Consider the following 57027-nt stretch of genomic DNA (forward strand, 5'->3'; position numbering starts at 1 on the left):
CTCAAGATGAGATTTCCCATTCCGCAAGGAAGTAAGATCCCTGAAAGATGATCAGGTTGATAGGTCTGAGGTGGAAGTGTGGCGACACATGGAGCTGACAGATACTAATCGATCGAGGACTTAACCAAATTTCTAATCATGATGTCACACCTGTTATCTAGTTTTGAGAGAACACCTCTCTAAAAGGCGGAAAAGCAAAGAAACTCCGCTAAGGGCTCTCACATCCTGTGAGAAACGCCCAGTACCTTCATCCTGAAGGCATTTGTTTGGTGGCGATAGCGAAGAGGTCACACCCGTTCCCATACCGAACACGGAAGTTAAGCTCTTCAGCGCCGATGGTAGTCGGGGGTTTCCCCCTGTGAGAGTAGGACGCCGCCAAGCAATTGCACGCTAGTGCAATTATGGAGGATTAGCTCAGCTGGGAGAGCATCTGCCTTACAAGCAGAGGGTCGGCGGTTCGAGCCCGTCATCCTCCACCATTTTAATTAATTATACATACTCGATTTTACATATACGCCGGTGTAGCTCAATTGGTAGAGCAACTGACTTGTAATCAGTAGGTTGGGGGTTCAAGTCCTCTTGCCGGCACCACTTTTATATGATATAATATTCAAGTCTCTTGTAAGAAGAGCCATTAGCTCAGTTGGTAGAGCATCTGACTTTTAATCAGAGGGTCGAAGGTTCGAGTCCTTCATGGCTCACCATTTACATGTTGCGGATGTGGCGGAATTGGCAGACGCGCTAGAATCAGGCTCTAGTGTCTTTACAGACGTGGGGGTTCAAGTCCCTTCATCCGCACCATTTCTGCGGAAGTAGTTCAGTGGTAGAACACCACCTTGCCAAGGTGGGGGTCGCGGGTTCGAATCCCGTCTTCCGCTCCAACTATACCATCCACGCCGGGGTGGTGGAATTGGCAGACACACAGGACTTAAAATCCTGCGGTAGGTGACTACCGTGCCGGTTCAAGTCCGGCCCTCGGCATTAAGTTTTGCGCCCGTAGCTCAATTGGATAGAGCGTTTGACTACGGATCAAAAGGTTAGGGGTTCGACTCCTCTCGGGCGCGCCATGATCTACATGAAATCGGGAAGTAGCTCAGCTTGGTAGAGCACATGGTTTGGGACCATGGGGTCGCAGGTTCGAATCCTGTCTTCCCGACCATTCTTGGGGCCTTAGCTCAGCTGGGAGAGCGCCTGCTTTGCACGCAGGAGGTCAGCGGTTCGATCCCGCTAGGCTCCACTTGATTTCAATAAATATTTGGCGGTGTAGCTCAGCTGGCTAGAGCGTACGGTTCATACCCGTGAGGTCGGGGGTTCGATCCCCTCCGCCGCTACCAATGGACCTTTAGCTCAGTTGGTTAGAGCAGACGGCTCATAACCGTCCGGTCGTAGGTTCGAGTCCTACAAGGTCCACCATTATACGGAGGAATACCCAAGTCTGGCTGAAGGGATCGGTCTTGAAAACCGACAGGGGTGTCAAAGCCCGCGGGGGTTCGAATCCCTCTTCCTCCGCCATATATATTCTTAATCATCGCGGGGTGGAGCAGTTCGGTAGCTCGTCGGGCTCATAACCCGAAGGTCGCAGGTTCAAATCCTGCCCCCGCAACCAAAATACATGAATGAAATAAGAAGTGCCCGAAGGGTGCAACCAAGAAAATTCACGTGTAAATTTTAAAATGGTCCGGTAGTTCAGTTGGTTAGAATGCCTGCCTGTCACGCAGGAGGTCGCGGGTTCGAGTCCCGTCCGGACCGCCATTTAAATACTTAGGCTCGGTAGCTCAGTTGGTAGAGCAACGGACTGAAAATCCGTGTGTCGGCGGTTCGATTCCGTCCCGAGCCACCATATATCAATATATATATTTTGGCGGTTGTGGCGAAGTGGTTAACGCACCAGATTGTGGCTCTGGCATTCGTGGGTTCGATTCCCATCAATCGCCCCAAATAAAAATTGCGGGTGTAGTTTAGTGGTAAAACCTCAGCCTTCCAAGCTGATGTCGTGGGTTCGATTCCCATCACCCGCTCCATTTCTATATTGTCATGGGCCTGTAGCTCAGCTGGTTAGAGCGCACGCCTGATAAGCGTGAGGTCGATGGTTCGAGTCCATTCAGGCCCACCATGATTTTTATATTCCACAGTAGCTCAGTGGTAGAGCTATCGGCTGTTAACCGATCGGTCGCAGGTTCGAATCCTGCCTGTGGAGCCAAATGGAGAAGTACTCAAGTGGCTGAAGAGGCGCCCCTGCTAAGGGTGTAGGTCGTGTAAGCGGCGCGAGGGTTCAAATCCCTCCTTCTCCGCCATATGATTACAAATATAAGTTCTCAAGCAACGGCCCGTTGGTCAAGCGGTTAAGACACCGCCCTTTCACGGCGGTAACACGGGTTCGAATCCCGTACGGGTCATCCCAAAACCTTGCATATCCTGCAAGGTTTTTTTATTTTTATAAATCATGATATGCCTTAGATTTCATACTTTATTCTACAAACAGACAACAAAAATCTTCATATATTTCGTTTTTCTTCGGAAAATGAAGTTAAATGTCAATAAGTATAAGCGCTTTCATGAAAGGGCTTTTTTTTATTTCTTCGAATAAATACTATAAGTGAAAACTATGATGTCAGAAAGGATGATTACATGGCCGCTGCCAGCCCGACAGCACATGATGTTTATCTTTTTCACGAAGGCAGTCTGTTTAAAAGCTATCAGCTGTTTGGCTCGCATTATCGCGAGCTGAATGGCCAAAGCGGATATGAATTTTGTGTGTGGGCGCCTCATGCGTCAGAAGTACGAGTGGCAGGGGATTTTAACAGCTGGTCAGGAGAGCAGCATGTGATGCACAGAGTGAACGATAACGGCATTTGGACGTTATTTATTCCAGGTTTGGGAGAAAAGGAACGATATAAGTATGAAATCGTGACTCATAGCGGTGAGATCAGGCTGAAGGCAGATCCATATGCTATTTATTCGGAAGTCAGGCCACATACAGCGTCACTTACTTACGATTTAGGTGAGTACAGCTGGAAAGATCAATTATGGCAAAAGAAACAAAAGGCTAAGACGGTGTATGAGAAACCTGTTTTTATTTATGAGCTTCATCTCGGTTCGTGGAAGAAACATTCTGATGGCAGGCATTACTCCTATCAAGAATTAAGCCAGTCGCTTATTCCTTATATCAAAGAACATGGATTTACTCATATCGAACTGCTTCCGGTATATGAGCATCCTTATGACCGTTCCTGGGGGTACCAAGGAACGGGTTATTACAGCCCGACAAGCAGGTTTGGCACACCACATGATTTGATGAAGTTTGTGGATGAATGCCATCAAGAAAACATCGGAGTCATACTGGATTGGGTGCCCGGACATTTTTGTAAAGATGCACATGGTCTTTATATGTTTGATGGAGAGCCTCTTTATGAATATCAAGAAGAACGTGATCGGGAGAACTGGCTATGGGGCACGGCAAACTTTGACCTAGGAAAACCGGAAGTTCATAGTTTTTTAATTTCTAATGCGTTGTACTGGGCAGAATTCTATCATATAGATGGATTTAGGGTTGATGCAGTGGCTAACATCTTGTATTGGCCAAATCAGGATGAACGCCATACGAATCCATATGCTGTTGAATTTTTAAAAAAACTCAATCAAACCATGAGAGAGGCATATCCGCATGTCATGATGATTGCGGAAGATTCTACGGAATGGCCTCAAGTGACAGGTGCCGTTGAGGAAGGGGGGCTCGGTTTTCATTTTAAATGGAATATGGGCTGGATGAATGACGTACTGACATACATGGAGACGCCGCCAGAAGAAAGGCGGAATTGTCATCAGCTTATCTCTTTTTCATTACTGTATACGTTTAGTGAACATTTTGTATTGCCGTTTTCTCATGATGAAGTCGTATACGGAAAAAAATCACTTCTTAATAAAATGCCTGGCGACTATTGGCAGAAATTTGCCCAGTATCGGCTTTTGCTCGGATATATGACGGCTCATCCCGGAAAAAAATTGATCTTTATGGGTTCAGAATTTGCCCAATTTGATGAATGGAAAGACACAGAGCAGCTAGATTGGTTTTTGGACTCCTTCCCCATGCATCAGAAAGCCAGCGTTTTTACGCAAGATCTTCTCCGCTTTTATCAAAAAAGCAAAATCCTTTATGAAAATGACCATCGTGCCCAGTCGTTTGAATGGATTGATGTCCATAATAACGAACAATCAATCTTTTCTTTTATTCGTTATGGGAAAAGGCACGGTGAGGCGCTTGTCATCATTTGTAATTTTACACCCGTGGTCTATCATCAATATGATGTTGGTGTTCCTTTTCTAACCCAATACATCGAGGTGCTGAACAGCGACAGTGAAACATATGGAGGCTCAGGACAAATCAACAAAAAGCCGTTAGCCGCCAAAAAGGGAGCTCTTCATCATAAACCTTGTTATATCACGATGACCATCCCCCCTTACGGCATTTCAATTTTACGGGCGGTTAAAAAAAGAGGAGAGATAAAAAGATGAAAAAACAATGTGTAGCCATGCTCCTTGCCGGCGGGAAGGGCAGCCGTCTTAGCGGATTAACAAAACATATGGCAAAACCGGCTGTATCTTTCGGGGGAAAATACAGGATTATAGATTTTACGCTCAGCAACTGTTCCAATTCAGGCATAGACACGGTCGGGATTTTAACACAATATCAGCCGCTTGAGCTGAATTCCTATATTGGAATCGGCAGTGCATGGGACCTTGACAGATATAATGGCGGCGTGACGGTTTTACCCCCTTATGCCGAGTCATCAGAAGTCAAATGGTATAAAGGGACGGCAAGCGCCATTTATGAAAATCTCAATTATTTGAATCAGTATGATCCTGAGTATGTGCTGATTTTATCAGGAGATCACATCTACAAAATGGACTACGGCAAAATGCTCGATTTTCACATTGAAAAGAAAGCGGATGTCACCATCTCTGTCATCGAAGTGGGTTGGGAGGAAGCAAGCCGCTTTGGCATCATGAAGACCAATGCAGATGGGATGATCACGCATTTTGATGAAAAGCCCAAATTTCCTAAGAGCAATCTTGCCTCAATGGGAATTTATATATTCAATTGGCCGCTTTTGAAACAGTACCTTGAGATGGACGACCGGAACCCTTATTCAAGCCACGACTTCGGCAAAGACATTATTCCTCTGCTTTTAGAGGAAAAAAAGAAGCTTTCCGCATATCCGTTTAAAGGATATTGGAAGGATGTCGGAACAGTGCAGAGCTTGTGGGAAGCCAATATGGATTTATTAAAAGAGGAATCGGAGCTAAAGCTGTTTGAACGCAAGTGGAAAATTTACTCCGTCAATCCCAATCAGCCTCCGCAATTTATTTCATCTGACGCACAGGTTCATGATTCGCTTGTGAACGAAGGGTGTGTCGTGTATGGAAATGTGTCTCATTCCGTTCTTTTTCAAGGTGTTACTGTCGGCAAACATTCGACTGTCAAATCGTCGGTCATTATGCCGGATGTGACGATTGGCGAGCATGTAGTGATTGAAAATGCCATCGTTCCTAAGGGTCTGGTGCTTCCGGATGGCGCAGTAATTCGATCCGAAAAAGACATTCAGGAGGTGCTGCTCGTTTCAGAGGAATTTGTAGAAAAAGAATTAATTTAATACTGAAGAGGGGGCAAAGCCAGTGTTCAATAATCAAATGTTAGGTGTTATAGATGAAACCACATATAAGCATTCTCTTCAGGATTTAACGGCACAGCGGTCGCTTGGGGCGATCCCTTTTGCCGGCAGGTACCGTCTGATCGATTTTATGCTTTCCAACATGGTGAATGCGGATATTAGGAGCGTCGCGATTTTTCCGAAGTATCGCTATCGTTCGCTTATGGATCATCTTGGAGCGGGTAAGGAATGGGATTTGCATCGAAAAAAGGATGGCCTCTTTTTTTTCCCGTCACCCCATCTTCACCAAGAATACGATGAATTCGGTTCCTTTCGCCAGTTTTCCGACCATCTTGATTACTTCCACAGAAGCACACAGCAATATGCCGTGATCTCCAACAGCCATACCGTATGCAACATTCAATTTCAATATGTGCTGAAACGCCATCAGGAGGTTGGCTGCGATGTCACCGAGGTATTTCAGGACGGCCAGTCGCTGCAAATCTATATCATGTCTACAGCGCTCTTAAAGGATCTGATCTACGGACATAGTGAAAAAGGCTATAAAACCATTCAGGAGGCTGTTGAAAAAGAATCATCCTCCTTGACCATTTGCCCTTATGAATATTCAGGTTATGCCGCTGTCATTGATTCGGTGGAAAAGTATTATACCCACAGTATGGAGCTCATTCAGCCTCGTTTTTGGCAGCAGGTGTTTTTGCCCCAGCAGCCGATCTATACAAAAGTGAAGGATGAGCCGCCGACGAAATACGGCAAGCACAGCACTGTCAAAAATTCCTTGGTGGCAAACGGTTGTGTGCTTGAAGGAGAGGTTGAAAACTGCATTTTGTTCAGGGCGGTTCATGTCGGAAAGGGTACGAAGCTGAAAAACTGCATTGTTATGCAAAAAACGCAGATTGGCGAGGAGTGCCTGCTTGAGCAGGTCATTTCTGATAAGGACGTTAAAATCGGAAATGCGACTGAGGCTGCGGGAACAGCTGAGCAGCCGCTTGTATTAAGAAAAGGTTTGGTGCAAGGAGAGCTGATGAATTCTTGAAGGTATTATTTGCTGTATCAGAATGTACCCCGTTTGTTAAATCAGGAGGTCTTGCCGATGTAGCCGGTGCTCTGCCAAAGGCACTTGCACGATTAGGCAATGAAGTAGCTGTGATGCTGCCGAAGTACAGTCAAATACCTGAGCGTTGGAAAAAGCGCATGAGAAAAATGGCTGAGTGTACGGTAGCTGTTGGCTGGCGTCAGCAATATTGCGGAATTGAACATATGGCCGAAGATGATGTGAATTATTATTTCATCGACAATGAATATTATTTTAACAGGGATTCGTTGTACGGGCATTATGATGACGGTGAACGATTTGCTTTTTTTTCAAGAGCTGTACTGGAGGCTGCCAAAGCTGTGAATGTTCAAGCGGATATTGTTCATACTCACGACTGGCATACAGCGATGGTCAATTATTTGCTGAAAGAGGAATACAGAAAACATCCTTTTTATGAGCAGATGAAAAGTGTGCTCACGATCCACAACCTGCAGTTTCAAGGCATATTTCCGCCTGATGTCACACATGACTTGCTGGGGCTTGAGATGGATCATTTTCATTATGAAAGGTTAGAATGCAACGGATTTGTTAATTTTATGAAGGCGGGCATCATTGCGGCTGATCATGTGACAACTGTAAGCCCTACTTACAGAAATGAAATATTGACGCCTTATTACGGTGAACAGCTGGAACAGGTTTTGCGATATAGGGAAAATGATGTAACCGGCATTTTAAATGGCATTGATGATTCCTTCTACCAGCCAAAAAGCGATCCTTATATAGAGGCGCATTACGATTCGGAGCATCTTGCAAACAAGGAAGAAAATAAAAAGAAGCTTCAGCGGCGGATGGGGCTTCCGGAACGACACGATATTCCGCTGATCAGTATGGTGACAAGGCTGACTAAACAAAAGGGACTTGATCTTGTCCGCAGGATTATGCATGAACTTCTTGAGGAGCAGGACATACAACTGATTGTGCTGGGTACAGGGGAACGCGAATTTGAAGATTATTTCCGGTATGCAGAATTTGCTTTTCATGAGAAGTGCCGAGCGTATATTGGGTTTGACGAGCCGCTTGCCCATCAAATTTATGCGGGCTCTGATTTGTTTTTGATGCCGTCGAAATTTGAGCCGTGCGGCTTGGGGCAGCTGATTGCTCTCCAATATGGCGCCATTCCGATTGTCAGAGAGACGGGCGGGCTTTATGATACTGTCCGTTCCTATCAGGAGGAAGAGGGAACGGGTAATGGCTTTACGTTCTCTGCCTTCAATGCGCATGATCTGAAATTTACGATTGAGAGGGCGCTGTCGTTTTATCGTCAAAAGGACGTATGGAAGAGCATCATGAAGACCGCAATGAATGCAGATTACAGCTGGGAGCAGTCAGCCAAAGAGTATCAGCGCATTTTCGAGCATGTGACAAGGAGTGGACGGGATGTTCTCGAGTAAAGAACGCTTTGCAGCCTTATTTTTAAAGCGTCTGGAAATGACGTGCGGAAAAAGCTTTAAAGACTCTGCCAAGCTGGATCAATATAAAACGTTGGGCAATATGGTCAGAGAGTATATCAGCGCTGATTGGATCCAGACGAATGAAAAGAGCCGGTCCAATTCCGGGAAGCAGACATATTATTTGTCAATCGAATTTCTTCTCGGTCAGCTCCTTGAACAAAATTTAATGAATCTGGGCGTTCGTGATGTTGTAGAAGCAGGCTTGAAGGATATCGGCATCAATTTAGAGGAGATCGTTCAGATGGAGAGCGATGCAGGTCTCGGCAATGGCGGGCTTGGGCGTTTGGCCGCTTGCTTTTTAGATTCTCTGGCTTCGTTGAACTTGCCGGGGCACGGGATGGGCATTCGTTATAAACATGGCTTGTTTGAACAAAAAATTGTAGACGGGCATCAAGTGGAACTGCCTGAGCAATGGCTGAAAAACGGGAATGTATGGGAAGTAAGAAATGCGGATCAGGCAGTTGATGTGCCGTTTTGGGGCGAGGTGCATATGACAGAAAAAAACGGGCGTCTGCATTTTCGCCACGAACAAGCTACAATTGTTTCCGCTGTCCCTTATGATATCCCGATCATCGGCTATGAGACTGGCACCGTTAATACGTTACGGCTTTGGAACGCCGAGCCTTCTGCGCACTATCATGGCGGCAATATTTTGTCTTATAAGCGGGAAACAGAAGCTGTTTCTGAATTTTTATATCCTGATGACACCCATGACGAGGGGAAAATTTTGCGGCTGAAGCAGCAGTATTTTTTAGTATGCGCAAGCTTAAAAAGCATTGTGAACAATTACCGAAAAACAAATAAATCTTTATCCGGCCTGCATAAAAAAGTAAGCATCCATATTAATGACACCCATCCTGCGCTTGCGGTGCCTGAGCTGATGCGGATTTTACTCGATGAAGAGAACATGAGCTGGGAAGAGGCCTGGCATATTACCGTACATACGATTTCTTATACAAATCATACAACATTGTCAGAAGCGCTTGAGAAATGGCCGATTCATTTGTTTAAGCCGCTGCTCCCGCGAATGTATATGATTATTGAAGAGATCAATGAAAGGTTTTGCCGAGCGGTTTGGGAAAAGTATCCCGGAGACTGGAAAAGAATAGAGGCCATGGCGATTACGGCGCATGGTGTTGTCAAAATGGCTCATCTGGCTATAGTGGGCAGCTACAGTGTAAACGGCGTTGCCAAAATTCATTCTGATATTTTAAAGGAAAGGGAGATGCACGATTTTCATTTGCTGTTCCCGAGTCGTTTTAACAATAAGACGAATGGAATTGCCCACAGGCGCTGGCTGCTAAAAGCGAATCCCGGCTTGTCTGCCATCATTACAGAGGCGATCGGCAATGAATGGGTGAAACAGCCGGAATCCCTTATCGGATTAGAATCGTACGCCTCTGATCCCGCTTTTATCGAGCAGTTTCAAAACAACAAAAGCAGGAAAAAACAAGAGCTTGCCGATTTGATTTTTTGCACGGCCGGGGTGGTTGTGAATCCTGACAGCATATTCGACGTACAGGTAAAACGGCTTCATGCATACAAACGGCAGCTGCTGAATGTTCTTCATATTATGTATTTGTATAACCGGCTTAAGGAGGACTCGGGATTTTCAATCTATCCGCAAACCTTTATTTTCGGGGCAAAGGCTTCACCAAGCTATCATTATGCCAAGAAAATCATTAAGCTGATCCATTCTGTCTCAGAAAAGGTCAACTATGATCCGGCAGTCAAACAGCTGATTAAGATTGTTTTTTTGGAAAATTACAGAGTTTCTATGGCTGAGCGTATTTTTCCGGCTTCAGATGTGAGTGAACAAATTTCAACTGCAAGCAAAGAAGCGTCTGGTACAGGAAATATGAAGTTTATGATGAACGGCGCTTTGACGATCGGCACGCATGACGGCGCAAATATTGAGATTCTTGAGCGGGTGGGGCCTGATTGCATTTATACATTCGGTTTAAAGGCGGATGACGTTCTATCGTATCAGGAAAACGGCGGCTATAGATCGAGGGAATATTATCAGCATGACCGCAGAATCAGACAGGTGGTCGATCAGCTGATCAACGGTTTTTTTGAAGGGGAAGCAGATGAATTTGAATCGATCTATGACTCGCTGCTTCCGCATAATGATGAGTATTTTGTGCTGAAGGATTTCAGCTCATATGCAGATGCGCAGGAGCGTATTCAAGCTGATTATCGCGATCAGCGGAAATGGTCTGAGCGTTCGGTTTTAAACATTGCCCATTCTGGTTATTTCTCCAGCGACCGCACGATCCGGGAATATGCGAAAGACATTTGGGGCATCCGGCCGATGATGTGAAAAAGCCGCTGTATAAGCGGCTTTTTTTGTTCACAGATTCATTGAATAGATTGTAAAGGATAATAATGTCGCAAATGCACTCCATAAAAAATAAGGTAAAAGAAGATAGCTTGCGGCTCTGCTGTATTTTTTCGCTACGATCATTAATATGAGTGCAGTGATTGCGACAAGCAGGCAGTCAATTGATGCAGCCAGCAAATTCTTTTGCGTAAATTGAAAATAGCTGAATGCCTGATTAAGCACATAATTAAGCAAAAGCATAAGCCAAAAGCTTTTCGCATCTTTAAATGAAAACGCGGCATACACAATGGCAGCTGAAAGGGAGATCAGGGCAAACAGGATGGCCCAAATGATGCCGATCGCAGATCCGGGTGGCGTCCAGTCCGGTTTTTCCAGTGAATTGTACCATTCGTGGTCAATTGGAAACAGGTAGTCTGCGGCTGAAAACAGCGCATATGTAATCACAAAAACCGCTATGGCGCCGACAATCTTCTTCATGTTTGTAACCTCCGTATGTATTTATTTTACATTTGCACTACCCTTTATCTTATAAAGACCAAACCCCGATATGCAGAAAACGTAAAAGAACCCCCAATAATCGGGGGGTCAATCAGCGTGGAGATCGCCGAATGTTGTCATGATTCCCTCTTCATCGAGTTCTTCCTCATAACGCTCATGGGCTCTGCTTTGATAAACTGTAATTTCTTTTCCTGTGATATCAGTAGCGATGAAATTTTCGTATGACTCCGTATTGCCGATATTTTCTTCGGCATTCATCGTCATATCATCATAGCTGAGCGGCGGGTTTTCCATATCCTGCGGTGTTGATGAGTTTCCGTATTTTTCAACGTCCTGGTAGGAATCTTCACTGTCATAAGGCGCTCTGATTTCTTCATCATCGTCAAATTCAAATTGCCCGAAAGGTGTTTCTTCTTCGATCGGACGGTCTTTGGAAACGACATCCTGTGACGAATACTCTGCGAGCGTCGTGGCCGTCGGAAGCGCTTCAAGACGTTCGTAAGGGATTTCCTTTCCGCTGACTTCACAAATACCGTACGTACCGTTTTCTATCGCCTTCAATGAATGCTCAATGTCCCGGAGATGCTCTCGCTCATGCAAGTCGAGAGCGATGTCTTTTTCACGCTCGTAAAGCTCTGTCGCCTGATCGCCGGGATGGTTGTCGTAAGCGGAAAGCTCACCCCACGAATCATAAGGAAAGGCTGAGTTAAGCTGAAAATGGTCATTGTCTTTGAAACGGTTTAAGATATCTTTTTTCGTTTGTTCCAGTTCATTTTTTAAATGCTGCAGCTGGTCTTTTGTAAGCAATGTGATCGCCTCGTTTCTCTGTGATGCATACCCTTAGTATGAACAGATCGCCTGAGAACTTTCATAAATGGCGCGTGGAGGAATATAGGAGATTTTCCTTATATGGTAAGCGGATACAACCTTTGCTATCAGTGGAGAAAGAAAATTAAGGTTTGTTTCTTTTTCATTTCTGAAATTAGGTTTATAATAGGTAAGGCAGGCCATTTGGACTGCATGATCTGTGTGTTTGACACAAAGGAGACACAGGTGTATGGTATTAAAAGCATTTTAAGGATTATGGAGGAATGTCTCATGGTGACAACGGTGCAGCGTACGTTCCGAAAGGAAGTTCTACATGCATTACATAAAGCCAAAGAAGTCAACCATGCTGTCTTAATAAGCTATTCGAGACAAATCGAGTCTCTTGACCCTCTATCATTTTTCAATTACGGAGCAAAAAAATATACTGGCAATCGATTTTTTTGGTCAGATCCTGAAAGTGAATTGACAATAGTCGGTCTTGGCAAAGAAGCGGTTTTCCAGACAAATCAAAAAAACAGCGAGCGGTATCGCGAGGTTTTTGAACAATGGGAGCGCTTTAAAAAGACGGCTTTTCATATTTATGAAGAAGAAAAGCTGCAGCATTCTGCAGTGGGACCTGTGTTATTCGGAGGATTTTCTTTTGACCCTTGCGAAGAAAGAGGTACACAATGGGACCATTTCTCGGAAGGGGATTTCTTTGTGCCTGCGCTTATGCTGACGATGACTGCTGAAGGCCCATTCTTAACAGTCAACAGATGGGTAAGCGGAGAAGAAGATGCAGAAGCTGTTTTAGAAGGCTTAAAAGCTTTTGCAGCGGAATTTATGGTTCCAGTTTTAGAGCAAGGAGATCAGGCTGCGATTGCAGCATCTCAAGAGCTGGATAAGGATGATTGGCTGAAAGCAATCGAAACGGCAACAAGCCAAATTAAAGAGAAACAATATGATAAAGTGGTTCTTGCCCGAGAGCTGCTGCTCACGTTTGACGGCCCGGTCCAAATTGAACCGGTGCTTAAAACGCTTCTGAACGATCAGCAGACAAGCTATGTTTTTGCAATCGAACAGGAAGGCCAAACCTTTGTCGGCGCGTCTCCAGAACGACTGATCAAAAGAGACGGCAGCACTGTTATGTCTTCTTGTCTGGCAGGCTCCATTAAACGCGGCGCGGATGAAGAAGAAGACCGCCGGATAGGCCTTGAATTATTAAACGATGAGAAAAATCTGCTGGAGCATGATATTGTTGTAGGCATGATCCATAACGCTTTCATATCAAGCTGTTCTGAGGTTGAAAAGCCTGACGGACCTGCATTGTACAAAACGAAAAGCGTCCAGCACTTATTTACGCCGATTGTCGGACAGCTTCGTGAGTCTGCTTCGCTTTTTGACTTAATTGAGAAACTGCATCCCACACCTGCGCTTGGGGGGGCACCTCAGAAAAAAGCTGTAGAAGTGATCAGAGAGATCGAACCAATGTCCCGCGGCTGGTATGCGGCTCCTATCGGCTGGATTGACAGTCAGGATAACGGGGAATTCGCAGTGGCCATCCGTTCAGGGCTGATCGAAGGCAGCACAGCAAGGCTGTTTGCCGGGTGCGGTATTGTGGAAGACTCAGACCCGCACTCGGAATATGAGGAAACGCAGATTAAATTGAAGCCGATGATCTCTGCATTAGGAGGTGAGAGGCGTTGACAGCTAACCCGATTACTCATTACATCGGAAGTTTTATGGATGAATTCGCCCTTTCCGGAATTACGGACGCCGTCGTTTGTCCGGGCTCAAGATCCACACCGCTGGCTATTCTTGCAGCCGCGCATCCTGATATCAGCGTCCATGTCCAAATTGATGAAAGATCTGCCGGGTTTTTTGCTTTAGGGCTGGCAAAAGCGAAGCAGCGTCCCGTGCTTTTGATCTGCACATCAGGAACAGCCGCGGCCAACTTTTATCCGGCAGTGATTGAAGCCCATTATTCAAGAGTGCCCATTATTGTGTTAACTGCTGATCGGCCTCACGAGCTGCGCGAAGTAGGCGCACCGCAGGCTATTAATCAGCACTTCTTATTCGGTAACTTTGTTAAGTTTTTCACAGACTCTGCTCTTCCTGAAGAGTCTCCGCATATGCTGAGATATATCCGAACGCTGGCCAGCCGCGCCGCTGGCGAAGCACAAAAGCGACCTATGGGACCTGTGCATGTGAATGTGCCGCTGCGCGAACCGCTGATGCCGGATCTTTCAGCTGAGCCGTTTGGAAGAATGAGAACAGGCCGTCACGTGTCTGTGAAAACGGGAACGCAGTCTGTTGACCGGGAATCCCTGTCCGATGTGGCTGTGATGCTGACAGAGGCTGAAAAAGGAATGATCGTCTGCGGAGAGCTCCATAGTGATACGGATAAGGAAAACATTATTGCACTGTCAAAGGCGCTTCAATATCCGATTTTAGCGGACCCGCTGTCTAATCTGCGGAACGGCGTCCATGATAAAAGCACGGTCATTGATGCGTACGATTCATTTTTAAAAGATGATGAGCTGAAGGCGAAACTGCGTCCGGATGTTGTCATCCGCTTTGGTCCGATGCCTGTTTCAAAACCGGTTTTCTTATGGCTTAAGGATGATCCGGCGATTCAGCAGATTGTGATTGACGAGGATGGAGGGTGGAGAGACCCGACACAGGCAAGCGCGCATATGATTCACAGCAACGCGTCTGCTTTTGCTGAAGCGATCATGACTGACCTTGCTGACATCACCAGGTCATCAGAATGGCTGGAAAAGTGGCAGTTTGTCAATGGGCGCTTCCGCGAGCATCTGCAAACAATCAGCAGTGAAGAGGTTTCGTTTGAAGGCAATCTCTATCGGATCCTTCAGCATCTTGTGCCTGAAAACAGCTCGCTGTTTGTCGGCAACAGCATGCCAATCAGGGATGTTGATACGTTTTTTGAAAAGCAGGAACGCGATTTCCGAATTTATTCAAACCGGGGCGCAAACGGCATAGACGGTGTCGTCTCCTCTGCCATGGGGATATGTGAAGGGACAAAAGCGCCTGTAACCCTCGTGATTGGAGATTTATCTTTTTATCACGATTTAAACGGACTGCTGGCTGCTAAAAAGCTGGGCATTCCTCTTACTGTGATTCTCGTGAATAATGACGGCGGAGGGATTTTCTCATTTTTGCCGCAGGCATCTGAGAAGGCACACTTTGAAGATTTGTTCGGCACGCCGACAGGGCTCGATTTCAAGCATGCTGCTGCACTATACGGCGGTACGTATTCATGCCCGGCTTCATGGGATGAATTCAAAGCAGCTTACGCGCCGCAGGCAGACAAGCCCGGACTCCATTTGATAGAAATCAAAACGGATCGACAATCAAGAGTCCAGCTTCATCGCGATATGCTGAATGAGGCTGTGCGGGAAGTGAAAAAACAATGGGAACTGTAAACTTAACGGTTTCAGACGGTGTCCGATATGCTGTGACAGACGAGCGGCCGAATGCTTCCGAAGCCATCGTCTGTCTGCACGGGTTTACCGGCAGCAAACAATCATGGAATTTTCTTGATCGGATGCTGCCTGATTCCCGTTTGATCAAAATTGATTGTTTAGGGCATGGTGAAACCGATGCCCCTCTGAATGGGAAGAGATACAGCACAAGCCGGCAAGTTTCTGACCTTGCCGAGATTTTTGATCAATTAAAACTTCACAAAGTGAAATTGATTGGGTATTCTATGGGAGGAAGGCTTGTTTATTCTTTTGCGATGACATATCCCGAACGGGTATCGGCACTTGTGCTTGAAAGCACAACGCCGGGGCTCAAAACGCTTGGGGAACGGCGGGAACGAATCATGCGGGACCGAAAGCTTGCAGATTTTATTTTGCGCGACGGCGTCAAAGCTTTTGTGCAGTATTGGGAGGGCATCCCTTTGTTTTCATCCCAGCAGCGGCTGGCTGAAGATATTCGGCACAGGATACGGTCGGGCCGTCTGCGAAACAATAAGATTGGGCTTGCAAACAGTTTAACCGGTATTGGCACCGGCTCACAGCCTTCCTGGTGGAGCCGTGTAGACGAAATTGAGGTGCCTGTGCTTCTGATCTGCGGGGAGTGGGACGAAAAGTTTTGTGCCATCAATCAAGAGGTGCATAAGAAGCTTCCATCTAGTAGAATAGAGATTGTTCCAAACGCCGGCCATACGGTCCATGTGGAACAACCGCGATTTTTTGGTAAAATAGTGAGTGAGTTTTTAACAAGCATCTGATTCACTCACATAGAGAATAAAAGGAGGTCATCATATGGCTGCAGAATGGAAAACAAAACGGACATACGATGAAATATTGTATGAAACGTATAATGGTATTGCAAAAATAACAATCAATCGCCCTGAGGTACATAACGCGTTTACCCCTAAAACGGTTGCTGAAATGATTGATGCGTTTGCTGACGCGAGAGACGATCAAAACGTCGGGGTTATCGTGCTTGCAGGTGCCGGAGACAAAGCATTTTGTTCTGGCGGAGACCAAAAAGTGCGCGGCCACGGCGGATATGTAGGAGACGACCAAATTCCGCGTCTAAACGTACTCGATCTTCAGCGTTTAATCCGCGTCATTCCGAAACCAGTTGTTGCGATGGTTTCCGGATATGCGATCGGCGGAGGCCACGTGCTTCACATCGTATGTGACTTGACAATCGCTGCCGACAACGCGATTTTCGGACAAACAGGCCCTAAAGTGGGAAGCTTTGACGCTGGTTACGGTTCTGGCTACCTGGCTCGAATCGTTGGACACAAAAAAGCTCGTGAAATCTGGTACCTGTGCCGTCAGTACAACGCGCAGGAAGCACTGGACATGGGTCTTGTCAACACAGTCGTTCCTTTAGAGCAACTTGAAGAAGAAACGATTAAATGGTGTGAAGAAATGCTTGAAAAAAGCCCGACCGCACTTCGTTTTCTTAAAGCTGCGTTTAACGCGGATACGGACGGACTTGCTGGAATTCAGCAGTTTGCAGGGGATGCTACCCTTCTTTACTACACAACAGATGAAGCAAAAGAAGGCCGTGATTCCTTTAAGGAAAAACGCAAACCTGATTTCGGACAGTTCCCTCGTTTCCCGTGATCAGCAATACTTAGTAAACAAACAGCTTGAGACTTTGCGGTCCAAGCTGTTTTCTTTTCAATACAGACATTTTACCTCGGAGATGATGACATGCTGACAGAACAGCCCAACTGGCTCATGCAACGGGCACAGCTGACACCTGAGAGAATCGCTCTCATCTATGGAGACCAAACCGTGACATTTGCAGACTTGTTTGCTGCGTCTAAGCAAATGGCGGCGCAGCTTGCTGCTCATTCGGTTCGGAAAGGGGACACTGCGGCTATTTTGCTCCAAAACCGTACAGAAATGGTTTACGCCGTTCACGCTTGTTTTTTGCTCGGTGTTAAGGCGGTGCTTCTGAATACGAAGCTGTCAACACATGAAAGGCTGTTTCAGCTGGAGGATTCCGGCGCCCGCTTTTTACTGACAGATTCAAGCTTTGACAAGCAAGATTATGAGCACACCCTTCAAACTATTGATGTGGACGAACTTGCCCAAGTAGACGCAAAGGAAATTACGATCGAGTCTTATATGCAATTGGATGAGACGGCAACGCTGATGTATACGTCGGGTACGACAGGCAAGCCCAAGGGAGTTCAGCAAACGTTTGGAAACCATTATTTCAGTGCGGTGTCATCCGCGCTTAATTTGGGTATAACAGAACAAGACCGCTGGCTTATCGCATTGCCGCTCTTCCACATCAGCGGATTGTCCGCGTTATTTAAATCTGTGATCTACGGAATGACTGTCGTGCTTCACCAGCGCTTTTCCGTAAGCGATGTGCTGGATTCTATCAACAGGCATCAAGTGACAATGATATCTGCGGTGCAGACAATGCTGGCCAGTCTTTTGGAAGAAACAAGCCGCTGCCCTGAAACCATCAGATGCATCCTGCTCGGCGGAGGCCCTGCACCGCTACCGTTGCTTGAGGAATGCCGTGAGAAAGGATTCCCTGTCTTTCAGTCCTATGGAATGACAGAGACATGCTCACAAATCGTCACCCTGTCGCCGGAATTCAGTATGGAAAAGCTCGGATCTGCGGGGAAACCGCTGTTTTCATGCGAAATTAAAATAGAGCGGGACGGACAGGCATGTGAACCGTTTGAACACGGTGAAATCATGGTCAAAGGCCCGAATGTCATGAAAAGCTATTTTAACCGGGAGAGCGCAAACGAAGCTTCCTTTCAAAATGGCTGGCTGAAAACAGGTGATCTTGGGTATTTGGACAGCGACGGCTTTTTATATGTATTAGACAGACGTTCAGATCTGATCATATCAGGCGGAGAAAACATTTATCCGGCTGAAGTGGAGTCAGTGCTGCTTTCACACCACGCTGTGGCCGAAGCCGGTGTTTCAGGTGCTGAGGACAAAAAATGGGGGAAGGTGCCCCACGCCTATCTTGTCCTTCACAAGCCTGTGAGCGCAGAAGAATTGACCGCCTACTGCAAAGAACGCTTGGCGAAATATAAAATTCCGGAGAAATTCTTTATACTTGACAGCCTGCCGCGCAATGCGTCTAATAAGCTCTTGCGAAATCAGCTGAAGGATGCGCGTAAAGGAGAACTGCTATGATCGAAATAGAGAAAATTACGCTTTACCATTTGAGCATGAATTTAAAGAAACCGTTCAAAAACAGTATTGAAACGCTTCAAGAGCGTAAATTTCTGATCGTGGAAGCCATTGATACATCCGGTGTCACAGGATGGGGAGAAGTATCTGCGTTCTCTTCGCCTTGGTACACCGAGGAAACCATTGGAACATGTTTGCACATGTTAAAGGATTTTTTTATTCCCAATGTTGTCGGACGTGAATTTAAGCACCCTTCCGAAGTGCCGGACAGCCTGGCGCGCTTCAAAGGAAACCGGATGGCAAAAGCAGGACTTGAATCGGCTGTCTGGGATATCTATGCAAAAAAGAAGGGCATTTCCCTTGCCGAGGCATTGGGCGGGATAAGAGATAAAGTTCCTGCCGGGGTAGTTGTCGGCCTGGCACCTCTTGACGATATGCTGAAGGAAATCGAGAGCTATCAAAAAGAAGGATATCAAAGAATAAAAATTAAAATTCAGCCTGGGCAGGATGTGGAATTAGTCAAGGCCATCCGCAGCCGGTTCCCAAACATCCCGCTTATGGCCGATGCCAATTCCTCATACGAGCTGAAGGATATCAGCCGTTTAAAGGAGCTTGATGAGTACCATTTAATGATGATTGAGCAGCCTCTTCAAGCTGATGACATCGTTGATCACCGCCACTTGCAGAAACATTTGAAAACGGCCATTTGCCTTGATGAAAGCATTTGTTCGGCTGATGATGCGAGACGGGCGATTGAGCTCGGAAGCTGCAAAATCATTAATATTAAGCCTTCCCGTGTCGGCGGCTTAACAGAAGCCTTAAAAATTCATGATTTATGCAGAGAGCACCATATGCAGGTTTGGTGCGGCGGAATGCTGGAAACTGGCATTTCCAGAGCCCAGAACGTGGCGCTAGCTTCACTGCCGCAATTCACAATACCTGGTGATATTTCTTCATCCTCACGTTATTGGGATGAGGATATTGTGACCCCTGATATCCGTATTGATAATGGATTTATTTCTGTGTCAAAACAGCCTGGTTTAGGGGTTGAGGTGAACCAGGACATTATGCGAAAATATGTGACCAAAATGGATGTTTTCACGCAACATGGATAAGAAAAAAGTATTTTGCCATTTTGAAAGAATGTCAGTGTGCTGTTATAGTAAAAGCGTTCGTTGAATACATCCCTTCTCGTTTGGACCGGCTGCTAACCCAGCCGGTTTTTTTTGTGAAAATTGTCCTTGACAAAGGTGGGCAAACGCGATAATTTTGCACTAAGGAAACTTTTTGTCCTAACTAAATAAAATATGCTTTTGGCTAATTTAATGTCACATGTCTAAGAAATGAAAACATAAGATAATATAAGCGGACATTGATGGCAAAGAGGAGGGTAAAAATGAAACAGGGACTGATGGCAGCAGTGCTTTTGACCTGCTTTGCTCTAACGGGATGCGGTACGGATTCAGCCGGAAAAAGCGCTGATCAACAGTTACAGGTAACGGCAACAACATCCCAAATTGCCGATGCAGCTGAAAACATTGGAGGAAAGCATGTAAAAGTCACCTCTTTAATGGGGCCGGGAGTCGATCCGCATCTTTACAAAGCTTCACAGGGTGACACGAAAAAACTAATGTCAGCCGATGTTGTTCTGTACAGCGGATTGCATTTGGAGGGAAAAATGGAGGACGTACTCCAAAAAATCGGCGAACAAAAACAAGCAGCGGCAGTCGCTGAGGCTATACCGAAAAACAAGCTCATTTCTGCAGGAGAAGGCAAGACGTTTGATCCGCATGTTTGGTTCAGCATTCCGTTATGGATCTATGCGGTGGATGAAATCGAAGCGCAATTCAGCAAAGCGATGCCTGAGCACGCGGATGATTTTAAGAAAAATGCCAAAGAGTACAAAGAAGATTTGCAATATTTAGATAAGTGGTCGCGCCAGGAGATCGAGAATATTCCGGAGAAAAGCCGTGTGCTTGTCACCGCTCACGATGCCTTTGCCTACTTTGGGAAAGAGTATGGATTTCAGGTGAAAGGCCTGCAGGGGCTCAGCACAGATTCGGATTACGGATTAAAGGATGTTCAGGAACTGGTCGATATCCTGACAGAAAAACAAATAAAAGCTGTTTTTGTAGAAAGCAGCGTATCTGAAAAATCAATCAATGCAGTGGCAGAAGGGGCTAAAGAAAAAGGCCATACAGTCACAATCGGCGGTCAGCTTTATTCGGATGCCATGGGTGAAAAGGGCACAAAAGAAGGCACTTACGAAGGAATGTTCCGCCACAATATCAACACGATTACCAAAGCGCTTAAATAAAGAAAAGAGGTGATGGATATGTTCCCTGTTGAGCTCGATAATGTAACGGTCGCTTATCATAAAAAGCCTGTTCTGCAGGAAATTTCACTGCAGGTGCCGGAAGGAAAACTGATTGGCATTATCGGTCCAAACGGCGCGGGAAAATCAACCTTGATCAAAACCATTCTCGGTCTTGTGCCCCGGGCTTCAGGAGACATCTCTATTTACGGCAAAGACTATAAGGATCAGCGGACAAGAATCGGATACGTTCCGCAGCGCGGCTCGGTTGACTGGGATTTTCCCACAAGCGCGCTCGATGTTGTGCTGATGGGGAGATACGGCCGCATCGGCTTATTAAAAAGGCCAAAAAAAACTGATGTGGAGATGGCGAAAGCCGCTTTAGAAAAAGTCGGGATGCTTGATTATGCGAAAAGGCAGATCAGCCAGCTGTCTGGCGGCCAGCAGCAGCGTGTGTTTCTTGCCCGGGCGCTCTGCCAGGAAGCCGACATTTATTTTATGGATGAACCGTTTGCCGGCGTTGATGCAGCGACGGAGCGGGCGATTATGACGCTTTTGGCAGAACTCAAAGAAAAAGGAAAAACAGTGCTTGTCGTCCACCATGACCTGCAGACCGCCGAGGATTATTTCGATTGGATCCTACTGCTTCATCTAAGAAAAATCGCTTTCGGACCGGCGGAAAACGTTTTTACGATCGAAAACCTGCAAAAAACGTATGGAGGAAAGCTGACGTTTCTAAAAGATAAAGTGCTGGCAGAAGGACAGAAGGGGTGAGCGCATTGTTTGAAAGTTTGTGGCTGCAGCTCCAGCATCCAAATACACAGTGGGTGCTTGCGGGTACACTTTTGCTCGGGGCGGCAAGCGGTGTTTTGGGCAGCTTTGTGCTGCTGAGAAAGCAAAGTTTAATCGGTGATGCGATGGCTCATTCAGCTCTGCCGGGCGTGTGTCTCGCTTTTCTGTTCACCGGGCAAAAATCACTGCCTTTCTTTTTGCTGGGAGCAGCGCTTGCAGGTTTGCTTGGAACTTGGTGTATTCAGCTGATTCCGCGGCTTTCAAAAACAAAAGAGGACTCGGCGATCGGGATTGTTCTCTCTGTGTTCTTTGGCGTCGGAATCATACTGTTGACATATATTCAGCAGCAGGGGGCGGGAAGCCAAAGCGGGCTTGATTCTTTTTTATTCGGCCAGGCCGCTTCATTGATCAGACAGGATATCATTCTGATTGCAGGAATATCCGCTGTTTTATTGCTTCTTTGTATTGTTTTCTTTAAGGAGTTTACATTGATCACTTTCGATCTCGCGTTTGCAAAGGGGTTGGGAATGCCGGTTCGTTTTTTAAACGGGCTTTTGGCTTGCCTTATCGTCTGTGCTGTCGTCATCGGGCTTCAGACAGTTGGTGTGATATTAATGGCGGCTATGCTGATTACGCCTGCCATAGCTGCAAGGTATTGGACCGAGCGGTTAACCGGAATGATGGTCATTGCCGGGATCACAGGCGGTGTAAGCGGCGTGGCCGGAACCTTGCTGAGCACGACGATGAAGGGCATGGCGACAGGGCCGTTAATGATCTTATCAGCAACAATGATCTTTCTATTTTCAATGATTTGCGCGCCTAAGCGTGGATTGGCAGCAAAAGCAATAAGGCTGATAAGGCTGCGGCGGAAAACAAGCCGAGAGCAGGTGCTGCTGACGATTTATGAGCAGTATGAAAAGAAGGATCTTTATGTAACGGCTGAAGGTGTAAGAAAGAAAAGGCGGATATCCCCTGCATTATGTCTTAAGGTATTGAATGACTTGGAAAAAGAGAGGTGCATCGTGCGTATCGAAAACGGGGTTTGGCAAATGACACGCACTGGGATAGAAAAAGGCTATCACATCGCTTTGAAGCAACGGATGTATGAAGTGTACCTCATGCATGAAATGGAGCTTGCGAATATAGAATTAGATCAGGATCATTTTGTCCCGGATCGTTTGCCTGAGGAAACGAGAGAGCGGATTTTTTCACTCTTAAAGCTGTATGGACGGATGCCTGAGCTTCGAAAGGCACCCCCTGATGCCGAGAAGGGACAGATCGCAAATGAGTTTTGAAGCATGGATTATAGCTACTGGTGTACTAGTCGGTGTGAGCTGTGGGCTGATCGGCACATTCTTGGTGTTGAGAAGAATGGCAATGCTGGCCGACGCGATCAGCCATACTGTGTTGCTTGGCATCGTCGGTGCTTTTCTTGTGACAGGAAGTCTTGACGGGATTCCTATGTTTATCGGGGCGGCTGTATCTGGACTGTTAACGGCTTTTTTGGTTCAGCTTCTCCACAGCAAGGGGGTTCAATCAGATGCCGCCATAGGCGTTGTTTTTACATCCTTATTTGCAGTCGGCGTCATTTTGCTTTCAGTGTATGGAGCGAATGTCCATCTTGATATTGAGCACTCGTTAATGGGAGAAATCGCTTTTGTGCCGTGGAATACGATTACGGTATTCGGAGTTGACATCGGGCCGAAAGCGTTTTGGATGCTGGCATCTGTTCTGGTTTTAAATGTATTGTTGATCAGTGTGTGCTATAAGGAGTTCAAAATCGCTTCGTTTGATCCGCAAATGGCTTTAGCTCTGGGAATACCGGTTTTGCTGATTCATTATGTGCAAATGGGCATGCTGTCGCTGACGACCGTTGCTTCCTTTGATTCGGTGGGTGCTGTATTGGTTGTGGCCATGCTGATTGTCCCGCCTGCTGCAGCTCATTTGCTGACTGACCGGCTGCTTTATATGCTGTTCCTAAGCGCGGTGATTGGAGGGCTTTCGGCAGTCATGGGCTATTTCTTCGCAACGTGGCTTAATGTTTCGATTTCCGGAGCGATGGCGGCCATGACAGGTGTATGTTATACAGGTGCCTTATTGTTTTCGCCTGCAAACGGGGTCATGACAAAAAAACTGAGAACATTGAACATGCGAAAAGAAAGAGCTGGCTGAGGCAGCTCTTTCTTTTGATTACAAATCATGCGGCTTAAACGTTTTGCAGTCCGTTTCCCGGCTGTTTTCAGCCGTTTCACCAGTATGGCTGACAACATAAATGGCATCAGCGGTGCATTTGTTCCCTTTGTCCCAATAAGAACAGTTATTGACTTCGCATAGAATTTTCTGCTCCATGCCATCCCCTCCTTATCAAGGTTCTGGCTTAGTATAGCCGGCGGGTTTGTCCTCTATTCCTCCTGACGGATATACCGCTTATCTCGCATAAACATTTTCCAGAAGAAAAAGAAGCCCGGAAAGAGGATGATAAATGCAACAATATACGTCGCAAACAGCGCTCTGAACGTTGCTGGTTCTGTGAAGCCCGACATAACTGTCACATCAGGATAAATCATATAAGGGAGATGCGCCCGCCCGTACGCGTAGCTTGCCAGAAAATACTGTATCGCAATCGCGACAAGTGCAAGCCGAGGCTTTCCGATGTTTTGGCCAAAGCTCTTGTTAGGCAGAAAAAGAGCAATTCCAGCAATGACAAATGTAATGAACGATGCAATAATCCAAGAGAAATCATTCATCATGCCGCTATACAGCCAGTTTGCCTCATTCCGCATTGTCAGCATAATGCATACAGCAAACAGGAGTGAAATAGGGCCGGTAATCAAGGCGCTTTTTCTGTAAGCGCGGTAGGCATCTTGTTCCTCCGCCACATTTGAAAAATCAGCAAGCAGCAGTGAGGATAAAAATAAAGTGCTTAAAATCGCAAACCCGATAAATGAATAGGCGTTCGGGCTTGAAAAGATTTTAGACATATTTAAGTTATAGATTCCGTCCGTTTTTTCTATAAACCCTCCGTGCGTCACAGGAAGCACCAAAATTAAAATAGCAGGGATGATAAAGCCGGAGATGCCGGAAATATATCTTAGCAATTTTCGTTCTTTCGCTGTGTTTGAAAAAACGAGAAACCCGCTTCGGATCGCTAAAAGCAGTAAAATCATGCTTCCGGGAATTAATAAAACGGTGCCGAGTACAAATGTCGCGCCGGGGAAAAAACTGAAAAGCGCCACGACGATGGCCACAATAAAGACGTTTGTGACCTCCCAAGTCGGGGACAGAAAGCGGTTCGCAATATCGGTGGCCTTCATGTGCTCCTTGTTTAAATAGATCATAGACCAAAATCCCGCTCCAAAATCCATTGTCGCCATGACGGCGTAAATAAACACAAAGCCCCAAATAATTGAGATGGCGATCAGAGCGTCAGTTGAAATGTCCATTTATCGATCTTCCTTCCATTTGGTTTCCTGTTTGCGGAGCCATTACGACTCCGCTGTATTTAAATCTTCGTCAACCGGGTGTTTGCGGAAATAGTACAGCAGCACGTAGACGACAGCAGCGCCCAACACGGCGTAAACGAATGTGAAAAATAAGAAGAGCACCCCGATCGAGCCAGTCGTCGTCACAACATCCGACGTTTTCAGGAGATGATAGATGACCCAAGGCTGCCTCCCCGTACAGGCGAAAATCCAGCCAAATTCAATGCCGATGATGCTAAAAGGGCCTGCCGTCATAAAAATGACCAAAAGCCACGTTGGGAAACGGTCTTTCTTTAGCACCTTTCTCCAGACCACACCGATAATGGAATAAAGGATGAGCAGCATTCCTACTCCGACCATCGCATTAAAAAGCGTGTGAATAAACAGCGGAGGCCATTCGTCTCTCGGAAATGCATTTAATCCTTTTACAACAGTGTCAAAGCGGTTAGCTGCCAAAAAACTTAAGGCCCATGGAATCTCGATAGCCCATTTTACTTTTTCTTCATTCGGGTCGGTAAAACCGCCGATAGCAAGAGGGGCGTGAGACCTTGTTTCAAACAAGCCTTCGGCACCGGCTAATTTTTCGGGCTGATATTCATAAAGCATCTGTGCAGATTCGTGTCCATTCAAAGCGGTCAGCAATGAAAAAATACCGCCGATCGTCAGTGCGAGCAAGAGGGCTTTCCGGTGAAAGCGATAGACCTTTTCCTTTTTTCTCGTCCGGATCATTTTATATGCAGCCACAGAAGCCACGATAAAAGCTCCCGTCATAAACGCGGATAAAACGACATGGCCGGCAGTGATAAAAAAGCTTGGGTTGAAGAACGCAGCCCACGGATCAACATCTGTAATTTTTCCGTTTGAAATTTTAAAACCGGCCGGCGTTCCTTCAAAGGCGTGAACATTCGTAATCAGAACAGCTGACGCTGCGGCGCCGACTAATACAAAGAAAACAGCAACAATCCTCATAGCCGGTGACAAACGGTCTGCGGCATATACATAAATCGACATGAAAAGGGCTTCAACAAAAAAAGCATAGATCTCAATTTGAAACGGCAGAGACATGACCCGGCCGATGACTTCCATAAATCCCGGCCATAAAAGCGCGAGCTGAGTGCCCGCAATCGTCCCGGTCGGTATGGCGACCCCCAGCAAAACGGCTTGCGCTTTCGTCCATCTTTTCGCCATGATCGCATAATGGTCATCTTTCGTTTTTTGATAGATCAATTCCGCCACTAAAATCATCAGCGGCAGACCGACTCCAAGCGTTGCAAAAATGATATGAAAGCCCATTGTCGTGCCAAAAAGGCTTCTAGCCAAAACTAAATCATCCACAATCGTAAACCACCTTTCTAAAAAGACGTTCTGTATGTATTTTGGGTTTATTATTTGCTTCCTCGGTTAGATTATTCTTCCTATTCTTAAATGCCGTGAGGTTTACGATGCGAAAACCTAGGGAAGGATGTAAGGAGATTGACAAAACGTTTGTGAGGATATAAAATAAAACGTAATTATTACGATTTGAAGAAAGGGGATAGACATGAAAGAAGGAATTCATCCAAAGAACCACAAAGTCATATTTCAGGATGTCAACAGCGGCTACCGTTTTCTCAGCACCTCTACTAAAACATCTAATGAAACAGCAGAGTGGGAAGACGGCAACACATATCCGGTCATTAAAGTAGAGGTCAGCTCTGACACGCATCCGTTTTATACAGGCCGCCAGAAATTCAATGAAAAAGGCGGACGAGTAGAGCAGTTCAAAAAACGCTATAATATGGGGAAATGAGGCAGACCTGAGGGTTTGTCTTTTTTTCTTGCTCAGTTTGATTTTTGATAAGATGACGAAAAGACAAATGCTGTGATATATTGAAGAGTAAAAAGACCAGAAAGGAATACAGCTAGCTTATGAGCCTATTAAATGATATTCTTGAATTTAACAAGACATTTACTGAACAAAAGGAGTACGAAAAGTTTCAAACATCAAAATTCCCAGATAAAAAAATGGCAATTCTTTCTTGCATGGACACTCGTTTGGTTGAATTGCTGCCGCATGCAATGAATATGCGAAACGGTGACGTGAAAATCATTAAAAGTGCTGGTGCGCTTGTGACACACCCATTCGGAAGCATCATGAGAAGTTTGCTCGTCGCAGTGTATGAACTGAACGCAGATGAGGTATGTGTGATCGGGCATCACGATTGCGGCATGAGCAAAATCAGCAGCGAAAGCATGCTTGATAGAATGAAAGAAAGAGGAATTCCTGAAGAACGCATTGAAACTTTAAAGTACTCCGGTGTTGACTTCGATCAATGGTTTAAAAGCTTTGATTCAGTGGAAGCTAGTGTAAAAGACAGCGTAGACGTTATAAAACATCATCCGCTGTTCCCGGAAAATGTTCCTGTCCATGGGTTAGTTATTGATCCTAAAACCGGAAAACTGGATCTTGTCGTAAACGGCTATAACGCTTAATGTTTTCGTTTCTTTTCAGGAACGGGATCGACTCCTCCCGGATGTAACGGGTGGCATTTCAAAATCCGTTTGATGGTCAGCCATCCGCCTTTTAGAGCACCATGCGTTTTAATCGCTTCGATTCCGTATTGGGAACAAGTCGGATAAAAGCGGCATGTTGGCGGTGTCAGCGGCGAGATGAATTTTTGATATCCTCTGATCAGAGCGATAAATAGGGTTTTCATATTTCTTCAGCAACCTTTCTGATGCAAGTATAAGAAAAAAAACGCAGATTGAAAAGTTGTTCGATAATTCTTATCGGAAAGGTATGTTATAATGAATGTACATTTTTAAAAAAGGGAGAGTGCCATTATGCCTTCAGTAGAAAGTTTTGAGCTTGATCATAATGCGGTTGTTGCTCCATACGTAAGACATTGCGGCGTGCATAAAGTAGGAACAGACGGCGTTGTTAATAAATTTGATATTCGTTTTTGCCAGCCGAATAAACAGGCGATGAAGCCTGACACCATTCACACACTTGAGCATTTGCTCGCGTTTACGATTCGTTCTCACGCTGAGAAATATGATCATTTTGATATCATCGATATTTCTCCAATGGGCTGCCAAACAGGCTATTATCTTGTTGTGAGCGGAGAGCCGACACCAGCGGAAATCGTTGATCTTCTTGAAGATACAATGAACGAAGCAGTAGAAATTACCGAAATTCCGGCTGCAAATGAAAAGCAGTGCGGCCAGGCGAAGCTTCATGATCTGGAAGGCGCTAAACGTTTAATGCGTTTCTGGCTGTCACAGGATAAAGAAGAATTGCTAAAAGTATTTGGCTAAACAGAAAGGGACCTTTTTGCACTTAAGCAAAAAGGTCTTTTTTGTGACGTCTTCTTTTTTATATACCATTTGCTGTAAGCGTTTGCTACTATTTAGGTAAACGATGAAAGGGTGATGGCATGAAAAAAATGTTGGTTGTTCTGCTTTTTTCTGCTTTTTTGCTTAATGGATGCGGATCAGGCGAAAACAAAGCAAATACAGCTGAGACGCCCGAGGTATTGGATGTCAAGCTGACCGGACCTGAAAAAGTAAATCCCGGAGAAAGTGCCGCTTATGAAGCAGCGGTATCATATGGTGACGAAACGGTGACGGATGCTGATGAAGTGGAGTTTGAAGTGTGGAAAGAAGGAGAAAAAGACGCCAGCCAAATGTATAAAGCGAAACAGGAAAAAGGCGTATATCGATTGGAAACAACGTTTAAGGAAGATGGTATATACACTGTCCAATCCCATGTCACAGCAAAAAAACAGCATAGCATGCCGACCTTAAAAGTCCAAGTCGGAGACGCCGATGCTGTCAGCAATCAGACTGAAGACGAGCATTCACACAATCATTAACGTTTTGAATCAGAGCGAGTTTCTTGCGGAGGATCGATGGTGTGCTTTACATTATAGGCTTTCACAGTCGTCCAAATGGTGACAAGCAAAACAGCCAGCACAATCAAAATACTTACCGTAATGAGAAGCGTCATGACATTCCACCTCCCGTTTTTTAACAATTGTAGCATAGTAGAAGAAATTGTGACACTTAAGGGTAAAAAAGAGGTTTTAACGTACGATATAAAGGGTATACATAGTCATATAACAAGGAGGAAGATAATCATGTCAGAACAATTGATTCAAGCAGTGAACAAACAAGTAGCCAACTGGACAGTCATGTATGTGAAACTACATAATTATCATTGGTATGTGAAAGGGAAAGATTTCTTCACCCTTCATGAAAAGTTTGAAGAGCTGTATAACGAAACGGCAACTTATATTGATGACTTAGCAGAACGTCTTTTGGCACTGAACGGAAAACCAATTGCGACAATGAAGGAATCCTTGGAAACAGCTTCTGTAAAAGAAGCGGAAGGAAATGAAACGGCTGAACAAATGGTTCAGAGCGTATATGATGATTTCACAGTCATTGCGGAAGAGCTGAAAAACGGAATGGATTTAGCTGATGAAGTCGGTGATGAAACAACAGGGGACATGCTCCTTGCGATCCATCAAAATATTGAAAAACACAACTGGATGCTGAAAGCTTACCTGGGATAAATCCAAAAAAGAAAGGCCGGATGTCTTATAAAAGACGTCCGGCTTTTCTTTTGTATCCAAAAAAAATAGGCGACAACCAGTCCATTTTTCTGAAAAATCCAATCCGTTCGGCTTGTTTTCCATAGAATATCGTAAGGCCGTTTCTGTGAAAGGATGTTGGTATAAATGGATAGAGACTTTGGCATCTTTTCGTTTTTCGCAGTCAGCGTTTCAGCAGCGGGGTTTTTCTTCGGAGGTTTTCAATATTCATTCCTGATTTTGCTCTCTCTTATGGCCATTGAATTTATCAGTACGACCTTGAAGGAAACGATTATTCACAAGCTGGCGTTTAAAAAAGTATTTACCCGGCTTGTCAAAAAATTAGTCACGCTGGCTCTGATCTCTGTATGCCACTTTTTTGATCAGCTGCTGAATACACAGGGGTCAATACGTGACTTGGCTATTATGTTTTATATTCTTTATGAGTCTGTGCAAATTGTAGTGACAGCCAGCTCTCTCGGCATACCGGTTCCTCAGATGCTCGTCGATCTTTTAGAAACGTTAAAAAATAAATTCAAACGCAAACCGTAACTTTTAGCTGTTCCCGGGTCATAATAAAGCCCAGAGCGCCAGTCGCACATTCTGGCAAAAGGCACGGCAAAAAACTGTACGAGCTGGTCTGCATGCTTTAGACTCTGATGGCGTGCTGGGTTTCCCTAATTTTTTGATAAAAGGCTTCCGAAGAAACATAACTGTGGTATGATGTATGGAAGATAGCTAGGAACGGATTTGAGGGATAAACATGTACGAGTTTAAAGATTATTATCAGAATACTGTTCAGCTTTCCTTTGACAATCAGCCTTTCTCGGACAGCCCAAAGCATGTCTGGGTGATTTGCCGTTTTGGCGGCAAATGGCTTTTAACAGAACATGAGGACAGAGGCTATGAGTTTCCAGGCGGGAAAGTAGAGCCGATGGAGTGCGCAGAAGAGGCGGCGCTCCGGGAAGTAAAGGAAGAGACGGGTGCGAGAGTGAAAAGCCTCAAGTACCTCGGACAGTATAAAGTTCTCGGTAAAGAAAAAGTGATTGTAAAAAATATATATTTTGCAGATATAGAAAAGCTTGAAAAGCAAGCTGATTACTTTGAAACGAAAGGCCCGGTTCTGTTTCATGAGCTTCCGGAAAACCTTTCCCGCAATAAAAAATTCAGCTTTATTATGAAGGATTCCGTTCTTCCGATCAGTTTGAAAAAGCTGAAAGAAGCTGGATGGATCGAATGAAAAACCCGGCACATGTGCCGGGTTTTTTTATGTCCTGCCCTTCGTCCATTTCTTTTCTAGAAGCTCTACGCCCTGATACATCAGAGTGGCAAATATGGCGATGATCAGCAGGCTTAAGAAGACGAGCGTGAAATTGAAGACTTGGAAACCGTAAATAATCATATATCCCAACCCGACCTTAGAGACAAGGAATTCCCCTACAATGACGCCAACCCATGATAACCCGACGTTTACTTTCAGTGTTGAAATAATAGCGGGGGAGGATGCGGGCAGAATCACTTCTTTAAAAATGACCCATTTTTTTGCACCGAATGTTTTCATGACTTTTATATAGTTTTCGTCAACCTCTTGAAAGGCAGTGTACACGACGATGGTTGTGATAATGACACTGATGATGGCCCCCATCGCAATAATGCTGATAAAACTGGGACCGAGCGCGACAATCAGGATCGGACCCAGCGCCACTTTCGGCATTGCATTCAAAATAACGAGATACGGATCTAAAATTCTGGCAAGCCGGTTGGACCACCATAACAAAGCAGCGAGGCACGTGCCCATCAACGTCCCAAGCAAAAAGCCAAGCACTGTTTCAAATAAAGTGACGCCGATATGTGACAGTAAAGACCCGTCACCCAGTTTCTCCAGCAATAAACGCCATACAGCTGACGGAGAGCTGAAGATCAGCGGATCGATCCAGCCGAGCCTGCTGGAGATTTCCCAACCCGAGAAAAAGAGAATAAATATGGCAAGCTGAAAGGAATGTACATTCCATTTTTCCTTTTTCTGTTTTAATTGATATTGTTCGTGAAGCAAATCAATGGTTTCTTTGCTGTTTCTCAAGAGAATTCAGCTCCTTCCATATCGTTTGAAACAGCGTCTGGAAGGATGGCGCCTGGCGGGCGTCAAAAGGCATCATCGCGGCCAATTCCTTAGGAATGGTAAAAATCTGATGGATGGTGCCCGGCTGGTTTGAAAATAAATAGATCGTATCGCTCATCGCTATCGCTTCCCCAATATCATGAGTGACAAGCACTGCTGTTTTTTGATACTCCTTTAATGTACGGAATACCAGGTTTTCCAATGACAGCTTTGTCTGAAAATCAAGCGCGGAAAATGGCTCATCCAGCAAAAGCAGACTTGGATCTGGCGCAAGAGTTCTTGCAAGCGCGGCCCGCTGGCGCATTCCGCCCGACAGCTCTTTCGGATATTTCTTCTCCACATCTATGAGGCCGAACTCCGGCAATAGACCGAGTGCAGCGGCCTTGCTTTCTTCCGTCAACGTGTCGGCGATTTTTAAACCGAGAAGCACATTTTCCTCGATAGATTTCCAGGGAAATAAGTAATCCTGCTGAAGCATGTAGCCAATGTTATGTTCTTTTTGATTTGGCTCACGTCCTTCAATCAGAACTCTGCCTTCCGATGGCTCAATCAGGCCGGCAATAATGGAAAGCAGTGTTGTTTTTCCGCAGCCGCTTGGGCCGAGAAATGAGATGAAATCACCTTTTTCAGCATTGAAATGAATATCCCGCACGGCCGTTGTTTTTTCTTTTACAGAAAAATAAGTATGGGTTACATGGTCGACATGTAAGAAAGACATAAATGGCGCCTCCTATTTTTCCGAGGTGACTTTTTCGGCAATTTGTTTATTTACTAGCTGATTGTATGGAATGTGCTTCGGCAGTTCTCCCGATTGATCCATAATGGTTTGGAGCAGCTCCCATTCTTTTTCGTTGAGCAGAGGGTCTGGCGAATACGAATGCTGCTTTTTATAGCGTTCAATGGATGTTTCGATGACTTCTGGATCGGTATCATCAAATTCATCTTTAATGGCGTCTGTGATGTCCTTCGCCGAGTGGTTTTCCACCCACTGCTGCGCCTTATAAATGGCTTTTGTAAACTTGACGGCTGTGTCTTCATGTTTCTTCAGATAGCTTTGTTTCGCCATAAAAGTCGTATAAGGAACTTGGCCTGATTCTTCTCCGAAAGAAGCTACGATATGGCCGATGCCTTTTTTCTCAAAGAGAGAAGCTTGCGGTTCAAAGAGCTGTACATACTCGCCGGTTCCAGAAGCAAATGCATTCGCGATATTGGCGAAGTCTATGTTCTGGATAAGGTCAATATCCTTATGCGGGTCAATTTTATGTTTGTTCAGTACATACTCGCCGACCATTTGCGGCATGCCGCCTTTTCTCTGGCCGAGAAACGTTTTTCCTTCCAGCTGATCCCAGTCAAAGTGTTCAACATCTTCTCTCGCGACAAGAAACGTTCCGTCTGTCTGGGTTAGCTGGGCGAAATTAATGACAGGGTCTTTAGCCCCTTGCGCTTCGACATAAATAGATGTTTCTGACCCGACAAGTGCAATGTCTGAGCCGTTTGAAAGAAGCGATGTCATCGTTTTGTCGCCGCCCCATGTCGTGTTTACATCAACATCAAGCCCTTCTTCCTTGAAAAATCCTTTAGACTCAGCAACATATAAAGGTGCGTAAAAAATCGAATGGGTCACTTCAGCTACTTTGACTTTGGTGAGCGTTTCTTCCTGCTTGCAAGCCGCCAGGGCGATCATCAGAAATATACTGCCGACACAGGCGCAGCCCAGCCTTAACCATTTGTTCACATAGACAACCTCCTTATTTAGCATCAAGTTAATATCCTTTTTTGCTTTACATATCGTATGATGGGTATAAAAATGTGTGAATGCCTAATCAGGTTCTCCGGATGTAATTTTGGAGGAAGGAAAGCATATAGAAAAAAGGAGGCGGCTGCTTTGATTGTTGAGAAAAGAAGATTTCCGTCGCCAAGTCAGCATGTGCGTTTGTATACGATCTGCTATCTTTCAAATGGCTTACGGGTAAAGGGGCTTCTGGCTGAGCCGGCGGCACCGGGACAATATGACGGTTTTTTATATTTGCGCGGCGGAATTAAAAGCGTGGGCATGGTTCGGCCGGGCCGGATTATCCAGTTTGCATCCCAAGGGTTTGTTGTGTTTGCTCCTTTTTACAGAGGAAATCAAGGAGGAGAGGGCAATGAGGATTTTGCCGGAAAAGATAGGGAGGATGCCTTTTCTGCATTTCAACTCCTTCAGCAGCATCCAAATGTCAAGAAGGACAGAATCCATATCTTCGGCTTTTCCCGCGGCGGAATTATGGGAATGCTCACTGCGATTGAAATGGGCCGGCAAGCGGCTTCATTTGTTTCCTGGGGAGGCGTCAGTGATATGATCCTTACATATGAGGAGCGGCAGGATTTGCGGCGAATGATGAAAAGAGTCATCGGCGGAACACCGAAAAAGGTGCCTGAGGAATACAAATGGAGAACACCATTTGACCAAGTAGTTAAAATTCAGGCCCCCGTGTTATTAATCCATGGAGAAAAAGACCAAAACGTTTCGATTCAGCATTCCTATTTATTTGAAGAGAAGCTAAAACAGCTGCATAAGCCGGTGGAGACGTGGTACTACAGTAAATTCACACATTATTTTCCGCCAAAAGAAAACCGGCGTATCGTACGGCAGCTCACACAATGGATGAAAAACCGCTGACGGTGAAATATGGTATGATAAAGAAAAAAGAGAACGAAAGGGGATTTCACTTTGGGAATGCCTGTTGAATTTAATACACTGATTGTGACAAAAGGAAAAGAAGTTCGCATAGATGAAAATATATTCACGTTAGAGAAAGATGGATACCGTGTGTATCCGATGGAGATTCCGATGGATGTACGCAAAACAAAGTTTGGCGAAAAATCGGGCACAGCTGAAGTGCAGAAGCTTCAATGGGAAGACGGCCGGACCATCATTACGTACAAGCTGACTTCACTGCATTCTGTCAATTAAAACAAGCCAAGAGCATAATTGCTCTTGGCTTTTGCTTTCTAAACGAGAGGGCCGCCTGCCTGCGCAATGGCATCTGTATGTGCGAACTTTTTAAAATTCTCTTTGAATTCATTTGCGAGGTAGACAGCCTTTTCTCTGTATTCTTCCTTGTTGTTCCACGTGTTTTCCGGTTGAAGGATATGATCGGGAACACCAGGAACGTGAAGTGGAATGTGCAGGCCGAAAATATCGTCAGTCATCATTTCTGCATCCTCTAATTGGCCTTCAATCGCTGCTTTGACCATCGCTCTTGTGTAAGAAAGCTTCATGCGTTCGCCTGTACCGTAGCCGCCGCCGGTCCAGCCGGTATTGACCAAGTAAACGTCTGCGCCGTGTTCATCGATCTTTTTGCCGAGCATTTCAGCATAGACGTGAGCAGGAAGCGGCAGGAACGGTGAGCCGAAGCATGTGGAGAATGTCGTCTCAGGAGACGTCACACCGCGTTCGGTTCCGGCAAGCTTACTCGTATAACCGCTTAAGAAATGGTACATCGCCTGTTCCTTCGTCAGTTTGCTGATCGGCGGCAGGACTCCGAATGCATCAGCCGTCAAAAATACAATTGCAGAAGGGTGGCCTGCCATGCTTGGGGTCACGATGTTGTCAATCATATGAATCGGGTAAGCTGCCCGCGTATTTTCGGTATAGAAGGAATCATCATAATTGGCTTCCCGTGTATCTTCATCAACAACAACATTTTCGAGAACAGACCCGAAGCGAATCGCGTTAAAGATCTGAGGCTCCTTTTCTTCGCTTAAATGAATGCACTTGGCGTAGCATCCGCCTTCAATATTAAAGACGCCTGTGTCAGACCAGCCGTGTTCATCGTCGCCGATCAGCTTGCGGTCAGCATCGGCTGACAGTGTGGTCTTGCCTGTTCCAGACAGTCCGAAGAAAAGGGCGACATCGCCTTTTTCACCGACATTGGCGGAGCAGTGCATAGATAAAATATCTCTTTCAGGGAGCAGGAAATTCATAATGGAGAAAATGGATTTCTTCATTTCTCCGGCATACTCTGTTCCGCCGATTAAAATCGTCCGCTTTTCGAAAGAGACAATAATAAAGGTTTCGGAATGTGTGCCGTCTGTTTTTGGATCCGCTTTGAAATGCGGAGCAGAAAGAATGGTAAACGGCTGTTCAACTGTTTTCTTATCATTGCCTTCCGGACGGATAAACAGCTGTCTGGCGAATAAATTGTGCCATGCGAACTCATTTACGACGGTGATCGGCAACCTGTATTTTTCATCTGCTCCGGCAAATCCTTCGAAAACAAACAGCTCATCTCGCTGTTTCAGATAGCTGACAACCTTCGTGTACAGCCGGTCAAATGCTTCTTCTGAAATCGGCTGATTCACCGTGCCCCAATCGATCTTATTTTTCGTGCTTTCTTCCTCCACGATAAATTTGTCTTTAGGTGAACGTCCTGTGTAAGCGCCTGTTGTTGCCCGAACAGCACCCGTGGATGTTAAAATGCCTTCGTTCCGGGAGAGTACTTTTTCTGTAAGCTGTGCTGCTGATAAATTATGACGCACATTTGGACTTGTTAATAAGGCTTGTAAATCAGCGGTCAAATCAACTGAGTTCATATGAAACCTTCCTTTATCGTTTTTTGTGTTTTGCTAATTGTGAATTAGTATAACATATATTTTCAAATAGTCTATACTATTTATCATTTTTTGTGTGTGTGTTTTCCAATGTTTTCCCTCGATATAGGTGCCTATTTCTTCTGAATCATATTGACATTGCAAACCCTTTTACGATAAGATATTTCATTGAGCGGATACTCTTATCCCGAGCTGGCGGAGGGACAGGCCCTATGAAGCCCAGCAACCGGTTTCTCTGTTATTTATTATGTTCAACTGTGTGAGACAACCAAGGTGCTAACCTGTTGCAAGGTTGTATGATTCCTTGAGCGATAAGAGTGAAAGGCACAAAGTCCAAACCCTTTCCTCGATGGAAAAGGTTTTTTTATTTCATAAATATGCCAATTAACATTCTCTAATATAACGTTACATTGTATAAAAGAGGGAGCGAGTTCCGTATCATATATACAAGGTCTTTCGGGAGGCCTTGTGCAGGAGGAAGCAAATCATGAGTAAAAATCGTCGTTTATTTACATCAGAATCTGTTACGGAGGGGCATCCGGATAAAATCTGTGACCAGATTTCTGACAGCATTTTAGATGAAATTTTAAAGAAAGACCCTAACGCGCGTGTTGCTTGTGAAACGTCTGTGACAACTGGTTTGGTTCTTGTCAGCGGAGAGATCACAACATCTACGTATGTTGACATTCCGAAAACAGTTCGCCAAACAATTAAAGAAATCGGATACACACGTGCGAAATACGGATTTGATGCGGAAACTTGTGCGGTTTTAACATCAATTGACGAGCAGTCTGCTGATATCGCGATGGGTGTAGACCAAGCGCTTGAAGCCCGTGAAGGCACAATGAGTGACGAAGAAATTGAAGCGATCGGTGCGGGTGACCAAGGTTTAATGTTCGGTTATGCGTGCAATGAAACGAAAGAGCTTATGCCTCTTCCAATTTCACTTGCTCATAAATTGGCCCGCCGCCTGAGTGAAGTCCGTAAAGAAGATATTCTTCCGTACCTTCGCCCTGACGGCAAAACACAGGTAACGGTTGAGTATGATGAAAATAACAAACCTGTCCGCATTGACGCGATTGTTATTTCAACTCAGCACCACCCTGAAATTACGCTTGAGCAAATCCAGCGCAACATTAAAGAACATGTTATCAATCCGGTTGTTCCTGAAGAGCTTATTGATGAAGAAACAAAATATTTCATCAACCCTACAGGACGTTTCGTTATCGGAGGCCCTCAAGGGGATGCGGGACTTACAGGACGCAAAATCATTGTTGATACGTACGGCGGCTATGCACGCCACGGCGGAGGCGCGTTCTCAGGTAAGGATGCGACGAAGGTAGACCGTTCTGCGGCATATGCAGCAAGATACGTTGCGAAAAACATCGTAGCGGCTGAGCTTGCAGATTCTTGCGAAGTACAGCTTGCTTACGCGATTGGTGTTGCACAGCCTGTGTCAATCTCAATCAACACATTCGGTTCCGGAAAAGCTTCTGAGGAAAAACTGATTGAAGTTGTTCGCAATAACTTTGATTTACGACCTGCCGGCATTATCAAAATGCTTGATTTACGCCGTCCGATCTACAAACAAACTGCTGCGTACGGCCACTTTGGACGCCACGATGTTGATCTTCCGTGGGAACGTACAGACAAAGCGGAGCAGCTGCGTAAAGAAGCGTTAGGAGAATAATTTTATAGCCGCTTACTGGTTAAGCGGCTTTCCCTTTTTTACGTTGTATTCATGTTTATTTTTTTTACATAACCGTGAAACCAAATACTATTCACAGCGTCTATAAATAGGGGTTCAATGATGACAATTTTAATTATGGAGGCAATACTATGTGTGGATTTGTCGGGGTTTTTAACAAGCATCCGTTAGCTCAAACCGCTGATCAAGAAGAACTAATCAAACAAATGAACCAAATGATCGTTCACCGCGGTCCTGACAGTGATGGATATTTCCATGATGAGCACGTTGGATTCGGATTCAGACGGCTCAGCATTATTGATGTAGAAAATGGCGGACAGCCTTTATCATATGAAGATGAAACATATTGGATTATCTTTAACGGAGAAATCTATAACTATATTGAATTGAGAGAAGAACTTGAAGCAAAGGGGTATACATTCAACACGGATTCGGACACAGAGGTTCTTCTTGCGACTTACCGTCACTATAAAGAAGAAGCGGCGTCCAAACTGCGCGGTATGTTTGCCTTTCTGATTTGGAATAAAAACGATCATGTGCTTTATGGAGCAAGAGATCCATTCGGCATTAAACCGTTGTACTACACAACGATCAATGATCAGGTTTATTTTGCCTCAGAGAGAAAAAGTTTAATGGTTGCTCAGAATGATATTGAAATAGATAAAGAGGCATTGCAGCAGTACATGTCTTTCCAATTCGTTCCTGAACCAAGCACGCTTGATGCCAATGTGAAAAAAGTAGAGCCGGGTTCACAGTTTACAATCCGTCCGGACGGCGATATCACATTCAAAACGTATTTCAAAGCGAACTTCAAGCCAGTTCAGACCGAAGAAGATAAGCTTGTGAAAGAAGTCAGAGACGCGATCTATGACTCTGTAAACGTTCATATGAGAAGTGACGTTCCTGTCGGTTCATTCCTGTCTGGCGGAATCGATTCTTCCTTTATTGTATCCGTTGCGAAAGAATTTCATCCAAGCTTAAAAACTTTCTCTGTCGGATTCGAACAGCAGGGCTTCAGTGAAGTCGATGTAGCGAAAGAAACTGCTGCGGCACTTGGCATTGAAAATATCAGCAAAGTCATTTCCCCTGAGGAATACATGAACGAGCTTCCGAAGATCGTATGGCATTTTGATGATCCGCTTGCTGATCCGGCGGCGATTCCATTGTACTTTGTTGCAAAAGAAGCGAAAAAACATGTAACGGTTGCCTTATCAGGTGAAGGTGCAGACGAGCTCTTCGGCGGATATAACATTTACCGTGAACCGCTTTCGCTTAAACCGTTTGAGCGCATTCCGTCCGGCCTGAAAAAGATGCTTCTGCACGTTGCGGCCGTTATGCCTGAAGGAATGAGAGGAAAGAGCCTGCTTGAGCGCGGCTGTACTCCGCTTCAGGATCGTTACATCGGTAACGCGAAGATCTTTGAAGAGTCTGTCAAAAAACAGCTGTTGAAACATTATAATCCGAACCTTTCATATCGTGATGTGACCAAGACTTACTTTACAGAAAGCAGCTCATACAGCGATATCAACAAAATGCAATATGTTGATATCCACACTTGGATGCGCGGTGACATTCTGTTAAAAGCAGATAAAATGACGATGGCGAATTCTTTGGAACTGCGTGTGCCATTCCTGGATAAAGTCGTATTTGACGTCGCTTCAAAAATTCCTGACGAACTGAAAACGAAGAACGGCACGACGAAATATCTTCTTCGCAAAGCCGCTGAAGGAATTGTGCCTGAGCACGTTTTAAACCGCAAAAAGCTTGGTTTCCCTGTACCGATCCGTCATTGGCTGAAAAACGAAATGAACGAATGGGTGCGGAACATTATTCAGGAAAGCCAAACGGATGCTTATATCCACAAGGATTATGTCCTTCAGCTTCTTGAAGACCACTGTGCGGATAAGGCTGATAACAGCCGTAAAATCTGGACTGTATTAATCTTTATGATCTGGCACAGCATCAATATCGAAAAACGGTATATGCCTGAAGAGCTGAGCCATCAGCCTAAAGAAGTCATCTTTGTGTAACAGACAAGGCTTTCGATTCGTCGAAAGCCTTGTATACTTTTATTTCTCCATGATCATTGATTACCTAATCCACACGAAAAATTCAGAAAAATGTTTTATTGATATTTTTTTCTAGGGGAGAAGAGCATGCAAAAACAAAAACAAGAGCTGCACCGCGGACTCGAGCAGAGGCATATTTCTCTAATGTCTTTAGGAGCTGCCATTGGAGTGGGGTTGTTTCTCGGTTCCGCATCAGCTATCAAATTAGCAGGGCCTGGTATTTTGGCAGCGTATGCCGTAAGCGGCCTGATCATGTTTTTTATTATGAGAGCGCTTGGGGAAATGGCCATTCAAAAACCGGTCGCCGGCTCCTTCAGCAGGTATGCGCGTGATTATTTGGGACCGCTTGCAGGCTATTTAACCGGATGGAACTACTGGTTTTTATGGGTTGTCACCTGTATGGCTGAAATTACTGCTGTCGGTATTTATATGGGATACTGGTTTCCGGACGTGCCAAACTGGATATGGGCATTATCGGCGCTGATCATTATGACGGGTGTTAACTTCTTGGCTGTTAAAGCTTACGGAGAGCTGGAATTTTGGTTCGCTTTGATTAAAATTGTCGCGATTTTATCTATGATTGCTGTCGGGTTATTGATGATCATCGCAGGGGTCGGCAATGGAGGCATTGCCACGGGAATTAGCAATTTGTGGAACAACAGAGGATTTTTTCCATATGGCATAAAAGGGGTTTTATTGTCACTCCAAATGGTGATGTTCGCCTATTTAGGGATTGAAATGATCGGGGTGACGGCTGGTGAAGTGAAGAACCCGCAAAAATCGTTAGCCAAAGCAATAGATACGGTATTTTGGCGTATTTTGATTTTTTATGTAGGTGCTTTATTTGTCATTATGTCTATTTATCCATGGCAGGAAATTGGCTCACAAGGAAGTCCGTTTGTCCTCACATTTGAAAAAGTGGGCATTCCATCTGCGGCAGGCATCATTAACTTTGTCGTCTTGACGGCCGCGCTGTCTTCCTGCAACAGCGGCATTTTCAGCACGGGTCGAATGCTGTTTAACTTAGCGGATCAGGGGGAGGCGCCAAAAGCCTATGGCCAGCTGACAAAAGGCGGCATTCCGGGTAAAGCTGTTCTGGCTTCAGCGGGCGCTTTATTGGTCGGCGTGCTGTTAAACTACGTTGTACCTGCAAAAGTGTTTACTTGGGTCACAAGCATTGCGACGTTCGGAGCGATTTGGACGTGGGCGATTATTTTGCTTTCTCAAATTAGATACCGGAAAAGCTTGCAGCCAGAAGAAAAGAAACACTTAAAATACAAAATGCCTTTCTTTCCGTTTACGTCTTATGTGTCATTGGCATTTTTAGCATTTGTCGTTATTCTTATGGCTTACAGTCCCGATACAAGAGTAGCCGTGATTATCGGGCCGATATGGTTTCTTATCTTACTTGCTGTGTATTATGGAAAAGGTTTTCATAAGAAAAATGCGGCTGCTGCCAGCGAACGCAATATCAGCTGACAAAAAGAGCTCCCAGCGGGCTCTTTTTGTATGTACTCATAGAAAATAGAGAACAGGAAAGAATAGGGATGTGATTTTTGCAGAGCCAGATTACAGTTGCTGATCATGTTTTATGATAAGATAAAAGTCATACGTTTAATGCTACATGTGAACATTTTATGGAAAAAACAAAACCCGAACTGTCATTACGTCCGGGTAAACGATGGTTATTGCTTTCAAACATAATTTGAAAAATGGTAAAGTAAGACGAAGCAGGTCTTATGTTTGCTGAAGTGATTTATAATATTGGCCCTTTGCTACATATTCCGACCGTATTCTTTGCATATCTTGTCGGTCTTCTTCCGTCAAAGGGCGGATGACTTTTGCAGGACGGCCAAAGGCGAGGTGGCCAGTCGGGATGAATTTTCCCGGAGGGACAAGACTGCCGGCACCAATAAAGGCCCCTTCGCCAATTTCGGCTCCGTCTAAGATGATTGAGCCCATGCCGATTAAGGCATTCTTGCGGATAACAGCGCTATGAAGTGTAACTTGATGCCCTATCGTGGCGTCATCTTCAATGAGAAGCGTCCGGTTCGGACTTTGATGGAGGCAGCTTAAATCTTGGATATTGACTCTGCTTCCGATTCTGGTCGGCGCGACATCTCCCCTTATGACAACAGAAAACCAAATGCTGGACTGTTCTCCGATAACGACGTCACCGGTAATTGTGGCATTATCAGCTACAAAGGCTGTTGGGTGAATATCTGGCTTGTGTTCCTTATAAGGGTAGATCATAACATTCATCCTTCTTTCTTTCTCTATTTAAATTTCGTATGAGGTGAACAGCATGTGGACCTGGAAAGCAGACAGACCTGTTGCAGTGATTGTGATGATCCACGGGGCAAGTGAATATCACGGACGATATAAATGGCTGGTTGAAATGTGGAGATCTTCGGGTTATCACGTTGTCATGGGCGATTTGCCGGGTCAGGGGACAACCACAAGGGCAAGAGGTCATATTCGCTCATTTCAAGAATACATTGATGAAGTAGATACTTGGATAGATAAAGCGCGAACCTTTGAGCTGCCTGTTTTTCTACTTGGTCACAGCATGGGCGGCCTGGTCGCGATTGAATGGTTTAAACAGCAAAGAAATCCCCGCATTACGGGAATTATTTTATCATCACCGTGTCTCGGACTGCAAATTAAAGTCAATAAAGCGCTTGACATTGCATCAAGAGGCCTGAATGTCATTGCTCCGTCACTTAAGGTTGATTCGGGATTATCAATTGATATGGCGACGCGCAATGAGGACGTCATCGAGGCAGACCAAAATGATTCGTTATACGTCAGGAAAGTATCTGTCAGATGGTACAGAGAACTGTTAAAAACAATTGAGTCAGCGATGGTGCCGACAGATGCGTTTTTGAGAGTGCCGCTCCTTGTTATGCAGGCAGGTGACGACAAGCTTGTCGACAAAACGATGGTGATCAAGTGGTTTTCAGGTGTTGCTTCCCACAATAAAGCGTACAAAGAGTGGGAAGGGCTTTATCATGAAATATTTAATGAACCCGAAAGAGAAGATGTCTTTAAAGCAGCAAGAGCGTTTACTGATCAATATATTTGAACTAGTTGGGGGTGCATGTGTTGACAGTACCGGAACATCCTTTTGGACTGATGGCAAAAGTATATCGAGATATTTTTCCGCTCGTTCATCAAGAGCTGGACATATGGAAGCAAAAATCAGAATCAATTCATAACAGTGAATTAAAAGCACAGGCAACCGCAAGTATTCGAGACAAAACGTTCCACTGTGAAGGCGGCGGCATACTGGCCTTGTTGTCAGGCAATCAAAAGCAGAAATGCGTCGAGTTTATCATCGCGTATCAAACGATCAGTGATTATCTGGACAATCTGTGCGACCGCAGCACATCACTTGACCCGCAGGATTTTCGGATGCTCCACACCTCAATGCAGGACGCACTGACAGTGGGAGCGGAACCGCAAAATTATTATCAATTCCGTGAAGAACAGGATGACAGTGGATATTTGCATGAGTTGGTCAAAACGTGCCAGCGTGTACTTGGTTCAATTGAGCACTACGACATGATTAAACCGTATCTGCTTGAACTGTGCGGCTATTATTGCGATTTGCAGGTGCATAAGCACGTTATTGAGCATGAGCGTGTTCCGCGGCTTGAGAAGTGGTTTACTCAATATGAATCAGAGCTGCCTGAGATGGAATGGTATGAGTTTTCAGCTTGTGCAGGCTCTACGCTAGGCATTTTCTGTCTTGTTGCGTATTCGTTCCAGCCTGATTTCACAGAAAACACCGCTAAAAAAATCCGCAATAGTTATTTTCCTTACATACAAGGTCTTCACATTCTGCTCGATTATTTGATCGATCAAGAGGAGGATTTGCTAGAAGGGGACTTGAATTTCTGCTCGTATTATCAGTCGCATGAAGAAATGATGAAGCGGCTTGAACACTTTATCCATAAAGCCGACGAACATTTGCAAGGCATTCCACATGAAAACTTCCATCGTTTAATCAATCGGGGCTTGCTGGGTGTTTATTTGTCAGATGATAAAGTGGCGGGCCAAAAGGAAATGGGCCGGCTCGCGAAGAAGCTGATCAAAGCAAGCGGAAAAACCTCCTTTTTCTTTTATATCAACGGCAGAGCCTACCGGAAATTTCAAAAAATGGCCTGGATGAAAAACTCAAAGAAAAAAGCTCAAATCATTTGCTGATTTGAGCTTTTTTTTCGATGGCGACAATAAATGGCGGGTCATTTTGCTGATTGATAAATCCATATGTTAACACACGGGCTGTTTGCTGGTCCAAGTCCCGGCAAAAGTCGAGCACGTTGTTTTTTTCAGCTTTGCCTTCCGGATGACCATGATAGACGACCAGAACAATCAGGCCCTCATCTTTCATGATGCTGAGAAGCTGTTCAATCGCTTTGATTGTTGAACTGCCGTTCGTCGTAATCGATTTGTCCCCGCCCGGCAGATAGCCGAGGTTAAACACAGCGGCCGCCACTTTTCCATGTGCTTCCAGCGGAAGGGATTCAGCGATTTTGTCATGGCTTTTGTGAAATAACGTTGTTCGCGCTTGAAATGTCTCGCCGAGCCGTTCCTTCGTATTGACCACGGCTGATTCTTGGATGTCAAATGCGTACACATGGCCGTTTTCACCGACAAGCTCCGCTAAAAACTGCGTATCGTGTCCGTTGCCCATCGTTGCATCTACGACGATATCTCCTTCTCCCGCGGCCATTTTCAGCAGCTCTTTGCTGTAAGGAAGAATTTTTTTCAAAATCATAGCGCTGATTCCTCCTCAAGCCGCTGAAAGAACTTTCCTTGATAGCTGCCGCGATTTTCAAGTTCTTTATTAATGGCGCCAAGCACTTCCCATTTGTTGACGCTCCACATCGGCCCGATCATCAATTCTATCGGTCCGTCACCTGTAATGCGGTGGACAATCATTTCCGGCGGAATGATTTCTAGCTGATCGCAGACGAGCTGCACATATTCATCTTGAGAAAGGAATTCCAGTTTTCCCTTTTCATATTGCTTGACCATCGGTGTGCCTTTCAATAGGTGCAGCAGATGGATTTTAATGCCCTGTACGTCCAAATCTGCGACGGCCTTTGCGGTTTCCATCATCATGTCCCGGTCTTCCAAAGGCAGTCCGTTGATAATATGTGAGCAGACCCGTATGCCGTGTTTTCTTAATTTATTGACGCCTTCCACATAGCAGTTAAAATCATGTGCGCGGTTGATCAGAAGAGCGGTTCGTTCATGAACCGTTTGAAGCCCAAGCTCCACCCATAGATATGTTCGTTCATTCAGCTCGGCCAAATAGTCAACAACATCATCAGGCAGACAGTCCGGGCGTGTGGCGATCGAAATGCCGACTACATCATCAAGGGCAAGGACGGATTCAAATTTCTCACGAAGCACCTCAACCGGCGCATGCGTATTGGTGAAGGCCTGAAAATAGGCGATGTATTTGCCGTCCTTCCATTTTTCGTGCATGCGGTTTTTGATGTCATGGAATTGCGTAATTAAATCATCGGCCCGATTTCCGGCAAAATCGCCGGAGCCTGCTGCGCTGCAAAATGTACAGCCGCCGTGGGCAACGGTGCCGTCCCGGTTCGGACAGTCAAAGCCGCCGTCCAGCGCCACTTTAAACACCTTATGGCCAAAATGATCTCTGAGATGATAATTCAATGTATGATAGCGTTTTTCCGTATTTGAATAAGGAAAAGGATTGTTCTGCATCACAATTCATGTGCCTCCTTGCGTACGATTGCATCCTAAAATTGTAGCACGCATTTCACAAGAGAACAAATGAATATCGACCATAAATTACTTTATTGAACGAAGTCAGATGGGGCTACAATATGAATGATGGATTGTTTCCATTACCAAGAGGAGGGGTTACTGTGGCAACAAGACAATCAGTAGATGAACATCTCCAGCAATGTATGCAGGCGTATGATTATGCTGAAGAACAGCTGAAAATCGCTTCTAAACAAGAGCATTATAACGATCAAGAATACAGTGATGCACAAATGCAGCTTGAAAATGCGGTAAATGCCTTGAATAAGCTGTGGCTGTCGTCAAATGATCAGCAGAGAGAACAGCTGTACAGAATGAGACTTCAGCTGCAAGCTTTGCAAAATAATATGATCCTGCAGCACCCTCTTGATGTATAAGAAACGGACCCTTTTGATAAGGGTCCGTTTTTTTGTAAAAAAAGGATTGACTTTGTACGTCAAAGTATTTATTGTATTAAGTGTACTAATTGGAGTAATACACTATAGACACTGATGAAAAGCATTTATATATTGAAATTAAGGGAGGCAGTTATGAAACATAAAAAACGAAACAAACGTAACGTGCCAATGCTAATCACGGCATCTGTGATCGCTTGTTCTTTTTTTCTTGTTCTTGTGATGATCGGTTTTGAATGTCAAAAAAGTATAATTGATCAGTTTTATCTATAAAGGTTCAGATCGTATAGAAAGTAGGGAAGTAAATGATTCAAATCGATCCAAGAAGCTCAACACCCATTTACGAACAAATTATTCAGCAAATGAAAGAGCTTTGTTTGAAAGGGATCATGCAGCCTGGTGATAAGCTTCCTTCTGTCAGAGAATTGGCGACGATCATTATTGCGAATCCGAACACTGTCAGCAAAGCGTACAAAGAGCTTGAGCGAGAGGGGATTATTGAAACGCTTCGGGGCAGAGGGACCTATATATCGGAGAATGCAAAAACGACACTGGTTGAAGGGAAGATGACGATGATTAAAGAGCAACTCAAACAGCTCATCATCGATGCACACTATGCAGGGGTTGAGCTGGAGAAACTGCAAGAATGGATAAAGGAAATTAGCGCTGATGTGAAGGGAGGCACAGAAAATGATTGAACTACGGCAGCTGTCAAAAACGATAGACGGCAATCAGGTATTAAAAGATGTTTCATTAACAATTGAAAAAGGAGAAATCTTCGGGCTGCTCGGCCGCAACGGATCAGGCAAAACGACGATGCTCCGCTTAATCCAGCAAATCATTTTCGCAGACAGCGGGACGATTTTGTTTGACGGCGTAGAAATCAAAAAGCATCCGAAGGTCAAGCAGAATATCATCTACATGCCTGTTCAAAATCCTTTTTACGACAAGTATACATACAAGCAGCTAGTCGATATCCTGAGAAGAATGTATCCGAAATTTGATGTCACGTATGCGAATGAGCTGATGAACAGATATGAAATTCCGGAAACGAAAAAATACCGCGAGCTGTCGACAGGTTTGAAAAAACAGCTGTCGCTCGTTCTGTCATTTGCGGCGAGACCGGCGCTGATCCTCCTTGATGAGCCGACGGATGGAATAGACGCGGTGACAAGGCATGATGTGCTGCAGCTGATGGTCGATGAAGTGGCAGAGCGTGATACGAGCATTCTGATCACTTCTCACCGGCTTGAGGACATAGAGCGGATGTGCAACCGAATCGGTTTTCTCGAAGATAACAGGCTGACGAATGTGATGGATCTTGATGAGCTAAAAGAAGAATACATCAAAATTCAAATGGCGTTTGATACAGATGTCAATTTGGCCATCAGAGAGCAAAACATTCCGATGCTCGATCAGGCCGGCGTGTTCTATACGGTGCTGATTCCGAAAAGCGACGAAGAGAACAAGAGCTTTTTAAGAGAGCTGAAGCCAAAAGTGTGGAATGAGCTTCCTGTCAACTTGGAAGAAGTGTTCATTGCGAAGTTTGGAGGGAAGCGGAGATGGTAGACCGAGGTCTCCTCTATCGAGAGTGGAAGCAGAATCAAGTGGTGCTTTTGTTAAGTATTGTGTTTTTAGTGCTGGCAAATCCGCTTTCTATCGTTAATACGTATTTGTCTTATCAAGGGTGTCTGGCTCATCAAGACCCGCAATATTGTGATTTTATTGTCAATTATAGAGTAAGCAATCTGATAGATATCAACTGGGTGCCAGGTGTCATTTTAGCGGTCTGCTTCCTGGGAATGGAGCGTTCGAAAGGCACGATGGATTTTATATTAAGCCTCCCATATAACAGAAGCCAAATTTTTCAGACGAAATTTTGGTTAGGCGGTATTGTAATTGTGCTATCGCAATTGATTGGATTTTTACTTGCATGGCTGCTGATTCTTATCTATAACCCTGAACACGTCTACTTTTTTGAGCACAGCAGCGTTGGAGTTATCGTAATTAGTTTTATGGCTTACTGTTTGTTGATGGCCGCTGGGGCATTAACGGGGAATGTTTTTGCCCAGTTATTAACGGCATTTGCTGCTGCGGTATTGCCGTATTTAATTGTTGCTTTGCCGGTAGGAAACTTTGAAGTTGTTTTTGGCGTGAGTATATGGGAACTATTCCCTTCCCCTGAGGCTTATTTTTCTCTAACGAGCAATTTATCATATCTAGTGCCTATTGGTTACGTTGCAAATGGATGGCTGTCTGACAGTAAATATATTTTATTCATTCCAGCCGTAATGAGCATGCTGTTTTACTTGATTGGCTATATAAGCTTCAAAAAGCATCCAAGTGAACGTAACGGATACTTTTTCCTGTGGAACAGATTAGACCGTCCTGTACAAATGCTGATTATCGTTTTTGGTATTCTTGGATTTGGTTTATTTGGACATTCTGCCGGACAGTCCATCATTGGTTACATTTTTGGAATGATCATTGGAGCCGTAGTTGGATTCTTTGTGAGCTACTTCTCTATTTATAAGAAAACGAAACATTAAGAAATACTTTCGGTTTGGAGGGAAGTGATGTGCCGGATTCCGGGCTGTTTTATAAAGAGTGGAAGCAAAATAAAGCTCTGCTAATCATGATTTTTTTGGTATTTATGCTTAGCAATCCTTTTACTATTTTAAATACGTACATCTCATATCAAGGCTGCGTGGCTAATCAGAATGAGTGGGTCGGAACCTGCGTATTTACGATTAACTATTTAAACGGCACATTTATCTCACTGTTTTGGATTTGGGGTGTTGTTTTGGCGGTCAGCCAGCTTGGGATTGAACGAAGCAAGGGCTTGTTTGATTTTACATTGAGCCTTCCTTATACACGAGGGCAGATATTTAATGCGAAGTTCCTTACCGGCGGAATGGTGATTGTGATACCGCAACTCATAGGTTATGTTTTATCTGTTTTGCTGATAATGCTTTTGAAGCCTGATCAGGTCGTTCATTTTCATAACTACAGCCTTGGAATGATCATCATCAGCATGCTGGCTTATTCTTTGGTTATGGCTGGCGGGGCTCTGACAGGCCATATTTTTGCACAGCTGCTGGTCTCATTTACCGTCACCATCTTGCCTTTTTTAGTTATTACTCTGCCTGCAATCAACATTGATATCCTTTTTGGCGGAGCAGCATTTTTAGATTACCCTATACCTGAATGGATGCAGTATATATTTCCAATCACATATGTCATTCCAAACTGGGTTGAAGATTCACCGAAATATTTAGTGATTCCGGCTGTGATGAGTATCATGTTCTACATTATCGGCTACATCAGTCTCGTCAAACTGTCTAATGAACGAAACGGGTATTTCTTTTTGTGGAAATCGCTTGACCGTCCGGTTCAAGTAATCGTCATTATCATTGGAATCATGGGCTTCGGATATTTTGGATTTTCCGCAACGGAGAGCTTTGCCGGCTATCTCATTGGCATGGCTGCAGGAGCTGTGATCGGTTTCTTCATCAGTTATTTTGCGATTTATAAAAAAACGAAACTTTTATAAGGGAGAGAGAACTTATGATAGATGTTCAGCATATCGACCATTCTTTCACGATCGGGAAAAAGGGCCGTGAGAATGAAGTTCCAGTTTTGAAGGATGTTTCATTAAGCGTGGCGAAAGGGGAAATCGCCTGTATCGTCGGACGAAGCGGCTCAGGAAAATCAACGCTTTTGAATTTAATATCCGGCTACATATCGCCGACAAAAGGGCGGATTGTCATTAACGGCACTGATGTTACGGGCTTTAATGAAAAGGAATGGGCGCAATTTCGTCTTGACCATTTCGGATTTATTTTTCAAAGCTTTCAGCTTATCCCAGGGTTAACAACGTATGAGAATGTTGAAATGCCGCTGGCGTTAAAAGGGATCAAATCGTCCGAGCGCAAGCAAAAGGTGCAGGACATGCTGAAACGCGTCGGTCTGGAAAATCACGCCGCTCATTATCCGAATGAACTGTCAGGCGGCCAGCAGCAGCGTGTCAGCATTGCGCGAGCATTGATTTTAAACCCATCCATTATTTTAGCGGATGAGCCGACGGGAAGCCTTGATTCAGAAACGGAACAGGAAGTGCTGGAATTGATCAAGCAGCTGAACCGTGAACGTGGCATTACATTTGTGATCATTACTCACGATGATGAAGTCGCTTCTATCGGACATTCAAAATTTCAGCTTCATGACGGTGTGTTAAAAGGGGGAATTACCGTTGAGGTTTAAGGATCAGGTTCATTTTATCAGAAGAAATATGAAGAAAAACAGACTCCGCGTCTTTATGACAATTCTTGCGACAACAATGGCGTGTGCGTTTTTGGTTGTGCTGTCGTCGGTTGGATTCGGTATTCAAAAGACAATCACAGATATGACGATGAGCCAGCAGGTTGTGACTAAAGTCAGTGTAATGGGCAAGGAAGGGGATAAGCCTATTAAAAAAGCTGATTTAGAGAAGTATGATCATGTAAGGTCAGTTGTAGAAAGAACGCAAGTGTATGAACCAAACAAAGCAACTTTAGGCAATCGTACAAATGAAAGCTCTAATCTCATCTTTACTAATATGAGTGATGAATTAAAGGCCAATATGGAATTGGAAAAGGGAAGAGTCGCAAAGTCGGAAAATGAAATCGTAGTAGGATACGACTTTGCAAAGAGATTATTGACGAAAAAGGAATCGGAAGAATATAACAAAAAAATTGAGGAAGCAAAAGGAAATCCAGAAGATATAAAAGAACCAAAAGGCTATACGAAAGACATTCTGAACAAAACAATTGAATTAAGTGTATCAAAAACAGATCCCAAAACAGGGGATGTTAAAAAAACAAAAACATATGACTTTAAAATTGTTGGTATTACAAAAAAACCATCTCAAGATTGGATGGAGGACTCAAACATCTTCATCAGTGATCAATTCAAAAAAGATTTTTCCGAATTTTTGGATTTTAAAGGCGGAAATGTTGAGACTAACATCGGCGTTTTTGCTGATAAATTTGAGAATGTGGAACAGCTGACAAATGATCTAACAGATGACGGGTACTATGTTACTTCAGTGACTACCGAGCTTGAGGGAGCCAACACCTTCTTCATGGTCTTCAAAATCGGCTTGATCTTTGTCGGATGTATCGCTGTTATTATCTCTGCAATCGGCATTTTTAACACGATGACAATGGCGGTTACAGAAAGAACGCAGGAGATCGGCATTATGAAAGCGATTGGAGCGAGTCCGTCTATTATTCGCCGAATGTTCTTGATGGAAAGCGCGTATATCGGGATTTTAGGCTGTGTGATTGGGATTATCATTTCTTATGGCGTGAGCTACCTTGTTAACTTGGCCGTTCCAATGATTCTCGCGGCGACAAGCGGGGGCGATGCGGGCGATTTGAATTACACATTCTCCTACATCCCGGTCAGCCTTGTCATCATTGCCGTTGTGATTTGCGGAGGGGTTGCGGTGATTTCCGGAATGAACCCGGCACGAAAAGCAACCAAAACCAACGTACTGACAGCGTTGAGAAGAGAATTATAATGCGTACGAGCCGGCTGAGACAGCCGGCTTTCTCTATAGCGCATGATGGCGTTTTGCTATACACTTGATAAAAAAGGAAAAGGTGCGGTGAGTCGATTGTTTAAACTTTTGCTGATTGAAGATGATGAATCGCTGTTTCATGAAATTAAGGATCGTTTAACGGGATGGTCCTACGATGTATACGGCATTCAGGATTTCAGTCAAGTGCTGCAGGAATTTGCGGCGGTTCAGCCTGATTGTGTCATTATTGATGTCCAGCTTCCTAAATTTGATGGTTTTCATTGGTGCCGGCTGATCCGCTCCCGGTCAAATGTACCGATTCTCTTTTTATCCTCCCGAGATCATCCTGCCGATATGGTGATGTCCATGCAGCTCGGGGCAGATGACTTTATTCAAAAGCCGTTTCATTTTGATGTGCTGATTGCGAAAATCCAAGCGATTTTCCGGCGTGTGTATCATTATAATACGGAGGCGAACACGCTCAAAACGTGGTGCGGGGCTGCCATAGACGCAGAGCAGAACCTCGTCAGCAACGACAAAGGCACTGTTGAACTGACTAAAAATGAAATGTTTATTTTAAAACAATTAATAGAACAAAAAAACAAGATCGTCAGCCGGGAAGAGCTGATCAGAAGCTTGTGGAACGATGAGCGTTTTGTGAGTGATAATACGCTGACCGTCAATGTCAATCGCCTGCGAAAAAAACTGGACGCCCTGCAGCTTGGCACATATATCGAGACGAAGGTCGGCCAAGGCTACCTAGCGAAGGAAGAGGATCATTTCTATGATTAAAGCATTCCTCACTGAAAGGCGAAGCTGGATTACCGTGTTTTTGTTTCAGCAGGTTTTGATTTTGCTCATTGCTTTTGTTGATCCCTCCATTTCATTTGAAAATGTTCTTTATATGGTGTATTTGTGTGTCTTGTTTTTTATGATATTCCTTTGGGTCCGCTATCGGAAAGAAACGGCGTTTTATAAAAGCCTGAAAACATGGGAGAACAATCTTGATGTGACAGCGATAAGTGAACCGGAAACGCCGTTTGAATCAATGATTGAAAGAAGCATTACCGGGCAAACGGAACACTTGAAGCAAACCGCAGACCGGCATCGCTTGGCATTAGAAAATGAAAAAGATGAGCTGATGGCATGGATTCATGAGGTCAAAACCCCATTAACAGCGATGCATTTAATCATTGATAGAATGGAAGACCAAGCTTTGAAATCCCAGCTATCATATGAATGGCTGCGTATTCACCTGCTTCTTGATCAGCAGCTTCATCAAAAACGCATGTCATTTATTGAAAATGATCTGTCTGTAGAATTCATTCAGCTTCAGCCTTTGATCTTCAAGGAAATCAAAGATTTACAATCGTGGTGTATCCAAAAAGGGATTGGCTTTGATATTCAGCTGGAGGCTGAGGAGGTGCTGAGCGATGCAAAATGGCTGGCATTTATTATCAGGCAGCTGCTGACAAACGCAGTGAAATACAGCGAAGCCTCTGAAATTGAGATCAAAAGCTTTCAAAAAGGGGAGCGGACGCACCTCGAAGTGAAAGACTTTGGCAGAGGCATTGATCAAAAAGATGTGCCGCGTATTTTTGATAAAGGTTTTACATCCACAACGGACCACCATGATCAAGCGTCCACTGGCATGGGGCTGTACTTGGCGAAAAAAGCGGCGGCGCCGTTATTGATCCATATTGATGTGCATTCGGAGTTCGGAGTGGGGACAGTTTTTACATTAACCTTTCCAAAACGGAATCAATTTGAACGTGTCATAAGCGTGTGACGAAAATGTCACATGCTTTTCTTTTTTGTTCGCCTAATCGAAGGAAAAGCCCGGCAATCCTTTTTATAATAACATTATCCAATATAAAGGAGACTACGGAAATGATGATTTTAGAAGCGAATAAAATTCGAAAAAGCTACGGTAACAAGCTGAATAAACAGGAAGTGCTGAAGGGCATCGATATTCACATTGAAAAGGGCGAATTCGTCAGTATTATGGGTGCTTCCGGATCGGGCAAAACCACTTTGCTCAACGTACTGTCTTCAATTGATCAGGTCAGTCACGGTACGATCAACATTAACGGAAACGAAATGACTACTATGAAGGAAAAGCAGCTGGCTGAATTTAGAAAACAGCATTTAGGCTTTATCTTTCAAGATTACAATTTGTTAGACACACTGACAGTGAAAGAGAATATTCTTCTGCCATTATCGATCACGAAAATATCAAAAAAGGAAGCCAATCGCAAGTTTGAGGAAGTTGCAAAGGAACTGGGAATTTATGAATTACGGGATAAGTACCCGAATGAAATTTCCGGCGGCCAGAAGCAGAGAACATCGGCCGGGAGAGCGTTTATTCATGACCCGAGCATTATTTTCGCTGATGAACCGACCGGCGCGCTGGATTCGAAATCAGCCTCCGATCTATTAAACAAGCTGAGCCAGCTCAATCAAAAACGCAACGCCACGATTATTATGGTCACCCATGATCCTGTCGCGGCCAGCTACTGCGGCAGAGTCATTTTTATTAAGGATGGGCTAATGTATACGCAGCTGAATAAAGGGGGCCAAGACAGGCAGACGTTTTTCCAGGATATCATGAAAACGCAAGGCGTGTTAGGCGGGGTACAGCATGAACATTAATCAGCTCATCCTGCGAAATCTGAAAAAAAATCTTCGGAATTACTATCTGTATGTGTTTGCGCTAATCTTTAGCGTGGCGCTTTATTTTGCCTTTGTCACACTGCAATATGACCCTGCGATTAACGAAGTGAAGGCTTCAATCAAGGGAGCCGCGGCTATTAAAACCGCTTCGATTTTGCTTGTGGCTGTAGTGGCGATCTTCATTTTATATGCCAATACGATTTTTATTAAGAGACGGAGTAAAGAAATCGGGCTGTTTCAGTTAATCGGAATGACGAAGCATAAAATCTTTCGCATCTTAAGTGCAGAAAATATCATGCTGTATTTCGGCTCTTTAGCCATCGGGGTATTTGCCGGGTTTTCAATATCAAAGCTTGTGCTCATGATCTTGTTCAAAATTGTCGATGTCGAAGCTGATGCGAAACTGCATTTTTCCGGGCAAGCCTTGATCCAAACGATCATTGTGTTCTGCGGCATTTACCTTTTGATTATGATCATGAATTATACGTTTATCAAAAACCAGAGTATTTTATCTTTGTTTAAAGTGACGTCCTCCACTGAAGATAAAGTGAAGAGAATATCATTTTTCCAGATGCTGATCGGCGCTTTAGGCATCGTGCTGATTTTGACAGGATACTATGTGTCCTCTGAGCTGTTCGGCGGAAAATTTAAGACCATTAATGAACTGTTTGCTGCGATGAGTTTTATCCTGGGGACCGTCATTATCGGGACGTTTCTCTTCTATAAAGGATCGGTCACGTTTATCTCGAACATCATCCGAAAAAGCAAGGGCGGATACTTAAATATTTCCGAGGTCCTGTCACTGTCATCGATCATGTTCAGAATGAAATCAAATGCGTTGCTGCTGACGATTATTACAACCGTTTCAGCGCTCGCCATCGGGCTGTTATCGCTCGCTTATATTTCGTATTACTCGGCAGAAAAGACTGCTGAACAAAATGTAGCGGCTGATTTTTCATTCATGAATGAGAAAGATGCCAAACAGTTTGAAAACAGTTTGAGTGAAAGCAACATTTCGTATGCAAAAAAAGAAACTCCTGTTCTGCAAGCAACTTTTGATGTCACACATATCATGGATGGAAACCCGAAAGAAATGCAGGGCGATCCTAGCAAATTACAGCTTGCCGTTGTCAGCGACAAGAATGTAAAAGGAGTCGATGTGGCGGCTGAAGAGGCGGTTTTCTCAGGGTATACCGACTTGCTGCAAAAAATAATGATTTTAAAAGACTCCGGCAGCATTAAAGTAAACAGCAAGCATGAAACGCAACCATTAAACTATAAAGGATTAAGAGATGAGTTTCTTGTATCCTACACGTTCACAAGCGGGGGAATGCCCACAGTTATAGTGGATGACAGCCTGTATAAACGGCTGAACCAAGATAAAGACCCCCGCATTCAGCTCGCGCAATCTGAATTTATCGGCATCAATGTGAAACAAGAAGACCAGCTGGAAAAAGCAAATGAGCTTTTTCAAAAGGTGAACAAGAAAGATCAGCATTTATCAAGACTGGATACAAGCATCGTGCAAAAATCACTGTTTGGTCTCGTTATGTTCATCGTCGGCTTCTTAGGATTAACGTTCCTGATTACATCAGGATGTATCCTTTATTTTAAACAAATGGGTGAAAGTGAAGATGAAAAACCGAACTATACGATTTTGAGAAAACTCGGTTTTACGCAGAGCGACCTGATAAAGGGGATACGCATCAAACAAATGTACAACTTCGGCATTCCGCTGGTTGTCGGCCTCTTCCACAGCTACTTTGCCGTCCAATCCGGCTGGTTCTTATTCGGATCTGAGGTGTGGACACCGATGATAGTGGTGATGGTGTTATATACTGCGCTCTACTCCATTTTTGGTTTTCTGTCAGTTCTTTATTATAAGAAGGTCATTAAATCGTCGTTGTAAAACAGCAAAAGCTCCAGAGATTCTGGAGCTTTTTGTTTATCGTTTTGGCGCCCGGTAACCGGCGGCTTCAGCTTCTTCAACTGAGCAAAACATTTCAGCCGGGTCGGTTGTCCGGTCATAGTATGTACTGCCCGGCGTGTGGTAGATGCCGTTTTTGCTTCCTTTGATATTACAGCCTTCTGCTGTGTCAGCTGTTTTGGCTTCATCACTTTTATTCGTATTGCTTGAAGAATTTCCTGCTGTGTTTTCATGAGAACTGGCAGTTTGGCTTTTTGCCTCTTTTAATTGTTTTTCAAGCTTTGTTTTATCTTGTTTGAGTGTTTCATTTTCAGCCTTTACCGTTTTTGTATCTTCTTTTAGCTGTTTTTGATTTTCTTGAAGCTCTTTCATCTCAGCTTTTAATGATTTCTGAGTCTTTTTTAGTTCGCTATTTTCTTTTTCAAGCTGTTCAAGCTTGCCTTGATCTTCTGTGTTGTCTTTCAATTTCTTTGCTTCAGAGCTGACAGA

Annotated in this window: 56 protein-coding genes, 21 tRNA genes, 2 rRNA genes and 1 riboswitch (1 of these 80 only partly in view); of the genes, 64 read left to right on the top strand and 15 right to left on the bottom strand. The window is 44.6% G+C overall.

The features are described 5' to 3' along the window. The 28 genes from KHQ79_RS00005 to glgP form a co-directional block, all read left to right on the top strand. A 23S ribosomal RNA gene (locus tag KHQ79_RS00005) occupies nt 1-128 on the top strand; the annotation flags it as partial. A 137-nt stretch (nt 129-265) separates the two neighbouring features. After that, nucleotides 266-381: ribosomal RNA gene (gene rrf / locus KHQ79_RS00010) — 5S ribosomal RNA — on the top strand. Nucleotides 382-403: 22 nt separating this feature from the next. Then, nucleotides 404-479: transfer RNA gene (locus tag KHQ79_RS00015), tRNA-Val, on the top strand. Nucleotides 480-515: 36 nt separating this feature from the next. Next, nucleotides 516-591 (top strand) — tRNA-Thr (locus KHQ79_RS00020). A gap of 37 nt (nt 592-628) precedes the next feature. Further along, nucleotides 629-704, top strand: a tRNA-Lys gene (locus KHQ79_RS00025). Nucleotides 705-714: 10 nt separating this feature from the next. After that, nucleotides 715-801, top strand: a tRNA-Leu gene (locus tag KHQ79_RS00030). Nucleotides 802-806: 5 nt separating this feature from the next. Beyond that, nucleotides 807-881, top strand: a tRNA-Gly gene (locus KHQ79_RS00035). A 14-nt stretch (nt 882-895) separates the two neighbouring features. Further along, nucleotides 896-981, top strand: a tRNA-Leu gene (locus KHQ79_RS00040). Nucleotides 982-990: 9 nt separating this feature from the next. Beyond that, nucleotides 991-1067, top strand: a tRNA-Arg gene (locus KHQ79_RS00045). A 15-nt stretch (nt 1068-1082) separates the two neighbouring features. Next, nucleotides 1083-1159: transfer RNA gene (locus KHQ79_RS00050), tRNA-Pro, on the top strand. A gap of 5 nt (nt 1160-1164) precedes the next feature. Beyond that, a tRNA-Ala gene (locus KHQ79_RS00055) sits at nt 1165-1237 on the top strand. A 20-nt stretch (nt 1238-1257) separates the two neighbouring features. After that, nucleotides 1258-1334: transfer RNA gene (locus KHQ79_RS00060), tRNA-Met, on the top strand. A gap of 2 nt (nt 1335-1336) precedes the next feature. Then, nucleotides 1337-1413: transfer RNA gene (locus KHQ79_RS00065), tRNA-Ile, on the top strand. A gap of 6 nt (nt 1414-1419) precedes the next feature. After that, nucleotides 1420-1512 (top strand) — tRNA-Ser (locus KHQ79_RS00070). A gap of 17 nt (nt 1513-1529) precedes the next feature. After that, nucleotides 1530-1606 (top strand) — tRNA-Met (locus tag KHQ79_RS00075). A 69-nt stretch (nt 1607-1675) separates the two neighbouring features. Next, nucleotides 1676-1752 (top strand) — tRNA-Asp (locus tag KHQ79_RS00080). 12 nt (nt 1753-1764) lie between these two features. Continuing rightward, nucleotides 1765-1840: transfer RNA gene (locus tag KHQ79_RS00085), tRNA-Phe, on the top strand. 21 nt (nt 1841-1861) lie between these two features. Continuing rightward, nucleotides 1862-1937 (top strand) — tRNA-His (locus tag KHQ79_RS00090). Nucleotides 1938-1947: 10 nt separating this feature from the next. Continuing rightward, nucleotides 1948-2021 (top strand) — tRNA-Gly (locus tag KHQ79_RS00095). Between the two features lie 15 nt (nt 2022-2036). Then, nucleotides 2037-2113, top strand: a tRNA-Ile gene (locus KHQ79_RS00100). A 12-nt stretch (nt 2114-2125) separates the two neighbouring features. After that, nucleotides 2126-2200, top strand: a tRNA-Asn gene (locus KHQ79_RS00105). A 3-nt stretch (nt 2201-2203) separates the two neighbouring features. Next, nucleotides 2204-2294 (top strand) — tRNA-Ser (locus KHQ79_RS00110). Between the two features lie 30 nt (nt 2295-2324). Beyond that, nucleotides 2325-2396 (top strand) — tRNA-Glu (locus tag KHQ79_RS00115). Between the two features lie 232 nt (nt 2397-2628). Next, complete coding sequence (gene glgB, locus KHQ79_RS00120; RefSeq protein WP_225513981.1) at nt 2629-4512, top strand: 1,4-alpha-glucan branching enzyme; 1884 nt, start codon at nt 2629-2631, stop codon at nt 4510-4512. Then, nucleotides 4509-5651, top strand: a complete 1143-nt coding sequence (locus tag KHQ79_RS00125; protein ID WP_003238078.1) for a glucose-1-phosphate adenylyltransferase — start codon at nt 4509-4511, stop codon at nt 5649-5651. The genes glgB and KHQ79_RS00125 overlap by 4 nt, the downstream gene beginning before the upstream one ends. 22 nt (nt 5652-5673) lie before the next feature. After that, nucleotides 5674-6705: a glucose-1-phosphate adenylyltransferase subunit GlgD gene (gene glgD, locus KHQ79_RS00130; protein ID WP_080429054.1), complete on the top strand. Its 1032-nt coding sequence runs from the start codon at nt 5674-5676 to the stop codon at nt 6703-6705. Next, nucleotides 6702-8156, top strand: a complete 1455-nt coding sequence (gene glgA / locus KHQ79_RS00135; protein ID WP_060399353.1) for a glycogen synthase GlgA — start codon at nt 6702-6704, stop codon at nt 8154-8156. Before glgD ends, glgA begins: the two co-directional genes overlap by 4 nt. Further along, nucleotides 8143-10539: a glycogen phosphorylase GlgP gene (glgP, locus tag KHQ79_RS00140; RefSeq protein WP_060399352.1), complete on the top strand. Its 2397-nt coding sequence runs from the start codon at nt 8143-8145 to the stop codon at nt 10537-10539. Before glgA ends, glgP begins: the two co-directional genes overlap by 14 nt. 30 nt (nt 10540-10569) lie before the next feature. Here glgP and KHQ79_RS00145 read toward each other — a convergent pair whose 3' ends face one another. Both KHQ79_RS00145 and KHQ79_RS00150 read right to left on the bottom strand, forming a co-directional pair. Beyond that, on the bottom strand, nt 10570-11037 hold the full coding sequence (locus tag KHQ79_RS00145) for a TspO/MBR family protein (RefSeq protein WP_225513982.1): 468 nt from the start codon (nt 11035-11037) through the stop codon (nt 10570-10572). 108 nt (nt 11038-11145) lie between these two features. Continuing rightward, nucleotides 11146-11865 (bottom strand): yteA family sporulation protein, encoded by a 720-nt coding sequence (locus tag KHQ79_RS00150; protein ID WP_003238073.1) that lies wholly within the window; start codon nt 11863-11865, stop codon nt 11146-11148. 291 nt (nt 11866-12156) lie between these two features. Between KHQ79_RS00150 and KHQ79_RS00155 the strand changes: the two genes are divergently transcribed. The 10 genes from KHQ79_RS00155 (at nt 12157) to mntD (ending at nt 23802) form a co-directional block, all read left to right on the top strand. Further along, nucleotides 12157-13572: an isochorismate synthase gene (locus KHQ79_RS00155; RefSeq protein ID WP_225513983.1), complete on the top strand. Its 1416-nt coding sequence runs from the start codon at nt 12157-12159 to the stop codon at nt 13570-13572. Beyond that, complete coding sequence (menD, locus tag KHQ79_RS00160) at nt 13569-15311, top strand: 2-succinyl-5-enolpyruvyl-6-hydroxy-3-cyclohexene-1-carboxylic-acid synthase (RefSeq protein ID WP_225513984.1); 1743 nt, start codon at nt 13569-13571, stop codon at nt 15309-15311. The genes KHQ79_RS00155 and menD overlap by 4 nt, the downstream gene beginning before the upstream one ends. Further along, nucleotides 15299-16123 (top strand): 2-succinyl-6-hydroxy-2,4-cyclohexadiene-1-carboxylate synthase, encoded by an 825-nt coding sequence (menH, locus tag KHQ79_RS00165; protein ID WP_225513985.1) that lies wholly within the window; start codon nt 15299-15301, stop codon nt 16121-16123. Before menD ends, menH begins: the two co-directional genes overlap by 13 nt. 34 nt (nt 16124-16157) lie before the next feature. Continuing rightward, nucleotides 16158-16976 (top strand): 1,4-dihydroxy-2-naphthoyl-CoA synthase, encoded by an 819-nt coding sequence (menB, locus tag KHQ79_RS00170; RefSeq protein ID WP_003219322.1) that lies wholly within the window; start codon nt 16158-16160, stop codon nt 16974-16976. A 90-nt stretch (nt 16977-17066) separates the two neighbouring features. Further along, nucleotides 17067-18527, top strand: coding sequence for an o-succinylbenzoate--CoA ligase (locus tag KHQ79_RS00175; protein ID WP_225513986.1), 1461 nt, complete (start codon nt 17067-17069; stop codon nt 18525-18527). Beyond that, on the top strand, nt 18524-19639 hold the full coding sequence (menC, locus tag KHQ79_RS00180; protein ID WP_060399346.1) for an o-succinylbenzoate synthase: 1116 nt from the start codon (nt 18524-18526) through the stop codon (nt 19637-19639). The genes KHQ79_RS00175 and menC overlap by 4 nt, the downstream gene beginning before the upstream one ends. 281 nt (nt 19640-19920) lie before the next feature. Then, a complete protein-coding gene (gene mntA / locus KHQ79_RS00185) occupies nt 19921-20841 on the top strand; it encodes a manganese ABC transporter substrate-binding protein/adhesin MntA (RefSeq protein ID WP_148982219.1) in 921 nt (306 codons plus the stop codon). A gap of 18 nt (nt 20842-20859) precedes the next feature. After that, complete coding sequence (gene mntB, locus KHQ79_RS00190; protein WP_148982218.1) at nt 20860-21612, top strand: manganese ABC transporter ATP-binding protein MntB; 753 nt, start codon at nt 20860-20862, stop codon at nt 21610-21612. A gap of 5 nt (nt 21613-21617) precedes the next feature. After that, nucleotides 21618-22925, top strand: coding sequence for a metal ABC transporter permease (locus KHQ79_RS00195; protein ID WP_225513987.1), 1308 nt, complete (start codon nt 21618-21620; stop codon nt 22923-22925). Continuing rightward, entirely contained in the window at nt 22915-23802 is an 888-nt protein-coding gene (mntD, locus tag KHQ79_RS00200) for a manganese ABC transporter permease MntD (protein ID WP_148982216.1), read from the top strand. The genes KHQ79_RS00195 and mntD overlap by 11 nt, the downstream gene beginning before the upstream one ends. An 18-nt stretch (nt 23803-23820) precedes the next feature. Here the strand turns inward: mntD and KHQ79_RS00205 are convergent, their stop codons facing one another. From KHQ79_RS00205 to KHQ79_RS00215, 3 genes are read right to left on the bottom strand one after another with little or no spacing between them, the layout of a single operon-like run. Next, nucleotides 23821-23979: a DUF1540 domain-containing protein gene (locus KHQ79_RS00205; RefSeq protein WP_003238057.1), complete on the bottom strand. Its 159-nt coding sequence runs from the start codon at nt 23977-23979 to the stop codon at nt 23821-23823. A gap of 53 nt (nt 23980-24032) precedes the next feature. Beyond that, complete coding sequence (locus KHQ79_RS00210; RefSeq protein WP_003238056.1) at nt 24033-25073, bottom strand: cytochrome d ubiquinol oxidase subunit II; 1041 nt, start codon at nt 25071-25073, stop codon at nt 24033-24035. 42 nt (nt 25074-25115) lie between these two features. After that, entirely contained in the window at nt 25116-26447 is a 1332-nt protein-coding gene (locus KHQ79_RS00215) for a cytochrome ubiquinol oxidase subunit I (RefSeq protein WP_003238054.1), read from the bottom strand. A gap of 205 nt (nt 26448-26652) precedes the next feature. Between KHQ79_RS00215 and KHQ79_RS00220 the strand changes: the two genes are divergently transcribed. Then, nucleotides 26653-26901 carry a type B 50S ribosomal protein L31 gene (locus KHQ79_RS00220; protein WP_003219346.1) on the top strand — a complete coding sequence of 83 codons (249 nt, stop codon included), beginning with the start codon at nt 26653-26655 and terminating at the stop codon, nt 26899-26901. A gap of 119 nt (nt 26902-27020) precedes the next feature. Beyond that, nucleotides 27021-27584 (top strand): beta-class carbonic anhydrase, encoded by a 564-nt coding sequence (locus tag KHQ79_RS00225; RefSeq protein ID WP_003238052.1) that lies wholly within the window; start codon nt 27021-27023, stop codon nt 27582-27584. Here the strand turns inward: KHQ79_RS00225 and yidD are convergent. Beyond that, on the bottom strand, nt 27581-27808 hold the full coding sequence (gene yidD / locus KHQ79_RS00230; RefSeq protein ID WP_003238050.1) for a membrane protein insertion efficiency factor YidD: 228 nt from the start codon (nt 27806-27808) through the stop codon (nt 27581-27583). The two genes, KHQ79_RS00225 and yidD, sit on opposite strands and share 4 nt — an antisense overlap. Nucleotides 27809-27935: 127 nt before the next feature. Here yidD and KHQ79_RS00235 point away from each other — a divergent pair, with 127 nt between their 5' ends. Together KHQ79_RS00235 and KHQ79_RS00240 are read left to right on the top strand one after the other, a co-directional pair. Then, nucleotides 27936-28409 (top strand): S-ribosylhomocysteine lyase, encoded by a 474-nt coding sequence (locus tag KHQ79_RS00235; RefSeq protein ID WP_003238048.1) that lies wholly within the window; start codon nt 27936-27938, stop codon nt 28407-28409. Nucleotides 28410-28528: 119 nt separating this feature from the next. Next, the gene (locus KHQ79_RS00240) at nt 28529-28966 is read left to right on the top strand and encodes a FixH family protein (RefSeq protein ID WP_225513988.1); all 438 of its coding nucleotides are present in this window, start codon (nt 28529-28531) and stop codon (nt 28964-28966) included. Here KHQ79_RS00240 and ytzI read toward each other — a convergent pair. After that, entirely contained in the window at nt 28963-29100 is a 138-nt protein-coding gene (gene ytzI, locus KHQ79_RS00245; protein WP_225513989.1) for a YtzI protein, read from the bottom strand. The two genes, KHQ79_RS00240 and ytzI, sit on opposite strands and share 4 nt — an antisense overlap. 130 nt (nt 29101-29230) lie before the next feature. Here ytzI and KHQ79_RS00250 point away from each other — a divergent pair, with 130 nt between their 5' ends. The 3 genes from KHQ79_RS00250 (at nt 29231) to ytkD (ending at nt 30926) form a co-directional block, all read left to right on the top strand. After that, on the top strand, nt 29231-29668 hold the full coding sequence (locus KHQ79_RS00250; RefSeq protein WP_003238042.1) for a Dps family protein: 438 nt from the start codon (nt 29231-29233) through the stop codon (nt 29666-29668). 165 nt (nt 29669-29833) lie between these two features. After that, complete coding sequence (locus KHQ79_RS00255) at nt 29834-30238, top strand: phage holin family protein (protein WP_003238040.1); 405 nt, start codon at nt 29834-29836, stop codon at nt 30236-30238. A gap of 211 nt (nt 30239-30449) precedes the next feature. Beyond that, a complete protein-coding gene (gene ytkD, locus KHQ79_RS00260; protein WP_019259264.1) occupies nt 30450-30926 on the top strand; it encodes an RNA deprotection pyrophosphohydrolase in 477 nt (158 codons plus the stop codon). 27 nt (nt 30927-30953) lie between these two features. Here ytkD and KHQ79_RS00265 read toward each other — a convergent pair whose 3' ends face one another. The 3 genes from KHQ79_RS00265 to KHQ79_RS00275 are packed head-to-tail and all read right to left on the bottom strand — an operon-like array spanning nt 30954 to nt 33540. Further along, the gene (locus tag KHQ79_RS00265; protein ID WP_003238036.1) at nt 30954-31766 is read right to left on the bottom strand and encodes an ABC transporter permease; all 813 of its coding nucleotides are present in this window, start codon (nt 31764-31766) and stop codon (nt 30954-30956) included. Continuing rightward, nucleotides 31741-32523: an ABC transporter ATP-binding protein gene (locus KHQ79_RS00270; RefSeq protein ID WP_003238035.1), complete on the bottom strand. Its 783-nt coding sequence runs from the start codon at nt 32521-32523 to the stop codon at nt 31741-31743. Before KHQ79_RS00270 ends, KHQ79_RS00265 begins: the two co-directional genes overlap by 26 nt. Before the next feature lie 12 nt (nt 32524-32535). Then, nucleotides 32536-33540: an ABC transporter substrate-binding protein gene (locus tag KHQ79_RS00275; protein ID WP_084992814.1), complete on the bottom strand. Its 1005-nt coding sequence runs from the start codon at nt 33538-33540 to the stop codon at nt 32536-32538. A gap of 150 nt (nt 33541-33690) precedes the next feature. On the opposite strand from KHQ79_RS00275, the gene KHQ79_RS00280 reads away from it, so the two are divergent. After that, on the top strand, nt 33691-34464 hold the full coding sequence (locus KHQ79_RS00280) for an alpha/beta hydrolase family protein (protein ID WP_225513990.1): 774 nt from the start codon (nt 33691-33693) through the stop codon (nt 34462-34464). Nucleotides 34465-34515: 51 nt separating this feature from the next. Beyond that, nucleotides 34516-34758: a DUF2584 domain-containing protein gene (locus KHQ79_RS00285; RefSeq protein ID WP_003223304.1), complete on the top strand. Its 243-nt coding sequence runs from the start codon at nt 34516-34518 to the stop codon at nt 34756-34758. Nucleotides 34759-34796: 38 nt separating this feature from the next. Here the strand turns inward: KHQ79_RS00285 and pckA are convergent, their stop codons facing one another. After that, nucleotides 34797-36380, bottom strand: coding sequence for a phosphoenolpyruvate carboxykinase (ATP) (pckA, locus tag KHQ79_RS00290; RefSeq protein ID WP_060399338.1), 1584 nt, complete (start codon nt 36378-36380; stop codon nt 34797-34799). Nucleotides 36381-36577: 197 nt separating this feature from the next. Then, nucleotides 36578-36716, top strand: a riboswitch (SAM riboswitch). A gap of 169 nt (nt 36717-36885) precedes the next feature. Between pckA and metK the strand changes: the two genes are divergently transcribed. From metK to alaP, 3 genes are all read left to right on the top strand, one after another. Then, a complete protein-coding gene (metK, locus tag KHQ79_RS00295; RefSeq protein WP_003229102.1) occupies nt 36886-38088 on the top strand; it encodes a methionine adenosyltransferase in 1203 nt (400 codons plus the stop codon). A gap of 149 nt (nt 38089-38237) precedes the next feature. Then, the gene (asnB, locus tag KHQ79_RS00300) at nt 38238-40136 is read left to right on the top strand and encodes an asparagine synthase (glutamine-hydrolyzing) (RefSeq protein ID WP_003238025.1); all 1899 of its coding nucleotides are present in this window, start codon (nt 38238-38240) and stop codon (nt 40134-40136) included. 126 nt (nt 40137-40262) lie between these two features. Beyond that, nucleotides 40263-41654 (top strand): alanine permease AlaP, encoded by a 1392-nt coding sequence (gene alaP / locus KHQ79_RS00305; protein WP_225513991.1) that lies wholly within the window; start codon nt 40263-40265, stop codon nt 41652-41654. A 258-nt stretch (nt 41655-41912) separates the two neighbouring features. On the opposite strand, the gene KHQ79_RS00310 is transcribed toward alaP, so the two are convergent. Beyond that, nucleotides 41913-42428, bottom strand: a complete 516-nt coding sequence (locus KHQ79_RS00310) for a gamma carbonic anhydrase (RefSeq protein WP_225513992.1) — start codon at nt 42426-42428, stop codon at nt 41913-41915. Between the two features lie 52 nt (nt 42429-42480). On the opposite strand from KHQ79_RS00310, the gene ytpA reads away from it, so the two are divergent. Both ytpA and tbcS read left to right on the top strand, forming a co-directional pair. After that, complete coding sequence (ytpA, locus tag KHQ79_RS00315) at nt 42481-43260, top strand: phospholipase YtpA (protein WP_003238021.1); 780 nt, start codon at nt 42481-42483, stop codon at nt 43258-43260. Nucleotides 43261-43280: 20 nt separating this feature from the next. After that, on the top strand, nt 43281-44384 hold the full coding sequence (tbcS, locus tag KHQ79_RS00320; RefSeq protein ID WP_019259257.1) for a tetraprenyl-beta-curcumene synthase: 1104 nt from the start codon (nt 43281-43283) through the stop codon (nt 44382-44384). Here tbcS and mnmM read toward each other — a convergent pair. Further along, nucleotides 44374-44958, bottom strand: a complete 585-nt coding sequence (gene mnmM / locus KHQ79_RS00325) for a tRNA 5-(aminomethyl)-2-thiouridylate-methyltransferase MnmM (protein ID WP_088112213.1) — start codon at nt 44956-44958, stop codon at nt 44374-44376. The two genes, tbcS and mnmM, sit on opposite strands and share 11 nt — an antisense overlap. After that, nucleotides 44955-45923 (bottom strand): tRNA modification radical SAM protein MnmL/YtqA, encoded by a 969-nt coding sequence (gene mnmL, locus KHQ79_RS00330; protein WP_003238018.1) that lies wholly within the window; start codon nt 45921-45923, stop codon nt 44955-44957. The genes mnmM and mnmL overlap by 4 nt, the downstream gene beginning before the upstream one ends. Nucleotides 45924-46084: 161 nt before the next feature. On the opposite strand from mnmL, the gene KHQ79_RS00335 reads away from it, so the two are divergent. The 12 genes from KHQ79_RS00335 to bceB all read left to right on the top strand — a co-directional run bounded on the left by KHQ79_RS00335 (nt 46085) and on the right by bceB (nt 56520). Next, on the top strand, nt 46085-46357 hold the full coding sequence (locus tag KHQ79_RS00335; RefSeq protein WP_003238017.1) for a YtzC family protein: 273 nt from the start codon (nt 46085-46087) through the stop codon (nt 46355-46357). A gap of 153 nt (nt 46358-46510) precedes the next feature. Continuing rightward, a complete protein-coding gene (locus KHQ79_RS00340) occupies nt 46511-46648 on the top strand; it encodes a hypothetical protein (protein ID WP_003238016.1) in 138 nt (45 codons plus the stop codon). A 32-nt stretch (nt 46649-46680) separates the two neighbouring features. Continuing rightward, nucleotides 46681-47073: a GntR family transcriptional regulator YtrA gene (gene ytrA / locus KHQ79_RS00345; protein WP_088112215.1), complete on the top strand. Its 393-nt coding sequence runs from the start codon at nt 46681-46683 to the stop codon at nt 47071-47073. Then, nucleotides 47066-47944: an ABC transporter ATP-binding protein YtrB gene (gene ytrB / locus KHQ79_RS00350; protein WP_088112216.1), complete on the top strand. Its 879-nt coding sequence runs from the start codon at nt 47066-47068 to the stop codon at nt 47942-47944. Before ytrA ends, ytrB begins: the two co-directional genes overlap by 8 nt. Then, the gene (ytrC, locus tag KHQ79_RS00355; protein ID WP_100275487.1) at nt 47938-48924 is read left to right on the top strand and encodes an ABC transporter permease YtrC; all 987 of its coding nucleotides are present in this window, start codon (nt 47938-47940) and stop codon (nt 48922-48924) included. The genes ytrB and ytrC overlap by 7 nt, the downstream gene beginning before the upstream one ends. 29 nt (nt 48925-48953) lie before the next feature. After that, nucleotides 48954-49928, top strand: coding sequence for a cation-translocating P-type ATPase (locus KHQ79_RS00360; protein ID WP_225513993.1), 975 nt, complete (start codon nt 48954-48956; stop codon nt 49926-49928). A gap of 14 nt (nt 49929-49942) precedes the next feature. Continuing rightward, nucleotides 49943-50638, top strand: a complete 696-nt coding sequence (gene ytrE / locus KHQ79_RS00365) for an ABC transporter ATP-binding protein YtrE (protein WP_225513994.1) — start codon at nt 49943-49945, stop codon at nt 50636-50638. Further along, on the top strand, nt 50628-51938 hold the full coding sequence (gene ytrF, locus KHQ79_RS00370; protein WP_060399324.1) for an ABC transporter permease YtrF: 1311 nt from the start codon (nt 50628-50630) through the stop codon (nt 51936-51938). The genes ytrE and ytrF overlap by 11 nt, the downstream gene beginning before the upstream one ends. 96 nt (nt 51939-52034) lie before the next feature. Continuing rightward, a complete protein-coding gene (gene bceR, locus KHQ79_RS00375) occupies nt 52035-52730 on the top strand; it encodes a two-component response regulator BceR (RefSeq protein ID WP_032731980.1) in 696 nt (231 codons plus the stop codon). Then, the gene (locus KHQ79_RS00380; RefSeq protein WP_133486379.1) at nt 52723-53727 is read left to right on the top strand and encodes a two-component sensor histidine kinase BceS; all 1005 of its coding nucleotides are present in this window, start codon (nt 52723-52725) and stop codon (nt 53725-53727) included. Before bceR ends, KHQ79_RS00380 begins: the two co-directional genes overlap by 8 nt. Nucleotides 53728-53828: 101 nt before the next feature. Beyond that, nucleotides 53829-54590, top strand: coding sequence for a bacitracin ABC transporter ATP-binding protein BceA (gene bceA, locus KHQ79_RS00385; RefSeq protein WP_003238007.1), 762 nt, complete (start codon nt 53829-53831; stop codon nt 54588-54590). Continuing rightward, on the top strand, nt 54580-56520 hold the full coding sequence (bceB, locus tag KHQ79_RS00390) for a bacitracin ABC transporter permease BceB (RefSeq protein ID WP_225513995.1): 1941 nt from the start codon (nt 54580-54582) through the stop codon (nt 56518-56520). Before bceA ends, bceB begins: the two co-directional genes overlap by 11 nt. A gap of 36 nt (nt 56521-56556) precedes the next feature. Here the strand turns inward: bceB and KHQ79_RS00395 are convergent, their stop codons facing one another. Continuing rightward, nucleotides 56557-57027: the 3' portion of an LMBR1 domain-containing protein gene (locus KHQ79_RS00395; protein WP_225513996.1), read on the bottom strand. The gene runs 279 nt beyond the window's last position; 471 of the gene's 750 nt are visible here — the last part of the coding sequence; its start codon lies beyond the right edge, outside the window; it ends in the stop codon at nt 56557-56559.

Source organism: Bacillus sp. TSO22, from assembly GCF_020223595.1.
GTDB lineage: Bacteria > Bacillota > Bacilli > Bacillales > Bacillaceae > Bacillus > Bacillus inaquosorum.

Coding starts and splice junctions, on each gene's coding strand:
- glgB (WP_225513981.1), top strand. CDS start 2,629: ATGGCCGCTGCCAGCCCGACAGCACATGATGTTTATCTTTTTCACGAA.
- KHQ79_RS00125 (WP_003238078.1), top strand. CDS start 4,509: ATGAAAAAACAATGTGTAGCCATGCTCCTTGCCGGCGGGAAGGGCAGC.
- glgP (WP_060399352.1), top strand. CDS start 8,143: ATGTTCTCGAGTAAAGAACGCTTTGCAGCCTTATTTTTAAAGCGTCTG.
- KHQ79_RS00145 (WP_225513982.1), bottom strand. CDS start 11,037: ATGAAGAAGATTGTCGGCGCCATAGCGGTTTTTGTGATTACATATGCG.
- KHQ79_RS00155 (WP_225513983.1), top strand. CDS start 12,157: ATGGTGACAACGGTGCAGCGTACGTTCCGAAAGGAAGTTCTACATGCA.
- menH (WP_225513985.1), top strand. CDS start 15,299: ATGGGAACTGTAAACTTAACGGTTTCAGACGGTGTCCGATATGCTGTG.
- menB (WP_003219322.1), top strand. CDS start 16,158: ATGGCTGCAGAATGGAAAACAAAACGGACATACGATGAAATATTGTAT.
- KHQ79_RS00175 (WP_225513986.1), top strand. CDS start 17,067: ATGCTGACAGAACAGCCCAACTGGCTCATGCAACGGGCACAGCTGACA.
- menC (WP_060399346.1), top strand. CDS start 18,524: ATGATCGAAATAGAGAAAATTACGCTTTACCATTTGAGCATGAATTTA.
- mntA (WP_148982219.1), top strand. CDS start 19,921: ATGAAACAGGGACTGATGGCAGCAGTGCTTTTGACCTGCTTTGCTCTA.
- mntB (WP_148982218.1), top strand. CDS start 20,860: ATGTTCCCTGTTGAGCTCGATAATGTAACGGTCGCTTATCATAAAAAG.
- mntD (WP_148982216.1), top strand. CDS start 22,915: ATGAGTTTTGAAGCATGGATTATAGCTACTGGTGTACTAGTCGGTGTG.
- KHQ79_RS00205 (WP_003238057.1), bottom strand. CDS start 23,979: ATGGAGCAGAAAATTCTATGCGAAGTCAATAACTGTTCTTATTGGGAC.
- KHQ79_RS00210 (WP_003238056.1), bottom strand. CDS start 25,073: ATGGACATTTCAACTGACGCTCTGATCGCCATCTCAATTATTTGGGGC.
- KHQ79_RS00220 (WP_003219346.1), top strand. CDS start 26,653: ATGAAAGAAGGAATTCATCCAAAGAACCACAAAGTCATATTTCAGGAT.
- KHQ79_RS00225 (WP_003238052.1), top strand. CDS start 27,021: ATGAGCCTATTAAATGATATTCTTGAATTTAACAAGACATTTACTGAA.
- yidD (WP_003238050.1), bottom strand. CDS start 27,808: ATGAAAACCCTATTTATCGCTCTGATCAGAGGATATCAAAAATTCATC.
- KHQ79_RS00235 (WP_003238048.1), top strand. CDS start 27,936: ATGCCTTCAGTAGAAAGTTTTGAGCTTGATCATAATGCGGTTGTTGCT.
- KHQ79_RS00240 (WP_225513988.1), top strand. CDS start 28,529: ATGAAAAAAATGTTGGTTGTTCTGCTTTTTTCTGCTTTTTTGCTTAAT.
- ytzI (WP_225513989.1), bottom strand. CDS start 29,100: ATGACGCTTCTCATTACGGTAAGTATTTTGATTGTGCTGGCTGTTTTG.
- KHQ79_RS00250 (WP_003238042.1), top strand. CDS start 29,231: ATGTCAGAACAATTGATTCAAGCAGTGAACAAACAAGTAGCCAACTGG.
- KHQ79_RS00255 (WP_003238040.1), top strand. CDS start 29,834: ATGGATAGAGACTTTGGCATCTTTTCGTTTTTCGCAGTCAGCGTTTCA.
- ytkD (WP_019259264.1), top strand. CDS start 30,450: ATGTACGAGTTTAAAGATTATTATCAGAATACTGTTCAGCTTTCCTTT.
- KHQ79_RS00270 (WP_003238035.1), bottom strand. CDS start 32,523: ATGTCTTTCTTACATGTCGACCATGTAACCCATACTTATTTTTCTGTA.
- pckA (WP_060399338.1), bottom strand. CDS start 36,380: ATGAACTCAGTTGATTTGACCGCTGATTTACAAGCCTTATTAACAAGT.
- metK (WP_003229102.1), top strand. CDS start 36,886: ATGAGTAAAAATCGTCGTTTATTTACATCAGAATCTGTTACGGAGGGG.
- asnB (WP_003238025.1), top strand. CDS start 38,238: ATGTGTGGATTTGTCGGGGTTTTTAACAAGCATCCGTTAGCTCAAACC.
- alaP (WP_225513991.1), top strand. CDS start 40,263: ATGCAAAAACAAAAACAAGAGCTGCACCGCGGACTCGAGCAGAGGCAT.
- KHQ79_RS00310 (WP_225513992.1), bottom strand. CDS start 42,428: ATGATCTACCCTTATAAGGAACACAAGCCAGATATTCACCCAACAGCC.
- ytpA (WP_003238021.1), top strand. CDS start 42,481: ATGTGGACCTGGAAAGCAGACAGACCTGTTGCAGTGATTGTGATGATC.
- mnmM (WP_088112213.1), bottom strand. CDS start 44,958: ATGATTTTGAAAAAAATTCTTCCTTACAGCAAAGAGCTGCTGAAAATG.
- KHQ79_RS00340 (WP_003238016.1), top strand. CDS start 46,511: ATGAAACATAAAAAACGAAACAAACGTAACGTGCCAATGCTAATCACG.
- ytrA (WP_088112215.1), top strand. CDS start 46,681: ATGATTCAAATCGATCCAAGAAGCTCAACACCCATTTACGAACAAATT.
- ytrB (WP_088112216.1), top strand. CDS start 47,066: ATGATTGAACTACGGCAGCTGTCAAAAACGATAGACGGCAATCAGGTA.
- ytrC (WP_100275487.1), top strand. CDS start 47,938: ATGGTAGACCGAGGTCTCCTCTATCGAGAGTGGAAGCAGAATCAAGTG.
- ytrE (WP_225513994.1), top strand. CDS start 49,943: ATGATAGATGTTCAGCATATCGACCATTCTTTCACGATCGGGAAAAAG.
- KHQ79_RS00380 (WP_133486379.1), top strand. CDS start 52,723: ATGATTAAAGCATTCCTCACTGAAAGGCGAAGCTGGATTACCGTGTTT.
- bceA (WP_003238007.1), top strand. CDS start 53,829: ATGATGATTTTAGAAGCGAATAAAATTCGAAAAAGCTACGGTAACAAG.
- bceB (WP_225513995.1), top strand. CDS start 54,580: ATGAACATTAATCAGCTCATCCTGCGAAATCTGAAAAAAAATCTTCGG.